Origin of the sequence: Streptomyces bauhiniae, assembly GCF_004784475.1 — a bacterium.
Taxonomy (GTDB): domain Bacteria; phylum Actinomycetota; class Actinomycetes; order Streptomycetales; family Streptomycetaceae; genus Streptomyces; species Streptomyces seoulensis.
Window position 1 is genome coordinate 453391 of record NZ_SRRT01000001.1, and the last position, 55602, is coordinate 508992.

Consider the following 55602-nt stretch of genomic DNA (forward strand, 5'->3'; position numbering starts at 1 on the left):
CGCCTCCCGGCTGACCTCGATCGCCCCCCGCGACGCCGTCCTCGTCGACAGCGCCTTCGCGGAGGAACTCGTCCGCACGGGCGTCGCCCCCGCCTCGGAGGCCGAAGCGGCCGAGGCCGCCGCCACGGCCGAGAAGGAGGGCGAGACCCCGCCCGACTACCGCTTCGCCCTCCAGCCCATGTGGCAGCGCTCGGTACGCGGCCTGGGCATGGTCGAGCCGTGGCTGCTGGCCCGGCGCGGCGAGACGGGCTGAGGCCCTCCTACCGGAGTTTCAGACACACGCCGAGTACGGGCACGCAGAGGCCCTTGTCGTCCGGCGGGGGTGGTGTCGTGCTCGGTGTCGGCGTGGGAGTCGGTGTCGGTGCGGGCGTCGGTGCGGCTTCGGGTGGGGCGGGGGTCTGCTGTACGGCGGTTCGCGGGGTCTCGCTGGGCCGCGCGGTGGGCGCGGGGCTCGCTTCGAGACTGGGGCTGCTGCTCGCCGTGCTGGGCGTGGGCCGCGTGGAAGGTGAGGCGGATACCGGCGCCTTGGCCGCCGACGGTACGGCGACGACGGTCGCGGACACCCCGGCCGAGGGCTCGGCGGTGAGCGTGGACGGATGCCGGGGTTCGGCCTCGGCAGTGCCGGGCCCGGAATCGGGAGCGACCCGCACGAGACTCAGTACGCCCAGGGCGAGGGCGGACGCCAGCCCGAGAAGCAGCACGACTCGGGCTCGCCCCCGCCGATGCCGACCGTGCCGCAGGGCGGCCAGGGCGCGCTGGGTGCGGGAGGCCAGGGGGAGTTCCGCTGTGGCAGCGGCAGGGGCCAGGGCCTTCTTCGGCTGGTCGGCGGCGGCAGCGGGCACCCCCTGAGCGGGCGTCGGCCTCGCCTGCTGCCGCGGCCGTCCGATGACCCGGGCACCCTTCACCCCCGTATCCGGCGCCTGCGGCCCACCCACCCCCGTCCGCACCCGGAACGACACCCCCGGGGTCTTCGTGGGGTCGGTGGGAATCCGTGCTGGTGACACCAGGGGAACCGATTTTGCAGGGAAGGGTGGCGGGGGCTGGTTTCTCCGTGGCATGGGCTCCGCTCCTTCCCGGTGGGTGCTGGGGGCGTCAGCCGTGGGGGACGTTAGGCGCTCGTGTGGGTGGTGGGGGCGGAGTCGGGTGGGGGCTCACTCGAACGGGTGGGGGCGGGGCTTTTCCGGGGAGCGGGTCTGCTGGGATGATCGGGGGCACAGTCAGTTAACCCGCGTTAACCGGAGGGCGTCATGGGCGAGGAGCGGTACGGGGAGTTCGTGCTGGTGCGGAGGCACGGGCACGTGGCCGAGCTGGTGCTGGACCGGCCGAAGGCCATGAACGCCGTGTCGACGGAGATGGCCCGTTCGCTCGCGGCGGCCTGCACGGCACTCGGTGCGGACCGGGACGCCCGCGTGGTCGTACTGACGTCCTCAAGCGAACGGGCGTTCTGTGTCGGCGCGGACCTGAAGGAGCGGAACGCGTTCAGCGACGCGGACCTCGTCCGGCAGCGCCCGGTCGCGCGCGGGGCGTACACCGGCGTGCTGGAGCTGCCGGTGCCGGTCATCGCGGCGGTGCACGGCTTCGCGCTGGGCGGCGGCTTCGAACTGGCGCTGGCCTGCGACCTGATCGTGGCGGACGCGACGGCCGTGGTCGGGCTCCCGGAGGTCTCCGTGGGCGTGATCCCCGGCGGCGGCGGTACCCAGTTGCTGCCCAGGCGCGTCGGCGCGGCCCGCGCGGCCGAGCTGATCTTCACCGCGCGTCGGCTGGAGGCCCCGGAAGCGGCCGCCCTCGGACTGGTCGACCAGCTCGCCGAGGCCGGCCAGGACCGCGAGGAGGCGCTCGCGCTGGCCGCGAGGATCGCCAAGAACTCCCCGGTCGGTCTGCGCTCCGCCAAGCGGGCCCTCCGCCTGGGCCAGGGCCTGGACCTGCGGGCCGGTCTGGAGGTCGAGGACGCGGCCTGGCGGGCCACCGCCTTCTCCGGCGACCGCGCCGAGGGCGTCGCCGCCTTCAACGAGAAGCGCACCCCCGAGTGGCCGGGCGAGTGAGCCCGCGGTGACCACCTGATCGCCCGCGCCAATGCCCCTGATGTGCCCATTCGTCCCTAATCTGGGGTGATGGGAGAGGATGATCGGCTCGCTGCCGTGGTGGGGCTGGCGCAGGGGATGGCGGCCGCGCACACCGCGCCGGAGTCCTGGCGCGCGGCCGCGCTCGGTGCCTGCCGGGCGCTGGCCGGGAACTTCGCCGCGCTCTCGGTGTGGGAGCGCGAGCGGGGCCGCCTCCGGGTTCTGGTGAACGTCGGCAAGCGCGCCGAGGACGAGGAGGAGTTCCCGGAGGCGGAGGCGTACCCGGTCCACCAGTTCCCGGAGATCACCGAGTTCCTGCACGAGCGCTGGGCCGGGGGCGGCGGCCCCAACGCCTGGGTGGAGACCGCGCAGGGCCCGGCCGCCGGCACCCCCGGCTACATCCACCAGCGGGTCGCCGCCCTGCGCCGCCGGGGGAGGGGCTGCTGTGTGGTCGCGCCCGTGGTGCTGCACGGCCGGGCATGGGGCGAGCTGTACGTGGCCCGTGCGACCGGCACACCGGTCTTCGACCGGGGCGACGCCGACTTCGCGACCGTACTGGCGGCGGTCGTCGCGGCCGGGCTCGCGCAGACCGAGCGGCTGGAGGAGGCCCGCCGGCTCGCCTTCACCGACGCCCTCACCGGGCTGGCCAACCGCCGCGCGGTGGACGTACGCCTGGAGGAGGCGGTGGCACAGCATGTGTCGGAGGGGGCGGTGGTCAGCCTCGTCGTCTGTGATCTGAACGGGCTGAAGAAGGTCAACGACACCCAGGGGCACGAGGTGGGGGACCGGCTGCTGGAGCGGTTCGGGTCGGTGCTGTCGCTGTGCGGCGCGATGCTGCCGGGTGCGCTCGCGGCGCGGCTCGGCGGGGACGAGTTCTGTCTGCTGGCGCTCGGGCCGTCGGCCGAGGACGTGGTCCAGGCGGCCGTGGAGCTGTGCCGCCGGGCGGGCGCGCTGGAGCTGGGCGAGGGGGTGGCCTGCGGGGTCGCGTCCACCGGGCACGACATCGGCCCGGTGCACGACGCCCGGCGGCTGTTCCGGCTGGCCGACGCCGCGCAGTACCGCGCCAAGGCCGAGCGCGCCGACCTGCCCGTGGTGGCCGGGCGGGAGGGCCCGGACGACCCGGTGGTGCGGCTCGCGGACGAGACGCCGCCGCCCGCGAAGAACGAGCGGCGCCGTTTCCGGGGCCGCCGCGCCAGGGACCGGTAAGGGGCGCGGACGCAATCCACTAGTGACACCGCCGCATTCAATGCGTACGCTCCTGAATATGGATATGCACTCTGTGGTGGTGGGGACCACCGGTGTCACCGCGCACGACGTCCTCGCCGTCGCGCGCGCCGGGGCCCGCGTGGAACTGTCGGAGGAGGCCGTGGCCGCGCTCGCCGCGGCCCGCGAGATCGTGGACGCGCTGGCCGCCAAACCCGATCCGGTCTACGGCGTCTCCACCGGCTTCGGCGCGCTCGCGACCCGGCACATCAGCCCCGAGCTGCGGGCGCAGCTCCAGCGCAACATCGTCCGCTCGCACGCCGCCGGCATGGGTCCGCGCGTCGAGCGCGAGGTCGTCCGGGCGCTGATGTTCCTGCGGCTGAAGACGGTCTGCTCCGGGCACACCGGCGTACGCCCCGAGGTCGCGCAGACCATGGCCGACGTGCTCAACGCCCAGATCACCCCGGTCGTGCACGAGTACGGCTCCCTCGGCTGCTCCGGCGACCTCGCCCCGCTCTCGCACTGCGCGCTGGCCCTGATGGGCGAGGGTGACGCCGAGGGTCCCGACGGGGTCGTACGGCCGGCCGGTGAGCTGCTGCGCGAGGCCGGCATCGAGCCGGTCGAGCTGCGCGAGAAGGAGGGCCTGGCCCTCCTCAACGGCACCGACGGCATGCTCGGCATGCTGATCATGGCCCTCGCGGACCTCGACTCCCTCTACAAGTCGGCCGACATCACCGCCGCCCTCAGCCTGGAGGGCCTGCTCGGCACGGACAAGGTCCTCGCGCCCGAGCTGCACGCCATCCGCCCGCACCCCGGCCAGGCCGCCTCCGCCGCCAACATGCTCGCGGTGCTCAAGGGCTCCCAGCTCACCGGGCACCACCAGGACGACGCCCCTCGTGTCCAGGACGCCTACTCGGTGCGCTGCGCCCCGCAGGTCGCCGGGGCCGGCCGCGACACGCTGGCGCACGCCCGCCTGGTCGCCGAACGCGAGCTGGCCGCCGCCGTCGACAACCCCGTCGTACTGCCCGACGGGCGGGTGGAGTCCAACGGCAACTTCCACGGGGCGCCGGTCGCCTACGTCCTGGACTTCCTCGCCATCGCCGCCGCCGACCTCGGCTCCATCGCCGAGCGCCGTACCGACCGGCTGCTGGACAAGAACCGCAGCCACGGCCTGCCGCCGTTCCTCGCGGACGACGCGGGCGTGGACTCCGGCCTGATGATCGCCCAGTACACGCAGGCCGCGCTGGTCAGCGAGCTGAAGCGGCTCGCCGTACCGGCGTCCGCCGACTCCATCCCGTCCTCCGCGATGCAGGAGGACCACGTCTCCATGGGCTGGTCGGCGGCGCGCAAGCTGCGGACCGCTGTGGACAACCTGACGCGGGTGATCGCGGTCGAGCTGTACGCGGCCGCCCGTGCCGTCGAGCTGCGGGAGGGGCTGGAGCCCGCGCCCGCCTCGCGTGCGGTGATCGAGGCCGCGCGGGCCGCCGGGGTGGGCGGTCCGGGCCCGGACCGGTTCCTGGCGCCCGACCTGGCCGCCGCCGACGCGTTCGTGCGCGGGGGCGGGCTGGTGGCGGCCGCCGAGACGGTCACCGGACCGCTGCGCTAGCCGCCGCTCAGGGGCCTCACCTGCGGGTGGGGCCCCTTTCTCTTGGTACCTCTCAGAACTCCAGCCGTTCCCGGCGCACCGAATACACCACGAAGCCCGCGCCCACGGCCAGGAACAGGGTGCCGGAGACCACGTACGGCGTGGTGTCGAAGCTTCCCGTGTCCGCCAACTGCGTCGGGTCGGAGGCGGTCTGACCGGCGAGGCCGGACACCGTGGTGACCTGCTCGGTGATCCCCGAGTCCGGGTTCCCGGAGTCCGCCGGCCCGGAGACCGCCGTACCGGCCGCGCCGGCGCCCGTCGAGGGGCCGTCCTGCGAGGCGTTGGCGGACGGGACGAACCACAGGGCGCACAGCAGCGTGCCCGCGGCGGTGGCGGTCAGCAACGGACGGCGAGCGGATGCCACGGAATATCGATCCCCTTGTGACGCTGGCGAATTGGCCGTGCGGAGCGATGTTAGTGAAAATCGCGGGTCACAGGAAAGTCACGACAGGTTTCGGTTCTAGGCTCACCGTATGGACGCTGAAGAGACATCACGTTTTGTACGCCTTCGAGTGGAGCTGGTCCTCGAGGTGCTCGACGACGACGAGCTGACCAAGGCCGCGCTGCGCCGCATCGCCACCGATCCGGAGCTGCCCGACGCGGAGCGGGCGCACGCCGAGGGCGCTGTGACGGAAGACACCGCCGAGGCGCTGGCCTATCTCGTCGACCCGTTCGACCTGGTCAGCGAGGTGCCCGGCGTGGAGCTGGCGCAGGCGTCCTGGTCCAGCGAGCACTCCGCGTACGACGCGGATTCGCCCGAGTGGGACCTCGGCGAGGATGATGAGGACGACGACGAACCGGCCGACGACGCGGACGGCCGGAACGAGCGGTAGGCGGCCCGGCGGCTTCGGCCGCCGGATTCGGGGCACGGATGACCCGGACGGCAACCGCCGTCCGGGTTTTCTCGTCTCACAAGTGGCGCACGGAGGCCCGCGCACCGACCGTCCTCACGACGGGACGTGGTGTTCCCCACAGAACCCCTGTCCGGGGAACGGGAAGGCGCGGCCGTGACGTTGAGAGAGAGTTCAACGGGGATTCTCGGGGTTCTGGCGGATTCGGCAACGATGGAGAAGCGTGTGATGACGGACAGTAAGCGGCGCAAGGGCCTGACGGTCGCGTCCGCACTGCTCGGTGGTGTGCTCGTGCTCACGGGCTGTTCCGGCGGCGGTGACGCCAGCGCGTCCGACGGCGGTGAGAGCTCGCAGGCGAAGGCCGACGAGGCGGCGGCGCAGAAGTCGTCCGAGGCGCAGATCACGATCACGCCGAAGGACGGCTCCAACAACGCCTCCATCAACAACTCGGCCGCGGTCAAGGTCGCCAAGGGCACCCTGACCGGCGTGAGCATGACCACCGCGGACGGCAAGCCGGTCGAGGGCACCCTCTCCGCCGACAAGCTGAGCTGGAAGCCGACCACCCAGCTCGAGCGGTCGACCACCTACAAGCTCGCCGCCGAGGCCAAGGACTCCGACGGCCGCGTGGCCCACGAGAACGCGTCCTTCACCACGGTCTCCCCGTCCAACAGCTTCATAGGCAACTTCACCCCGGACAACGGCAGCACCGTCGGGGTGGGCATGCCCGTGTCGATCAACTTCGACAAGGCGATCACCGACAAGGCCGCCGTGCAGAAGGGGATCACCGTCTCCTCCTCCAGCGGCCAGGAGGTCGTCGGCCACTGGTTCAACGCCAACCGGATCGACTTCCGCCCGGAGACGTACTGGAAGGAGAACTCCACCGTCACGCTGAAGCTGGCGCTCGACGGTGTCGAGGGCGCCGACGGCGTCTACGGCGTCCAGCAGAAGACGGTCACCTTCCACGTCGGCCGCAACCAGGTCTCGTACATCGACGCCAAGACCAAGCAGATGAAGGTCACGCAGGACGGCAAGGTCGTCAAGCAGATCCCGATCTCGGCCGGTTCCCCGGAGAACAAGACCTACGCCGGCACCATGGTCATGTCCGAGAAGTTCGAGCAGACCCGGATGAACGGCGCGACCGTCGGCTTCACCGACGACGACGGCAAGGGCGAGTACGACATCAAGGACGTGCCGCACGCCATCCGCCTCACCGGCTCCGGCACCTTCCTGCACGGCAACTACTGGGGCGCGAAGTCCATCTTCGGCAACGAGAACACCAGCCACGGCTGTGTGGGCCTCTCCGACACCAAGGGCGCCAAGGACCCGAACACCCCGGCCGCCTGGGTGTTCAACCACTCCCTCGTCGGTGACGTGGTGGTCATCAAGAACACCGGTGACAAGACCGTCGCCCCGGACAACGGCCTCAACGGCTGGAACATGGACTGGGCGCAGTGGAAGGCCGGTTCGGCCGTCTGATCCCGCCGCAGAACCCCTGAGCGCATGAGTGCCGCCCCTCTTCGTGAGGGGCGGCACTTTCGTGTCAGAGCGTCGGTACCGCCGCCGCGCCCCAACTGGCCAGCAGGCGCAGCGACTCGGCCGAGGCGGAGTCCGGTTCGGCGTGGTAGACGATCAGGTTGAGATCCGGGTCGCCGGTCACCCGCAACCCCTCGAAGCCCAGGGCGAGTTCACCGACCAGCGGATGCCGCAGCCGCTTCACGCCGTAGAACTGCTCCTTCACGTCGTGCGTGGCCCACAGGCGGCGGAACTCCTCGCTCTTGACGGAGAGTTCGCCGACCAGCGCGGCCAGCCGGGCGTCGTCCGGGAAGCGTCCGGCGTCCATGCGCAGCCCGCAGACGATGTCGATCGCCTTCTGCTCCCAGTCGACGAACAGCTCCCGGTACTCCGGGCAGAGGAACACCAGCCGGGCCCAGGTGCGGTCCTCGGGCGCGAGCCCGCCCCAGTCGCCGAACAGCGCGGTCGCCATCCGGTTCCAGGCCAGGATCTCGGTGCGCCGCCCCGTGATGTACGCCGGGACCGCGTCCATCGAGGCCAGCAGGTGCTGCAGCGCGGTCCGTACCTGGGGCCGGCGGGCCGGCGGGCGCTTCTTGTGCGGGGCCGGCTTGGCCAGATGGGTCAGGTGCGCGTGCTCGGCGTCGGTCAGGCGCAGGGCTCGCGCGATGGAATCCAGCACCTCCGCCGACACGTTACGCCCGTTGCCCTGCTCCAGCCGCGTGTAGTACGCCACCGACACCCCGGCCAGTTGCGCCAGCTCCTCGCGGCGCAGCCCCGGCACCCGGCGGCGCCGGCCGAAGTCGGGCAGGCCCACGTCCTCCGGCTTGAGCCGGGCCCGGCGGCTGCGCAGGAACTCGCTCAGCTCGGCCCGCCGGTCCAGCGGGCGGCTCACGGCCGCCTCCGGCTGTTCGTCCATGCCTCAAGTATCGAGGGCGGCGAGGGATCGTACGCCCCGGAGCCTGTCCCCGGCAGTGGTAGGCACAGCGGTCGTACGCAAAGCCGTGACCTGGGTGGGAGCGGAGGATGGGGGCACGCTGGGGGAGTGCCCGGTCGAGACCGTGTCCGGGCCACGGCGAAGCTTAGGAGAACCCCGGCATGACCACTGTTGCTGCGTACGCCGCGCCCGCCCCCAAGGCCCCCCTGGAGCGGACCACGATCGAGCGGCGGCCGGTCGGCGCCCATGACGTCCTGATCGACATCAAGTTCGCGGGGATCTGCCACTCCGACATCCACCAGGCCCGCGACGGCTGGAGCGAGGGCATCTTCCCGATGGTCCCCGGCCACGAGATCGCCGGTGTGGTCACCGAGGTCGGCCCCGAGGTCACCAAGTTCTCGGTGGGCGACCGGGTGGGCGTCGGCTGCATGGTCGACTCCTGCCGCGAGTGCGACAACTGCAAGGCCGGCCTGGAGCAGTACTGCACCGGCGGCGGCCCCACTCTCACCTACAACGACACCGACAAGCAGGGCGAGCCCACCTACGGCGGCTACTCCGAGAACGTCGTCGTGAACGAGGACTTCGTCGTCCGCATCCCCGACGGGCTGGAGCTGGACGTGGCCGCGCCGCTGCTGTGCGCGGGCATCACCACGTACTCCCCGCTCCGGCACTGGGGTGTCGGCCCCGGCAAGAAGGTCGCCGTGGTCGGCCTCGGCGGGCTCGGGCACGTCGGCGTGAAGATCGCGCACGCGCTGGGCGCCGAGGTCACCGTGCTCTCGCAGTCCCTGCGCAAGAAGGACGACGGGCTGCGGCTCGGCGCCGACCACTACTACGCCACCAGCGACCCGAAGACCTTCGAGGAGCTGGCCGGCACCTTCGACGTCATCCTGAACACCGTCTCGGCCCCGCTCGACTTCGCCGAGTACGTGTCCCTGCTGCGCACCGACGGCACCCTGGTCAACGTGGGCCTGCCCGAGGAGCCGGTACAGATCACCCTCCAGTCGATGTTCGGCCAGCGCCGCAGCATCTCCAGCTCCGGCATCGGCGGCATCGCCGAGACCCAGGAGATGCTGGACTTCTGCGCGGAGCACGGGGTGGGCGCCGAGATCGAGCTGATCGGCGCGGAGGAGATCAACGACGCGTACGAGCGCGTGACCGCCAGCGATGTGCGGTACCGGTTCGTGATCGACACGGCGACGATCTGAGGTTTTACGCGCAGGAAGGGCCGCCCGGCTCCGGCCGGGCGGCCCGTTCTGCTGTGCTCAGCCCTGAGCGGGGCGATCAGCCCTGCGCGGGGGCGACACCGATCGGGCAGGAGACGCCCGTGCCGCCGATGCCGCAATACCCGGCGGGGTTCTTGTCGAGGTACTGCTGGTGGTAGGGCTCGGCCGGGTAGAAGGGCCGGCCCTCGGCGGGGAGGATCTCCGTGGTGATCGTGCCGTGGCCCGAGCCGGTGAGCACCTTCTGGTACGCGGCGCGGGACGCCTCGGCGGCGGCCGCCTGCTCGGGGGTGTGGGTGTAGATCGCGGAGCGGTACTGCGTGCCCACGTCGTTGCCCTGGCGGAAGCCCTGCGTGGGGTCGTGGGACTCCCAGAAGGTCTTGAGCAACTGCTCGTACGAGATGACCTTCGGGTCGTAGACCACGCGGACCGCCTCGGTGTGGCCGGTCAGGCCCGAGCACGCCTCCTCGTAGGTGGGGTTCTCGGTGTAGCCGCCCTGGTAGCCCACGAGCGTGGTGTAGATCCCCGCGGGGAGCTGCCAGAACTTGCGCTCCGCGCCCCAGAAGCAGCCCAGCCCGAAGTCGGCGACCTCAAGACCCTCGGGGTACGGGCCGTTGAGCGGGTTGCCGAGGACGGTGTGCCGGGCGGGGACCTCGAAGGCGGGCACGTCCCGCCCCGCGAGCGCCTGCTCGGGGGTGGGGAGCTGCGGTGTGCGGCCGAACAGCATGGGGTCTCCCTGGTCGGTCTCGGTGCGGACGGGCACTCCCTACAACGACTGGGCCGCCCCGGACATTCCGGTTCAGCGAGCCGCTCCGGCCTCCATCACCGCCGTGTCGCGGACCTGGCAGAAGTACTCCGCCTTGTCGCTCCGGTACCGCCATGGCAGCGCGTCCACATGGCCGTCGACCAGCCGGAAGTGCTCCACGGCTGCCTCGTTGCGGCCCTGGAGGTGCAGGTAGTAGGCGAGCAGGTGGCGCAGCTCCGGCAGGCGCGGGTGCGCCGGGTCGGCGGCGGCCGCGTCCTTCAGGGCCGCCTCGACCCGCGCGACCATCTCCGGGGTGTTGTCGGCGGCGGTGTCGTCGGAGTCGTCGTGCTCGAAGTGCGCGATCAGCGGCAGCGCCGTCAGCAGGCTCCCGGCGGGCGCATCGGCTGCGGCCCGCTCGGCGAACTCGGTGGCCAGCCGCTCGGAGCCGCGCCACTTGGCGCACCAGTACTGCAGGGCCGAGAAGTGCGCCTCGTAGTGGTGCGGGGCGCGGGCCGTGATCTTGGTCCAGAGGTCGTCCATCTTGGCGTTCGGGTAACCCAGGCCGAGGGCCAGCCAGATCTCCGCGATGTACGGCGTCGGGTCGTCCGGGTTCAGCGCCGCCGCCCGCGCGATCTCCTCGCGGGCCTGGAGCAGCGTGCGGTGGAACCCGTCGGACTGCTCGCGCGTGGTGTGCTCCGCCCGCTGTCCGCCGCGCACCCGCCAGGCCAGGATCACCGCGCTGCGGGCGCGGACCACGGCCGCGTCCGGGTCCTCGGGGCGCTCGGACTCCCAGGCCAGCAGCCAGGCGTCGTCGTCGGCCGCCGTGTCGGCCAGCCGGAACGTCAGCGCGGACCGGCGCTCCCAGTCCCGGCCGACGGCGGCCATCAGGTCGGCGGCGGGGCGCCAGTCGCCGCCCCGGACCGCCGCGAGCGCGGCCGTCGTCTCCGGGGTCAGCGGGCCGGCCGAGTCGGTGTTCTGCCGCTCGGCGGGCAGCAGACCGAGCGCGGCCGAGGCGGCGGCCTTCTCGGCGCCGGTCGCGGCGGCCTCCTCGGCCTCGAGGGCGGCCTCCGCGTTGCCGGAGAAGAACTCCTTCAGGAACACCTTGGCCATCCAGGCGGCGAAGAGCACGAAGGGCAGGGCCAGGGCGGCCAGTATCCAGAGCAGGACGGTCATGCGGGCGGGGTCCGTTCGGTTCGGGGGGTGTTCGGGTGGCTCAGGCGGGCTGGACGACCGTCGGCGGGAGGAGGGCGCGCAGCGGGGCGGTGTCGGGCACGTCGGCCAGGGCCGCGTCCACGGCCGCCTCCAGCGCGTCCTCGGGGCTCGCCCCGGCGCCGTCGGCCGCGCCGGGCAGCCGTACGGCCGCCGCGCGGGACCAGGAGAACTCCCAGCTCAGCAGCGAACGCGCGCTGAACTCGGCCAGCACCATCGTGCGCAGCGAGTCGCCCAGCGCGGGCCGCACGAACTGGCGGAACGCCCGCCCCTTCGCCGCGGCCGCCTCCTCGGACAGTGGCAGCCGCTCGGCCACCCGCCACAGCCGGCCCTCGTCGATGGCGTCGAGCACGTCCGCCAGGGTCGCGGGGCGCCCGGTGTACGCGGTCAGCGCGCGGTGCAGCGGGGTCTGCGCGGTGGTGATGCCCTCGGCCATGGCGACGTTCAGCAGCTCCGGCCAGTCGGCGGTGCGCCGGAAGCCCAGCGCCTCGGCGGTCAGGACGGCTTCCTCCAGCGCCGCCTGGGTGTGCTCGGGGTCGGTGAGCAGGGCCAGCGCCGGGCCGTCGCCCTCGGTGCCGCGTCCGTCGGCGGGCAGCGCCTCGATACGGCGCACCCGCTCGGCCATCGGCGGGTGGGAGTCGTACCGGGACTCCGGCTCCTCGGGCAGCCCGGCGCGCAGCTTCTCCAGCTCACCCGCGCGGGCCGTCAGCAACTGGCCGAAGCCGCCGAAGAACTGACCGCGCGGCGGCAGCGTCCGGGCGGGCAGACCCAGGGTGGCGTACGAGTCGAGGTAGAAGCCGTGGGCGGCCGAGAGGACCGGGATCTCGCGCAGCGCGGAGGCGGTGGCGTCGCGTCCGGCGATCCGGGCGGCGGCCAGGTCGGCGGCGAACTCCTGCCCGCGCGCGGTGCTCAGCGAGGCCCGCAGATAGAGCTTCGCGTACCAGGTGTAGAGCCGGGCCATCCCCCGGTACAGCGCGCCGGTGTGCCGGGTGTCCACCTCGCGGGCCTTCTTGCCCTTGGCGATCCGCTTGGCGGCGGTCCGCTCCTGGCGCTCGCGCTCGTCGGCCACCTTGCCGTCGGCGGTGGCGTGGAACTGCTCGACGACCCGGCTGATCTGCGCCCGGCCGCGCACCACGATCGCGGACAGCCGGGTGTCGCCGGCCGTGAAGTGCCCGTACTCGTGGCCCAGGACGGCACGCAACTGGGCCTCGCTCAGCCCGGTCAGCAGCGGCACGCCCAGGGTGAGGGTGCGCGGGCCGGGGCGCAGGCCGAGCAGCCTGGCGTCCTCGCGCACGGAGGCGTTCACGTCCGGGGTGAGCAGGATGCGGGCCGGGGCGTGGGTGCCGCTCGCGTCGGCCACCTCGCGCACCAGCGCCCACAGCCGGGGCTCGTCGGCCTCGCCGACCTCGACGGCGGCCGGGTCCTCGGGCGTGGGGATGCGCAGCATGAACACGCCGCGTACGACGGGGACGGCGAGCAGCACCGTGACGATGACGATCTTGACGGCCCCGAAGCCGTGCAGCCCCCAGTGGAACAGGGCGAGGTCGACACCGGCCAGCGCCGCCAGCAGGACGAGGCTGATCAGATAGAAGCCGGACAGCAGGACGAGGGCGCGCAGCGCGCGCAGAGATGCGCCCATCGGAAAAGAGATCCCCCCACAGGAAACCGGGCGAGCCGGAGCAAGACGAACGAGGCGCACACCGCCGTACGGTGCCGCCGCCCGAGTGTGGGGGAACTCGGAGCCGGGCAAAGCAGGGGCAAAGCCCAGGGCAAGCGGAGTATGCCCCACCGCAGGTCAGCGGGGCAACACCTATTTCTCGGGCCGCTGGGTCGGCCGGGGCCGGACGGCCGGTGTCAGCCCGGCAGGGTCGCCGGGTTGCCGCCGTTGGCCTCGTAGCCCGCGACCGCCAGGGCCCGGTAGATGGCGAACGCCTCCGCCGGGTCCTCGGAGAGGCTCCACGGCAGCGCGCCCACATGACCGTCCACGTGCACCAGTTGGTCCATGGCCTCCGCCCAGCGCTCGGCCCGCACCAGGAAGAACACCAGCAGATGCCGTACGTGCGCGAGCATCGGGTCGTCCGGCCGGGCGGAGTGCACCGCGTGCAGCGCCCCGTGTATCGCCCGGACCACGACCTCGCTGCGGTAGAACCCGGCGACCAGGTTCACCTCCGGCAGATGCTCGAAGACCGCGAACAGCGGCAGCGCGGCCAGCAGTGAACCCTCGGGCGCGCGGGCGGCGGCGGCCTCGGCGAAGGCGTATGCCTCCTCGCGCGAGCCGTGCCACTTCTCGCAGGTGTAGTGCAGCGCGGCCAGGTGGGCGCCCATGTGGTGCGGGGCGAGACCGAGGATCTTGCCCCACAGCTCGTCGAACTCCGGCCGGGACCAGCCGAGTCCGCGCGCCACGGACAGCATCACCAGGTGCGGCACCGGATCGCCGGGGGCGGCCAGCGCGGCCCGCTCACAGGCGTCGCGCGCCTCCTCCATGATGATCCGGAAGTCGTCCGTGCCCGGCACCGAGGTCCGCCACGCCTGCTGGGCCAGGAACTCGGCGTGCACCGCCGCGCCGCCCGCGTCCTTGGGCTGCTCGGCCCGCCACACCCGCAGCCACTGGCCGCCCGGCGTCTCATGTATCCCGCCCGGCCGCTCGCGCAGCTCCAGCGAGGCCGCCCCGGCGAACGCCTGCACCCGCTGCCAGCGCGTCTCGCCCTCCGCCTCCGTGCCCGCGAGGAGCTGGGAGGCGGCGCGGTAGTCACCGGTGCGGCCGACCAGGTCCAGCACGTCCAGCAGGTCCTGGTCCGGGCCCGGCATCCGCACGTCCAGCTCCTCCTGGCGCAGGAAGCCGTACCGCTCGGGGTCGGCGGCGTCCGGGTGGCCCGGATGCACACGCTCGATCCCGCCGCGCCCGCGCCTAATGAGCGGGAGCAGCGCGAAGGCCAGCAGGGCCAGCGCCAGGAGCAGCCAGAGAGTCGCCATGCGTCAAGCGAACCAGATCCCGCCGACACTTGGCCAACCCCTCCCGCGAGCCTGTGGAAAACTCCGGCCGGCCCCCGCCCCGAGCCCGGCGTCCGCCATCACACCCGCGAGCGCACTACGCTCGGTGCACATGAGCGACAGGCACATCAGCGAGCACTTCGAGACTCTGGCGATCCACGCGGGCAACACCGCCGATCCCCTCACCGGCGCGGTCGTCCCGCCCATCTACCAGGTCTCGACCTACAAGCAGGACGGCGTGGGCGGGCTGCGCGGCGGCTACGAGTACAGCCGCAGCGGCAACCCGACCAGGACGGCGCTGGAGGAGAACCTCGCGGCGCTGGAGGGCGGCCGGCGCGGCTTCGCGTTCGCCTCCGGCCTCGCCGCCGAGGACACCCTGCTGCGTACGCTGCTCAGCCCCGGCGACCACGTGGTCATCCCGAACGACGCCTACGGCGGCACCTTCCGGCTCTTCGCCAAGGTCGCCTCCCGCTGGGGCGTGGAGTGGTCCGTCGCCGACACCAGCGACCCGGCCGCCGTGCGCGCCGCGATGACCCCGCGCACCAAGGCCGTCTGGGTGGAGACCCCCTCCAACCCGCTGCTCGGCATCACCGACATCGCCGCCGTGGCCCAGGTCGCGCACGCCGGCGGGGCGAAGCTGGTCGTGGACAACACCTTCGCCACCCCTTACCTCCAGCAGCCGCTGGCGCTCGGCGCCGACGTCGTCGTGCACTCGCTGACCAAGTACATGGGCGGCCACTCCGACGTGGTCGGCGGTGCGCTGATCGTGGCCGACGAGGAGCTGGGTGAGGAGATCGGCTTCCACCAGAACTCGATGGGCGGCGTCGCCGGGCCGTTCGACTCCTGGCTGGTGCTGCGCGGCACCAAGACCCTCGCGGTGCGCATGGACCGGCACAGCGAGAACGCCACGAAGGTCGCCGACATGCTGTCCCGGCACCCGCGCGTGAGCAGCGTGCTCTACCCGGGCCTGCCCGAGCACCCCGGCCACGAGGTCGCCGCCAAGCAGATGCGGGCGTTCGGCGGCATGATCTCCTTCCGCGTCAAGGACGGCGAGGAGGCGGCCGTCTCGGTGTGCGACCGCACCCAGATTTTCACCCTCGGCGAGTCCCTCGGCGGCGTCGAGTCCCTCATCGAGCACCCCGGCCGGATGACGCACGCCTCCGTCGCCGGTTCGCTGCTGGAGGTCCCCTCCGACCTGGTCCGGCTCTCCGTCGGCATCGAGAACGCGGACGACCTGGTCGAGGACCTCAAGCAGGCGCTCGACAAGTAAGCGGGCTGTCCGGCCTACCAGCCGGATACGGGCGGGGTCGTCAGCGACGGCGGCTCCGCCCACGGCCTGGTCAGCGCGGCCCAGGTGAGGAAGGCGGCCGCCGCCGCGCACAGCACCAGCCAGAGCAGCCGCCGCGCGGCCCGCCGCAGCCGCAGCAGCCGGGCCCCCCGGCGCACCGCCTCGCCGGGCAGCTCCGGCGGCACACCCACCGGCACCGCCTCCATCAGCCGCCGTACCGCGGCCTCGCGTTCGGGCCGGATCACGGCTGGAGCCGTCTCAGCAGTGGACCTCCCGCGCGCGGGACGGCGCCGGGCGGCGGATGCAGCACGGTGGCCGTCGCCCGGTCGCAGAGCGCGCGTACCCGGTCGGTGGGCAGGCCCAGCAGGGCGGCCGTCTGTTCGTCGGCCAGCCCCTCGTAGAGGCGCAGCACCAGGACCAGCCGTTCGCGCGGGCTCAGCGCGGCGAGCGGGCCGTGCGGGCGCGAGCGGTGCCAGACCTCGTGCGCGTAGTGGGTCGCCAGATGCCCGCGGGCGCGGTCGTAGGGGTCCTCGCCGGGCGGGTGGTCCCAGTGGGCGTAGGTGTGGGCGAGCGCCCGGGTCAGCAGGCGCCGCGCGCGCGGGTTGGCGTCCGGCGCCTCGGCGGTGAGCAGCGTGGCCGTGTGCAGCAGCCGGCCCGCCGCGCCCGCGACGAACCCTCCGAACTCCTGTGCCCTGCGGGCGTCCCGCACGCCCCGCCGATCGCGCACCCCGCCTCCCCCGGAAGCCGTGGGACCCGCGCACGCCGGGCCCGGTCTCATATGAGGCCAGGGGCGCCCCGGGGGTCAAGAGCCGGGACGCGGCCTAGGAGGCCGCGGGCGGCTGCGGCTGGACGGTCATGCGGGCGGACAGCGCGGTGTTGAACCGGCTGAGCAGATCGCAGAAGCTCTCGCGCTCGGCCGGCGTCCACTCCTCGGTCAGCTCGGCCATCAACTGGCGCCTGGAGGCCCGCACTTCCGCCAGCCGGGTGCCCCCGCGCGGGGAGAGCTGGAGCACCACCGCGCGCCCGTCCTCTGGGTGCGAGGTGCGCTTGACCAGGCCCGCGTCCACCAGCGGGGCCACCTGCCGGGTCACCGTGGAGGAGTCGATGCCCATGCTCGCGGCGAGCGCCTTGACGCCCATCGGGCCCTCGTTGTCGAGGCGGTTGAGCAGCAGGTAGGCGGCGCGGTCCATGGAGTTGCGCACCTGCCCGACCCCGCCGAGCCGCGTCTGTTCGGCGCGGCGCGCGAACACCGCCACCTCGTGCTGGAGGGTGTCGAGCAGACCGCTGTCACCGACGGTTGTCATGTCCATCGACATATCAGGTGTTGTGGGCATGGCCGGAGGCTCGCTTCATGAAGGGGCTGCTGGGTTGGGGGACAGGGTACGCGGCCCGGCGGCGGCCCGTACGGGCGCTGGGGAAACCGTTGCTCACGGGTTCGGGCGCGGGTGCCGCACGAGGGCCCGAACTGCGAGACTTGGGGCATGAGCTACCGCACGGCCCACCCCTTGCGCTCCGTGACCCTCGACGACGTGCGCGGAGCACAGAAGATGCTCTCGGGGGTGGCCCGCACGACCGCCCTGGAGAGCAGCAGACACCTCTCCCGCACGGTGGGCACGCCGGTGCACCTGAAGTGCGAGAACCTTCAGCGGACGGGCTCGTTCAAACTCCGCGGCGCCTACGTGCGCATCGCCGGGCTGCTTCCCGAGGAACGGGCCGCCGGAGTGGTCGCCGCGAGTGCCGGGAACCACGCCCAGGGCGTCGCGCTCGCCTCCTCCCTGCTGGGCGTGCACTCCACCGTCTTCATGCCGCAGGGCGCCCCGCTGCCCAAGGTCAGCGCCACGCGCGAGTACGGCGCCGAGGTGCGCCTGCACGGCCAGGTCGTGGACGAGGCGCTCGCGGCGGCCGAGGAGTACGCGGCGAGGACGGGCGCGGTGTTCATCCACCCCTTCGACCACCCCGACATCATCGCGGGCCAGGGCACGGTCGGGCTGGAGATCCTGGAGCAGTGCCCGGAGGTCGGCACGATCGTCGTCGGCATGGGCGGCGGCGGCCTCGCGGCCGGGATCGCGGTGGCGGTGAAGTCGGTACGGCCCGACGTGCGGATCATCGGTGTGCAGGCCGAGGGCGCCGCCGCCTACCCGCCCTCGCTGGCCGCCGGACACCCGGTGACCGTGGGGAGCCCCGCGACCATGGCCGACGGGATCAAGGTCGGTACGCCCGGCCCGGTGCCGTTCGGGATCGTGGCGGAGCTGGTCGACGAGGTGCGCACGGTCAGCGAGGACCAGCTCTCGGCCGCGCTGCTGCTGTGCCTGGAGCGGGCCAAGCTGGTGGTCGAACCGGCGGGTGCCAGCCCGGTCGCGGCGCTGCTGGCCGACCCCGGCGGCTTCTCCGGGCCGGTGGTGTCGGTGCTGTCCGGCGGCAATGTCGACCCGGTGCTGATGCAGCGGGTGCTGCGGCACGGCATGGCCGCGCAGGGGCGCTACCTCGCGGTCCGGCTGCGGCTCACCGACCGCCCCGGCGCCCTCGCCACCCTGCTCGGCGTGCTCTCGGCCGCCGACGCCAACGTGCTCGACGTCAGCCACATCCGCACCGACCCGCGCCTCGGCCTCAGCGAGGCGGAGGTGGAACTGCACCTGGAGACCCAGGGCCCCACCCACCGCACCGAAGTCACCGCCGCGCTGCGGGAGTCGGGGTACGTGATCATCGACTAAGCGGGGCTGGGCGGGGGTGGGCCGAGGCGCCGTTCACTCGTTCGGGGAAGGAATCCGGAAACCCGTTGAGGGACGCGATACATCGCGTTACGGTGTGTGACGTGGGGGCCGGACCGCCGCTCGCCCGACGGGCGGTGCCGGGTCCGCGTGCCAGTCATCCGCCTGCACCATCGACGACGGGGAGAGATCATGCCGGGCGCCATCCATGCCGAGGGTCTGGTGAAAACCTTCGGGGACGTAAGGGCACTGGACGGCGTCGACCTCGACGTGCCCGAGGGGACGGTCCTGGGGCTGCTCGGGCCGAACGGCGCGGGCAAGACCACGACCGTCCGCTGTCTGACCACCCTGCTGCGCCCCGACAGCGGCCGGGCGGTCGTCGCGGGCGTGGACGTGCTCAAACACCCCGACACCGTCCGCCGCTCCATCGGCCTGTCCGGCCAGTTCGCGGCGGTCGACGAGTATCTGACCGGCCGGGAGAACCTCCAGATGGTCGGCCGGCTCTACCAGATGCGCGGCAAGGCGGCGAAGGAGCGCGCGGCCGAGCTGCTGGAGCAGTTCCACCTCGCCGACGCCGCCGACCGCCCCGCCAAGACCTACTCCGGCGGCATGCGCCGCAGGCTCGACCTCGCCGCCGCGCTCGTGGTCTCGCCACCCGTGATGTTCATGGACGAACCGACGACCGGTCTCGACCCGCGCAACCGCCAGCAGCTCTGGGAGGTCATCCAGCAGCTCGTCTCCGGCGGCACCACCCTCCTGCTCACCACGCAGTACCTGGAGGAGGCCGACCACCTCGCCCACGACATCGCCGTGGTCGACCACGGCCGGGTCATCGCCCAGGGCACCTCCGACCACCTCAAGGCCCGCACCGGCGGCGAGCGCGTCGAGGTCGTGGTGCACGACCGGGACCGGATCGCGGGCACCGCCGAGGTGCTGCGCGCCCTCGGCAAGGGCGAGACGACCATCGAGCAGCACACCCGCAAGCTCACCGTCCCCGTCACCGGCGGCGCCAAGCTGCTGGCCGAGGTCATCCGGGAGCTGGACGGCCGGGGCATCGAGATGGACGACATCGCGCTGCGCCGCCCCACCCTCGACGACGTGTTCCTCTCCCTGACCGGACACACCGCCGAGGCCCGGCCGGGCACCGCCGAGGACACCGAGAGCACCACCGACACCGAGGGGGCCGTGAAGTGAGTGCCGTCAGCGAGGGCGCGCGGACCGTGGCGCCCGCCAACCCGTTCAGCAGGGCCGTCCGCGACTCACTGATCGTGGCGCAGCGGAACCTGATCCGGATGGTCCGGATTCCCGAGGTGGTCATCTTCGGGCTGATCCAGCCGATCATGTTCGTGGTGCTGTTCACCTATGTCTTCGGCGGCTCCATGAAGATCGGCGGCAGCACGAGCGCCACCGCCTACACCAACTTCCTGATGGCGGGGATCTTCGCGCAGACCGTCACCTTCGCCACCGCGGGCGCCGGCGCGGGCATCGCCGACGACATGCACAAGGGCCTGGTGGACCGCTTCCGCTCGCTGCCCATGGCACGCGGCGCGGTGCTCACCGGGCGCACCCTGGCCGACCTGGTGCAGACCGCGCTCACCCTGCTGGTGCTGGCCGCGGTCGCCCTGCTGGTCGGCTGGCGGGTGGGGTCCAACGGCGACACGAACGCCCTGAAGGTGCTCGCCGCCTTCGGCCTGCTGCTCCTGCTCGGGTACGCGTTCACCTGGATCGGCGCCCTCATCGGGCTCTCCGTACGCACCCCGGAGGCGGCCACCTCCGGCGGCCTGGTCTGGCTGTTCCCGGTGACCTTCCTGTCCAACGCGTTCGTGGACACCAGCAACATGACCCCGTGGCTGCGGCACATCGCGGACTGGAACCCGTTCAGCGCCACCGTCGAGGCGGCGCGGGTGCTGTTCGCCAACCCCGGTGAGTCCACGTCCACCGCGTGGCCCATGCAGCACCCGGTGTGGGCGTCGCTGATCTACTCGATACTCATCGTCGTGGTCTTCCGCACCCTGGCGGTCCGCAAGTACCGCTCGGCGACTGCCTGACACGACGAAGCCCCCGGTGCCGCGAGGGCGCCGGGGGCCGGTCGGAAAAAGGGGGTCGGGGTCAGCCCGAGTACGGCTCGGCCTTGAGGATCTTCACCGTGGCCTTCTTGCCGTTCGGCAGCTCGTACTCCGCGTCCTCGCCGACCTTGTGGCCGATCACGCCCGAACCGAGCGGGGACTGCGGCGAGTACGTCTCGACATCGGAGCTGGCGTACTCGCGGGAGGCGAGCAGGAAGGTCATCGTGTCGTCCTCGTCGCCGTCGAAGGCGATCGTGACGACCATGCCCGGCGCGACGGTCCCGTCGGTGGAGGCAGGGGCCTCGCCCACCTGGGCGTTCTCCAGGAGCTGGGTGAGCTGGCGGACGCGCAGCTCCTGCTTGCCCTGCTCCTCCTTGGCCGCGTGGTACCCGCCGTTCTCGCGCAGGTCGCCCTCCTCGCGCGCAGCCGCGATCTTGGCCGCGATCTCCGTGCGCGCAGGACCAGTAAGGTACTCAAGCTCGTCCTTGAGCTTGTTGTACGCCTCCTGGGTCAGCCAGGTGACGTTCTCGCTGGTCTGGGTCACAGGGTGCTCCTCGTCGGTACTGGGGATATAAAGCATCGCCCTACCCAGAAGCATGTTCTCTCTTGGATGGGCGAAACCACGAGCCTAACAATTCAGGGGCGAAAGGGGGAGGACATAAGCCATCAGAATCGCATCAGCGCAGGTCACGCCGTACGCATTCCGGGTGATGTCTCAGCCCGCGTGGCAGCCCAGCAGTTCGGCGGTGCCGCCCTTGGCGGTCGTACGGAGCGTGACGACCTTGTCGACCCGGGTGTCCGGCCCGGAGAAGCGGAAGTCGGCCCGGCCGACCTCGGCCCCGTCGGCCGACTGGGAGCGCAGCGTGCAGTAGCCGTCGACCCCGGCCTCCCGGTGGACCTCCAGGTGCACCCGGACCGCGTGGTCGGTTGCCTGGAAGGTGATGACCTGGGCGCTGATCTCGTTCTTGGCGACGTAGTGGTAGGCGAAGTAGCCGACCAGTGCGAGCAGGGCCACGCCCAGTACCGCGCCGAGGATCTTGAGCCGGTGGTCGGCACGCTCGTCCGAGGAACGGCCGTAGCGGCCCTCGGGCAGCCGCGTGCTCGCCGTAGCCATGATCGTCCTCTCCGCGGAATTATTCGCCCCCCGATTCGGTCACTATAGAAGCCTGCCGCCCGCCCTCCGACCGCCGCCCCATGGACGACGTGCCCAGGCACGGCACCCGTTGACTGCCCCACCGACCGCGGGGCGCCGACCAACAAGGAACGAGTCTTGACTGACCAGCTACGACTGATGGCCGTCCACGCGCACCCCGACGACGAGTCGAGCAAGGGCGCGGCCACCATGGCGAAGTACGTGTCCGACGGGGTGGACGTGCTGGTGGTGACCTGCACCGGCGGAGAGCGCGGTTCCATCCTGAACCCCAAGCTCCAGGGCGACGCGTACATCGAGGAGCACATCCACGAGGTGCGCAAGAAGGAGATGGACGAGGCCCGCGAGATCCTCGGGGTCAAGCAGGAGTGGCTCGGCTTCGTCGACTCCGGCCTGCCCGAGGGCGACCCGCTGCCCCCGCTGCCCGAGGGCTGCTTCGCGCTGGAGGACGTCGAGAAGGCGGCCGGCGAGCTGGTCCGCAAGATCCGCGCGTTCCGCCCGCAGGTGATCACCACCTACGACGAGAACGGCGGCTACCCGCACCCCGACCACATCATGACCCACAAGATCTCGATGGTGGCGTTCGAGGGCGCGGCGGACACCGAGAAGTACCCGGAGGCCGAGTTCGGCCCCGCCTACCAGCCGCAGAAGCTGTACTACAACCAGGGCTTCAACCGCCCCCGCACCGAGGCCCTGCACCAGGCGATGCTGGACAGCGGGCTGGAGTCGCCGTACGGGGACTGGCTCAAGCGCTGGAAGGAGTTCGAGCGGATCGAGCGCACGCTGACCACCCATGTGCCCTGCGCGGACTTCTTCGAGATCCGGGACAAGGCGCTGATCGCGCACGCCACCCAGATCGACCCCGACGGGGGGTGGTTCAAGGTCCCGATGGAGCTGCAGAAGAAGGTCTGGCCCACCGAGGAGTACGAGCTGGCGAAGTCCCTCGTGGACACCTCCCTCCCCGAGGACGACCTCTTCGCGGGCATCCGGGACAATGCCTGACATGAGCGCAAGCGTGAGCCTCGCAGTGACGCATCTCGTCCCCCTCGCCAAGGAGATCGACGAGAACAAGGTCACCCCCGGTGTCCTCGGCTTCATCGTGTTCGCGGTGATGGCCCTGGCCGTCTGGGGGCTGATGAAGTCGATGAGCAAGCACATGGGCAAGGTCGACTTCAAGGAGGCGCCCGCCGAGGGCGAGACCTCCGCCACGAAGACCGAGTCCCGGCAGGGCTGACCCCGCCGGGCGGAATCCACCGACGGGCGCGAGCCGGAACGACGGCCGCGCCCCGCCGGTGCCTCGCTCACCCCTTCTCGGGTACCGGCACCCCCAGAATGTCGCGGGCGTGCCGGGCCGGGGTCATGCGCAGCCGCCACGCCTGCCAGCCCGACTCCAGGCTCACCCCCCGCTCCAGCAGCAGGGCGTACGCCGGGGCGCAGTCGGTGAGCCGTTCGTCCCGCGCGGGATGCGTGGCGCGGACCAGACGGGCCAGCTCCTCCTGCGCGACCGCCGTGCCCACCTCGGTGCCGCCCGGCGCCGCGTAGGGCAGCAGGGTGCAGCGCAGGAACCGCGCCCAGTCCTCACCGCGCCGGTCGCCGTAGGCGGTGAACAGGGTGAGGGCCTCGTCGCACAGGGCCAGCGCCTGCTGGGCGCGCTCGTTGCCCGCGTCCACCACCGCCAGCTCCAGGCAGGTCCACGCCTCGCCGTGCGGCACCCCGACCCGCTGGAAGTCGGCGCGGGCGTCGACCAGCAGTTGGCGGGCGAACCCGGAGTTGCGCAGCGAGCCGGTCTGCGCGGCGCGCTGGTCGCGGGTCACCCGGGCCGAGTGGTGCCGGGCGCAGGCCAGCCCGTACACGTCCCGCATCCGGGAGAACATCGTGCGCGAGCGCTCCAGCTCCCGCACCGCCCGGTCCAGGTCGCCGGTCTCCTCCAGCGCCTGCCCCAGGTGGTACAGCGTCCATGCCTCGCCGCGCGCGTCCTCGTTGTCCCGGTGCCTCCCGGCCGCCTGCCGCAGCCCCTCCACGGCGGGCGCCGCGTCCCCGTCGACCAGCCGGGCCCGCGCGAGCTGGGTCAGCGCCCACGCCTCACCGCGGGCGTCGCGGGTGCGCCCGTACCGCTCCAGCGCGGCCCGCAGCTCGTCCTGAGCGCGGGGTACGTCGCCCAGGCACAGGGCGAGCTGGCCGAGCTGGTAGTGGGCCCACGCCTCGCCGTGCACCGAGCCGCCCGCCCGGTGCAGCACCAGCGAGCGCTTGAGCAGGTCCAGCGCCTCGGGCAGCCGGGCCCGGTCGCGCTGTACGGCGGCCAGCGCGTGCATCGTCCAGGCGCGGTCGGTGGCGAGCTGCGGGGGAGCCTGGAGGTCCATCGCCTCCTGCAGCTTGGCGGCCGCCTCGGTCAGGTTGCCCTGGTGGTGCAGGGTGATGCCGAGCGAGCACAGGGCACGGGCGGCGCCCGCGTCGTGGTGCGCCTCCCGGTACAGGTCCACCACCGAGGCCAGCGTGGTGCGTGCCTTGTCCAGCTCACCGAGCTGCCGGGCCGCGATACCCGTACGCCACTGCACCGAGCGCACCAGCAGCCCCTCGTCCACGGCCTGCGCCAGCTCGTTGATCTCACCCAGCCGGTACAGGTCGCCGCGCAGCAGGCAGTAGTCGCACAGCGCGCCCAGCAGGTTCAGCACCGCGCCCTGGTCCACGCCCTCGGCCTGGCGCAGGGTGGCCGTGATGAAGCTGGTCTCGTCGTCCAGCCAGCGCAGCGCCTCCTCCAGGGAGACGAAGCCGTGCGAGCCGAACCGGTCCGACCGCGTCGACATGTTGCCGTCGACCAGGCGCAGCACCGAGTCGGCCAGCTCGGCGTAGTTGACGATCAGCCGTTCCTGCGCGGCCGTGCGCTCGGCCTGCTCCTCCTCGTCCAGCAGCCGGGCCTCCGCGAAGGCGCGGACCAGGTGGTGCAGCCGGTACCGGTCGCCGCGCACATGGTCCAGCAGCCCGGCGCGGGCCAGCGCGGCCAGATGCCGGCCCGCCTCCTCCTCACCGGTGCCCAGCAGCGCGGCGGCCGCCGCCACACCCAGCGAGGCCCGCCCGGCCAGCGCGAGCCGGCGCAGCAGCCGTCGGGCGGGCTCGGGCTGGTCGCTGTAACGCAGCCACAGCGCCCGCTCCACCGGCTCGACCGGCCCGTACGCGGCCAGGTCCGCCGCCAGCCCGCTCGCCGACCGCGCTCCGAGCGCCGAGCCCGCGCAACGCAGCGCCAGCGGCAGCCCGCCGCACAACTCCGCGATGCGCGCGGTGGATTGGGCGTCGTAGGGGTGGTCGGAGTCCTGCGCGGAGGCGGTCAGCAGCTCCTCGGCGCCGGCCGCGTCCAGCGCCGTGACGGGCAGGTGGTGCACCCAGGCGGGCAGGTCCGCGTCCAGGTCCAGCGGGGTGCGGGAGGTGACCAGGACCAGGCTGTCGGAGCGCTCGGGGATCAGCGCGCGGACCTGTGCCGGGTCGGAGGCGTCGTCCAGCACGATCGTCACCGGGAGTCCGGCCAGGTGCTGGTGGTACAGCTCGCCGAGCCGTTTGACCTGCTGCTCGGGGGAGGAGTGCTCACGGAACAGCAACTGCTCGCGGGGCGCGCCGAGCCGGTTCAGCAGGTGCAGCAGGGCGTCGCGGGTGGGCAGCGGACGGGTCTCGCGGCCGTCGCCGCGCAGGTCGACGACGACCGCGCCCCGGAAGTGGTCGCGCAGCTCGTGCGCCGCGCGTACGGCGAGCGTGGTGCGGCCCGAGCCCGGCTCGCCGTGCAGGACGACCACCGTCGGCCGGGTCTCCGACTCCGCGCGGGCGGCCCGCGCCCACTGTCCGATCCGCGCCAGCTCCTCGGTACGGCCCGCGAACAGGTCCTCCGGCTCGGGGAGTTGACCGAACGACTGCTCCAGTACGGTCCGGCGCCGGGCCGCCGCGCTCTTGTCCGCACCGCGCAGTGCGGGGCCGGTCTTCTTCTTCGGGGCGGTGGAGGCGGCGAGCATCCGCTGCTGGTCCAGGAAGGGGCGGATGCCGCGCACCTCCAGCGCGGTGAGCCACTGCAGCCGCAACTGCTCGGGGCCGCCGGGCTGGCTCGCCGCGCCCTTGCGGTGATGGGCGGCGGGCAGATGCGTACCGGCCACCTTCACCACCGTGGCGGCGGCGCCGACGACCCCGACGACGACTCCCGCGCCGAGCGCGGTGCCCGCACCGGTGCCGAGCGACAGGTCGGCCACGGCCGCGGCGACCGCAGCGACGGCGGCCACCAGCAGCGGGGTACCGGCGCCCTCGCGGGCGTAACGCCGGCCGAAGCTGAGCCGGTCCGCCTCGGACTCGTCGAGCGCGCGGGTGTACGCGGCGTACTCCTCCTGAGCCGCCCCCGCCATCCCGTCCAGCGCGGCACGCGCCCGCGTGAGCAGCAGTTGCCCGTCGGCCCGCCCGCCCGACCGCCGCACCTCCTCCTCCACCGCCCGCACCACCAACCGCTCGGCCTCACCCCGATGCCCGTCCCGCATACGACCCCCTCCCCACCAACTCCTGTGCGGAACAGTGTGCTTCGGGGGAGGGGGGAGCGCGAGGGGGCGTGGATCAGGAAGGGCGGCTCAGCGCTCGAGCGCGCGCCACTCCGGGGCGAGCACCGCCCACACCTGCTTGTCGTGCCGCACGCCGTCGTACGGCCACGCCTCGCGCCGCACCCCCTCCAGCGTCATGCCGAGCCGCTTGGCGACCGCCGCGCTGCGGTCGTTGTCGGCCCGGCAGTGCCACTCGGCACGGTGCAGGCCCCGGGTGCTGAACGCCCAGTCCAGCAGCGCGGCGCTGGCCGCCGTGATCAGGCCGTGGCCCTCGGCGGCCGGCTCCAGCCAGCAGCCGATCTCGCACGAGCCGGATGCCGTGTCGAAGGCGGTGAACATCACGCCGCCGACCAGGGTGCCGTCCCGCCAGATGCCGTACAGCCGGGCGCCGTCGGCGGCCTGGCGGGCGGCGTACCGCTCGAGGGTGGCCCGTGCGCCCGCCACGTCGACGGTGACGAACCCGGCGCCGACCCAGGGGCGGATGTGCTCGCGGGCGCGGTCCAGATGCCCGGCGAACTCCTCGGCGTGCCAGGACTCCAGCGGGGCGAGACGGGCGCCGTCGCGCAGTGCCAGCGAGAACATGAGGGCCTCCCCTTTGCATAACATGTGTTACGGAAATGTACCGTGGCGGCATGCCACGTACCAAGGGAGATCACGAAGCGCGGCGGCGGGACGTCTCGGCGGCGGTCTGGCAGGTCATGGCGACGCGCGGCTTCGCCGGGCTGACGCTGCGTGCCGTGGCCGCCGAACTCGGCGCGACCACCGGCCTGCTCACCCACTACTTCCCGACCAAGCGGGCCCTGGTCGAGTACGCCCTCGACCTGCTGGAGCAGCGCACCGTCGCCCGTCCCCGGCGCTCCACCGGGCCGGGGCTCGCGGCGCTGCGGGACGCGCTGCTCGACATCCTGCCGCTGACTCCCGATGCCACGGACAGCAACCGCATCTGGGTCGCCTCCTGGGACACCGCCCTCGCCGACCCGGCCATCGGTGCCGACCATGCCCGCAAGTACGCGGAGAGCCGGGCCCGTCTGGCCCAACGCGTGGCCGCCGCCCAGGCCCTCGGCGAACTGCCTCCCGGCGACCCGGACCGCATCGCGGCCGGCGCCCAGTCCTTCGTACTCGGCCTCGTGGTGCAGAGCCTGCTCGACCCGGACCGGTTCCCGCCCGAACGGCAGACGGAGCTGCTGGACGACCACCTCGCGGCCCTGACGGCTCGCCTCGCATGACGCACGCGGGCTTCACCGCCCGCCCCGGCCCCTGTGAGAGGCTGGAGCGTATGAACCGGCTAGCCGACGTGACCTCGCCGTATCTGCTTCAGCACGCTGACAACCCGGTCGACTGGTACCCCTGGGGGCCGGAGGCGTTCGAGGAGGCGCGGCGGCGGGATGTGCCGATTCTGCTGAGTGTGGGGTACTCCGCGTGCCACTGGTGTCACGTCATGGCGCACGAGTCGTTCGAGGACCAGGCCACCGCCGACTATCTGAACGAGAACTTCGTCAGTGTGAAGGTGGACCGGGAGGAGCGGCCGGACGTCGACGCGGTGTACATGGAGGCGGTGCAGGCGGCGACCGGGCAGGGCGGGTGGCCGATGACCGTGTTCCTGACGCCCGAGGCCGAGCCCTTCTACTTCGGCACCTACTTCCCGCCCCGCCCGGGGCACGGCATGCCCTCCTTCGGGCAGGTGCTGGAAGGGGTGCACCAGGCGTGGGAGGGACGGCGGGACGAGGTCACCGAGGTGGCCGGGAAGATCACGCGGGACCTCGCCCAGCGGGAGATCGTCCGGCAGGCGGCCGGGGTGCCCGGCGAGGAGGAACTCGCGCAGGCCCTCCTCGGGCTCACCCGCGAGTACGACCCCCAGCGCGGCGGATTCGGCGGCGCGCCGAAGTTCCCGCCCTCCATGGCGCTGGAGTTCCTGCTGCGCCACCACGCCCGCACCGGCTCCGAGGGTGCCCTCCAGATGGCGGCCGACACCTGCGAGCGCATGGCCCGCGGCGGCATCTACGACCAGCTCGGCGGCGGCTTCGCCCGCTACTCCGTCGACCGGGACTGGGTCGTGCCGCATTTTGAAAAGATGTTGTACGACAACGCGCTGCTCTGCCGGGTTTACGCCCACCTCTGGCGTACCACCGGCTCCGACCTCGCCCGCCGTATCGCGCTGGAGACCGCCGACTTCCTCGTCGCCGAACTCCGTACGGAAGAGGGCGGCTTCGCCTCCGCGCTGGACGCCGACAGCGACGACGGCACCGGCAGGCACGTCGAGGGCGCGTACTACGTCTGGACGCCCGAGCAACTGCGCGCCCTGCTCGGGGACGAGGACGGCGACCTCGCGGCCGAGTACTTCGGCGTGACCGGCGAGGGCACCTTCGAGCACGGCCAGTCCGTGCTCCAACTGCCGCAGGCGGAGCGGGTGTTCGACGCCGGAAAGATCGCCTCCGTCAAGCAGCGGATGCTCGCCGAGCGGTCCCGGCGCCCCGCGCCCGGCCGGGACGACAAGGTCGTCGCCGCCTGGAACGGCCTCGCCGTCGCCGCCCTCGCCGAGACCGGCGCCTACTTCGACCGCCCCGACCTGATCGAGGCCGCCGTCGCCGCCGCCGACCACCTGGTCCGGGTCCACCTCGACGAGCACGGCCACCTCACCCGGACCAGCCGCGACGGCCGGGCCGGCGCCAACTCCGGGGTGCTGGAGGACTACGCCGATGTCGCCGAGGGCTTCCTCGCGCTGGCCTCCGTCACCGGCGAGGGCGTCTGGCTGGACTTCGCCGGGCTGCTGCTGGACCAGGTCATGACCCGCTTCACCGACCCGGAGAGCGGCGCGCTGTACGACACCGCCTCCGACGCCGAGCAGCTCATCCGCCGCCCGCAGGACCCGACCGACAACGCCACCCCCTCCGGCTGGTCCGCCGCGGCCGCCGCCCTGCTGTCGTACGCCGCGCACACCGGCTCCGACGCCCACCGCACCGCAGCCGAGCAGGCGCTCGGTGTGGTCAAGGCGCTCGGGCCGAGGGTGCCCCGGTTCGTCGGCTGGGGCCTGGCCGCAGCCGAGGCGCAGCTCGACGGCCCCCGCGAGGTCGCCGTCGTCGGCCCGTCCCTCACCGACGAGCGCACCGCCGCCCTGCACCGCACGGCCCTCCTCACCGGCGCCCCCGGCGCGGTCGTCGCGGCGGGCACCCCGGACGGGGAGGAGTTCCCGCTCCTCGCCCACCGCCCCCTGGTGGACGGCGCCCCGGCCGCATACGTGTGCCGGAACTTCACCTGCGAGGCCCCGGTGACCGACCCCGACGCGCTGCGCGCGGCGCTGGACGGAAACTGACCGAACCCGGCACCCCGTACGGCTACTTCCCCTACACCCGTGCCCGCTACGATGCGCTGCCCGCCGCCCTGACGGGGTGGCGCATCCTGTGGGGGGAAGCCCGTGTTCGTGCTGTCCATACTGCTGCTCATAGCTGCGGTCGTGCTCTTCTTCGTCGGACGCGGCAGAGCCGAGGCCGGCTGGAGGATCGGGGCCGCGATCGGCGCCCTGGGTGGGGTCCTGGCCGGCCTGTTCGCCTGTCTTCATGTGGTGAGCGCCTATGAGGTGGGCGTCCCGGTGACGTTCGGCCGGGTCGGCACCCCGCTGACCTCCGGCGCGCACCTCAAGTCGCCGTTCACTGACGTCACCTCCTTCTCCACCCGGCCGGTCGACCTCGACCTGAGCGGCGACGACCGGGTGGAGGTCCGCTCCTCGCAGGGCGGGGTGCTGTACGCGGACGTCACCATCAAGTGGGCCGTCGTCCCGCGCAAGGCCGTCGAGCTGTACCGGCTGGCGGGCAGCGAGGACGCCGTGCAGGAGCGGCTGGTGCTGCCGGACAGCCGCGAGATCGTCCGCAACGTCTTCGCCCGGCACACCAGCGAGGAGGGGTACGCCTCCGGCCGCGAGCGGATCAGCACCGAGATCGAGGCCCAGGTGAAGGAGCGGCTGGCGCCGCGCGGGATCGACGTGACCACCGTCAACCTGCGCAATGTGCGGCCGTCGAAGCAGTTGCAGGGCCAGATCGACAAGAAGATCCAGCAGGAGCAGGCCACCGAGCGCGCCGTCGAGGCCGCGCGGACCGCCAAGGCGGAGGCCGAGCGCAAGCGGATCGAGGCCGAGGGCACCGCCCGCGCCAACAAGATCCTGGAACGCTCCCTCAGCGACAAGGTCCTCTACAACCAGTGCCTGGACGCCTACCGCGAGGCCGCCAAGGCCCACCCGGTGTACGCCGTCCCCTGCGGCACCGGCTCCGACGGCGCCCCGGTCATCGTGGACGGTACGAAGAACTAGCCCAGCTCCGCCCGGAACCGCACCGCCTCCGCCACGATCGCCTCCAACTGCTCGTGGTGCGCCCCCTTCCAGTACGCCCGCCCGCACTCCCCGCACGCGGCGAACACGTCGTACGTGTCCCGCGTGCCGGCCTGGAGCCGGTCGGCCACCTGGGACTTGGTGGCGGGACGCAGCGGGCCGTTGCAGGCGGTGCAGCGGGACCAGGGGGCCAGCTCCGGGGCGAACCGCTCCAGCACGTCCCGGAGCTGCCGCTCGGGTTGGGTGCTGTACACGTACGCCCCGGCCCACAGTTCCCGGCGGCGCAGCAGACCCCGGTCCCGGCTGAGCAGCACCCGGCGTTCGGCGGCCGAGCGCGTGGCGAGCGCCGGGTCGCCGATGTCGGTGGACTCGTACGCCGTGTCCACACCGAGCAGGCGCATCCGGCGGGCCAGCGTGCCCAGGTGCACGTCGAGCAGGAAGCGCAAGGGGGCGCCGGGCACCCGCTGGGGGCGGGGGACCGGGCCGACGTGGACGGACTCGCCGTCGGCCGGGACGTGGGAGCGGGGGACCGCGCGGCCGTCCACGGTCAGGGTGCCGACCTCGGTCAGCGGGATGCCGAGGGACTCCACGACATGGCCGAGGGAGGAGACGCCGTCGGTGCCGAGTGCGGCGGGGCCCGCGCGGTGGGCGTGCGGTACGAACAGGTGCAGGTCCGGGGCGACTTCGAGGTGGATCACGGGTCCGTTCACCCGGTCAGGATGGCACGCGCCCGAGCCGCCCCGTACGGCCTCAGGCGTGCTGGTAGGCCACCAGCGAGATGCCGACGTAGTGCACGATGAACGCCGCCAGGGTCAGGGAGTGGAAGACCTCGTGGAAGCCGAACCAGCGCGGTGAGGGATTCGGCTTCTTGATGCCGTAGACCACGCCCCCGGCGCTGTACAGCAGGCCGCCGACGACCACCAGGACCAGGACGGCGACGCCGCCGGTGCGCATGAAGTCGGGCAGGAAGAACACGGCGGCCCAGCCCATGGCGATGTAGCACGGGGTGTACAGCCAGCGGGGCGCGCCGACCCAGAAGACGCGGAAGGCGATGCCCGCCAGTGCGGCCGCCCAGATGCCCCACAGCAGCCATTGCCCCTTGCTGCCCGGCAGGAGCAGCAGGGTGAGCGGGGTGTAGGTGCCGGCGATGATCAGGAAGATGTTGGAGTGGTCCAGGCGGCGCAGGATGCGGTCGGCCCGGGGGCTCCAGTTGCCCCGGTGGTACAGCGCGCTGACACCGAAGAGCAGACATGCCGTCAGGGCGTAGATCCCGCAGGCGACACGGCCCCGGGTGGAGTCGGCGAGGGCGGTGAGGACCAGGCCGGCGATGAGTGCGGCCGGGAACATGCCCAGGTGCAGCCAGCCACGGAGCCGGGGCTTGACGGGCTCCGGCAAGGAGAGCGTGGGAACGGACGCAGTCATGAACCGCATCGTACCTACGGAACCGTAAGTTACGAATCAGTCCCCCTGGGTGGGTGGCCGACGTCACGCCCCCACCAAGATCCATCGTCTCACGCCCGGCCCGGCTCCCGCGCGCAAAGAATTCGCCATGTGCGTGCCAGGCGGGCGTAAAGAGGTGCGCATGTCAGCAGGGCGGACGCGGAACGCGCCGTTTCGGGGGTACTCGCTCACCTGTGACGCCCTCTGGACATATGCGCACTCGCATCGGATGATCAAATGAGTGCGGTCGGTACCGGATGAGCGGCACCCCCGATCGGGAGTGCCGCCGGGCATCCGGGCCGCAGCCCCCAAGGGGCCGAGAAAATCCCTCACCCAGGGCAACGAACCCTCACTTAGGAGCGATCGTGGCGCGCGACAACGCGGCTCCCACCGTCATCCCGACCACCCATCAGGAGCTGATCTCGTGGGTAGACGAGATCGCCGAACTGACCCAGCCGGACGACGTGGTCTGGTGTGACGGCTCCGAGGCCGAGTACGAGCGCCTGTGCGAGGAGCTCGTCGCCAAGGGCACCTTCACCCGGCTCGACCCGGTCAAGCGTCCGCACTCGTACCACGCGGCCTCCGACCCGACCGACGTCGCGCGGGTCGAGGACCGGACCTTCATCTGCTCCGAGCAGGAGGCCGACGCGGGCCCGACCAACCACTGGAAGGACCCCGCCGAGATGCGGGAGATCTTCCAGGGGGCGGGCGGCGAGGGCGGCCTGTTCCGGGGCTCGATGCGCGGCCGCACGATGTACGTCGTGCCCTTCTGCATGGGCCCGCTCGGCTCCCCGCTCTCCGCGCTCGGCGTGGAGATCACCGACTCCGCCTACGTCGCCGCCTCGATGCGCACCATGACCCGCATGGGCAGCGCGGTGCTGGAGGAGCTGGGCGCGGACGGCGCGTTCGTCAAGGCCGTGCACACCCTGGGCGCCCCGCTGGAGCCGGGCGAGCAGGACGTGCCGTGGCCCTGCAACTCCACCAAGTACATCTCGCACTTCCCCGAGTCCCGCGAGATCTGGTCCTACGGCTCCGGCTACGGCGGCAACGCGCTGCTGGGCAAGAAGTGCTACGCCCTGCGCATCGCCTCCGTCATGGCCCGCGACGAGGGCTGGCTGGCCGAGCACATGCTGATCCTCAAGCTCACGCCCCCGCACGGCGAGTCCAAGTACGTCGCCGCCGCCTTCCCGAGCGCCTGCGGCAAGACCAACCTCGCCATGCTGGAGCCCACCGTCTCCGGCTGGAGCGTGGAGACCATCGGCGACGACATCGCCTGGATGCGCTTCGGCGAGGACGGCCGGCTGTACGCGATCAACCCCGAGGCCGGGTTCTTCGGCGTCGCGCCCGGCACCGGTGAGCACACCAACGCCAACGCGATGAAGACCCTGTGGGGCAACGCGGTCTTCACCAACGTCGCCCTCACCGACGACGGCGACGTGTGGTGGGAGGGCATGACGGAGGAGCAGCCCGCGCACCTGACCGACTGGAAGGGCAACGACTGGACGCCGGAGTCCGGCACCCCGGCCGCCCACCCCAACGCCCGCTTCACGGTCCCCGCCGACCAGTGCCCGATCATCGCGCCCGAGTGGGAGGACCCGCGCGGGGTGCCGATCTCCGCGATCCTCTTCGGCGGCCGCCGGGCCAGCGCGGTGCCGCTGGTGACCGAGTCCTTCGACTGGAACCACGGTGTGTTCCTCGGCGCCAACGTGGCCAGCGAGAAGACCGCCGCAGCCGAGGGCAAGGTCGGCGAGCTGCGCCGCGACCCCTTCGCCATGCTGCCGTTCTGCGGCTACAACATGGGCGACTACATGGCCCACTGGATCGACGTGGCCAAGGACAAGGACCCGGAGAAGCTGCCCCGGATCTACTACGTCAACTGGTTCCGCAAGGACGGCGAGGGCAGGTTCGTCTGGCCGGGCTTCGGCGAGAACAGCCGCGTCCTGAAGTGGATCGTGGACCGCCTGGACGGCCGCGCCGAGGGCGTGGAGACCGCGATCGGCGTGCTGCCGGCCAAGGGCTCCCTGGACACCGAGGGCCTGGACCTCACCGAGGCCGAGCTGGACTTCCTGCTCACCGTCGATACGGAGGTCTGGCGCGAGGAGGCGTCCCTGGTGCCCGAGCACCTGAACACCTTCGGCGATCACACGCCCAGGGAGCTGTGGGACCAGTACCGGGCGCTGGTCGAGCGCCTCGGCTGAACCGGATCAGCGGGCCGCGCTGAGTTCCCTCGGCGCGGCCAGGGCCGCCGTGTGCGCGTCCATCCGCTCGGCGGCCAGGATCGCGGCCGCCGTGTCCGCGCGGGAGGCGGCGACGACCAGGGCGCGGCTCGCGAGGGTGTGCGCCTTGCGGTGCAGCGGCGCCGGATCGGCGGCCGCTCCCGGCACCGCCCGTACCGGAGGCCGGCCGCCGCGCAGCCGGGCCACCTCGGCGGAGAGCCGCTCGGCGGCCGTGTCCAGCTCGGGACCGGCGGCCGGGCCGCGCAGCTCGTCGGTGACGGCGAGCAGGGCGGCGAGGTGTCCGGCCAACTGGATGTCCAGCTCCTCGTCGCGGGAGCGGTGCGGGAAGTCCGAGGCCGCCGGGGTGCTGTGGACCGACTTGGTGCGGATCGGTTCGTACATGGGACGGCCTCCTCTGCTGACAGGAAACCATCCTAGCTTGGATCGAGTCTAAAGTTGAGTCGAGTCAGTCCTAGGGCTGGCCGTAGCCGTCCAGGAAGGTCCCGATCCGGGTCACGGCATCCGTCAGATCGGCCACGTTGGGCAGGGTGACGACCCGGAAGTGGTCGGGTTCGGGCCAGTTGAAGCCGGTGCCCTGGACCACCATGATCTTCTCCTGGCGCAGCAGGTCCAGCACGAGCCGCCGGTCGTCCTTGACCTTGAAGACCTTCGGGTCCAGGCGCGGGAAGAGGTACAGCGCGCCCTTGGGGCGTACGCAGCTCACGCCGGGGATCTGGGTGAGCAGCTCGTACGCCGTGTCCATCTGCTCCTTCAGCCGGCCGCCCGGCAGCACCAGGTCGTTGATCGTCTGGCGGCCGCTGAGCGCCGCGACCACACCGTGCTGGCCCGGCATGTTGGCGCACAGCCGCATGTTGGCCAGGATCGTCAGGCCCTCCAGATAGGAGTCGGCGTGCGCGCGCGGGCCGGAGACGGCCATCCAGCCGACCCGGTAACCGGCCACCCGGTACGCCTTCGACATGCCGTTGAAGGTGAGGGTGAGCAGGTCGGGGGCGACCTTGGCGGTGGGGGTGTGGGTCGCGCCGTCGTAGAGGATCTTGTCGTAGATCTCGTCGGAGCAGACCAGCAGGTTGTGGCGGCGGGCGAGGTCGGTCAGGCCCTTGAGCATCGCCTCGTCGTAGACCGCGCCCGTGGGGTTGTTGGGGTTGATGATCACCAGGGCCTTGGTGCGGTCGGTGATCTTGCGCTCGATGTCGGCGAGGTCGGGCATCCAGTCGGCCTGCTCGTCGCACCGGTAGTGCACGGCGGTGCCGCCGGACAGCGAGACGGCCGCCGTCCACAGGGGGTAGTCCGGGGCGGGTACCAGGACCTCGTCGCCGTCGTCGAGCAGGGCCTGCATGGCCATCACGATCAGCTCGGAGACGCCGTTGCCGATGAAGACGTGCTCGACGTCCGTCTCGATGCCGAGGGTCTGGTTGTGCATGACCACCGCGCGGCGGGCGGCCAGCAGGCCCTTGGCGTCGCCGTAGCCGTGGGCCGTGGAGACGTTGCGGAGGATGTCCTCCAGGATCTCCGGGGGGCACTCGAAGCCGAAGGCGGCCGGGTTGCCGGTGTTGAGCTTCAGGATGCGGTGACCGGCCGCCTCCAGTCGCATCGCCTCCTCGAGCACCGGGCCCCGGATCTCGTAACAGACGTTGGCGAGCTTGGTCGACTGGATCACCTGCATGCCCGCGAGCTTACGGGCCGTCCGTGCCCGGTGGGCGGTGTTTTCCACCACGTGTTCCGGCGCCGGTTCCGCGATGGGTCCGGGCGGGTTCGCGGTGATTTCGTCCGCGCGCTCAACTCGCCTTCCGCACGCATGCGTTGACGCGCCAGCGGGAAGAGGCCCCTCGGGTCGGCACTCTTGTCCTCTCTCGTCCCCCTCGTGACAATGTGCATGACAATTCACGAAGAGGGGACCCCCACATGAACAAGCCTCTCCTGGCCGCGCTCTCCGCCGTGGCGCTCGCCGGGTTCGGCGCGACCCCGGCCGTGGCCGCGCCGCAGGCCAAGGCGGTGACCGTCGACTTCGCCGGAACCGTGTCGCTCAGCAACTGTTCCGGCTCCGTCGTCCGGCTGCCGAACTCGGCGGACAGCGACCCCGCGCTGGTGCTGAGCAACGGGCACTGCCTGGAGACGGGCTTCCCGCAGCCCGGCCAGGTCATCACCGGCCAGTCCTCCAGCCGCACCTTCGGCCTGCTGAACTCGGCCGGCACCAAGGTCGCCACGCTCCGCGCCAACCAGGTCGTGTACTCGACCATGACCGACACCGACGTCACCCTGTACCGGCTGACCACCAGCTACGCGGCGATCAAGAGTTCCTACGGCATCAACGCGCTGCCGCTGAGCGACACCCACCCGGTGGCCGGGAGCGGCATCAAGGTCGTCTCCGGCTACTGGAAGCGGATCTACTCCTGCAACGCCGACGGGTTCGTGTACCGGCTGAAGGAGGGCGGCTGGACCTGGAAGGACTCGCTGCGCTACACCGCCGCCTGCGACACCATCGGCGGCACCTCCGGCTCCCCGGTGATCGACACCGCCACCGGCAAGGTCGTCGCCGTCAACAACACGGGCAACGAGGACGGCCAGTCCTGCACCGAGAACAACCCGTGCGAGGTCGACCAGAACGGCAAGGTCACGGTCCGCCAGGGCATCAACTACGCCCAGGAGACCTACCAGATACCGGCCTGCTTCACGACCGGCAACAAGCTCAACCTCAGCGCGGCCGGCTGCACCCTGCCCAAGCCCTGACCGTCACACCGGGGTACGGCGCACCGACCGGCCCGCCAGTACGTCGGTGCGCCGCCCGTCCTCGATGACGAACCGTCCGTCCACCAGCACGTGCGGAATCCCGGTCGGCAGCGTCCGCGGCTCCGCGAAGGTGGAGCCGGCGGCCACCGTGGCCGGGTCGAACAGCACCAGGTCCGCGCGGTAGCCCTCGCGCACCAGGCCCCGGTCCGGCAGCCGCAGCCGGGCCGCGGGCCGCGAGGTCAGCCGGGCCACGCACTCCTCCAGCGACAGCACGCCCAGCTCGCGGACGTAGGTGCCGAGGTAGCGCGGGAAGGTGCCGTAGGCGCGCGGGTGCGGCTTGGTGCCCTGGAGGATGCCGTCCGAGCCGCCGGTGTGCGCGCGGTGCCGCATGATCGCGCGGACGTTCTCCTCGTGGCCGACGTGCTGGAGGATCGTGGTGCCGAGCCGGTCCTCGACCAGCAGATGACGCACGGTCTCCCACGGCTCCTCGCCGCGCAGCCCGGCCGCCTCCTTCACCGTACGGCCGACGTACGCGGCCAGCGCCGGGTTGGTCACGCCGGAGATCTCGATCGTCTGCCACTCCGCCGGTACGCCGTGACAGCCGTCGGAGCCGGAGACCTCCAGGTGGTGCCGGACGCGCTCGGCGGTCGCCGGGTCGGTGAGCCGGGCCAGGATCTGCGCCGGGCCGCCCTCACTCGCCCAACTGGGCAGCAGGGCCGCGAGGGTGGTGGAGCCGGGGGTGTAGGGATAGGTGTCCAGGGTGAGGTCGGCGCCCGCGTCCAGGGCCGCGTCGAGCAGGGCGAGCAGCTCGGGGGCGCGGCCCTCGTTGACGCCGAAGTTCATGGTGGCGTGCGCCAGGTGCAGCGGGCAGCCCGCCTCCCGGGTGAGGGCCACCATCTCGGCGTACGCCTCCAGGGCGCCCGCGCCGTAGGAGCGGTGGTGGGGGCAGTAGTAGCCGCCGTAGGAGGCCGCCACCCGGCACAGCTCGGTCAGTTCGGCGTCGTTCGCGTACATGCCGGGGGTGTAGGTGAGGCCGGAGGAGAGGCCGACCGCGCCCTGTTCCAGGCCCTCCGCGACCAACTGCCGCATGCGGTCCAGCTCGGCCGGGGTCGCCGGGCGGTCCTCCCAGCCGACGACCAGCGCGCGGACCGTGCCCTGCGGGATCAGGTAGGCCGCGTTGACCGCGATGCCCCGGTCCAGCCGGTCCAGGTACTCGCCGACCGAGCGCCAGTCCATGTCGAGGTCGTCGCCGTAGCCGTTCCAGCCGGTGATGGCCCGGCGGACCTCCTCCAGCGTGCGGTCGTCGACGGGGGCGTACGACAGGCCGTCCTGTCCCAGGACTTCGAGGGTGACGCCCTGGGCGGCCTTGGCGCTGTGGTCGGGGTCGCGCAGCAGGGCCAGGTCGGAGTGGGCGTGCATGTCGATGAAGCCGGGGGAGAGGACCAGGCCCTCCGCGTCCAGCTCGCGCCGGGCGCGCGGGCGCTGACAGCCCGCCGCCGCGGCCTCCTTGACGATGGAGACGATCCGGCCGCGGTCGACCACCACATCGGCACGGTAGGCGGCCGCCCCGCTGCCGTCGACCACGTCGGCGTCCCGGATGACGAGTTCTTCCATGGCCCTGCCCTCCTAGAAGAACGTCCGGATGTATTCCACGACCGTGCCGTCCGCCTCGGCCACCGGGATGAGCTGCCACTTGTCGAAGCTGGTGCAGGGGTGGGACAGGCCGAAGCCGATCCAGTCGCCCACCATGACATCGGCCTCCGGTGTGGTGGCCAGCCACATGTGCTGGTCCGACAGGGCGGTCACCGTGACACCGGTGGCGGGGCGCTCGGCACCGTCCCGGCGTACGACCTGCGCCTCGGGCTTGTCCAGGTCGTAGGCGGCGTCGCGCTTGCCCGCGTTGACGAACGCCTGGCCGGGCTCGGGGCGGGAGACCACCTGGGCCCACAGCCGGAACGCGGGCTCCAGTGCGCCCTCCTGGGGCACCCGGTTGAAGGGGGTGATGCGGCGGTAGTGGCCGTCGTCGTGGGAGACATAGGCGCCGGAGCGCAGCAGCTTCAGCACCGGGCGGGACAGCTCGGGTACCTCTGCGAACACCTCGGCCACCGTGTCGAACCAGGCGCTGCCGCCCGCGCTCACCACGATCTCGTCCGCCTTCTCGAAGAAGCCCTCGGCGTCCAGGGCGGCGGCGAGCGCGGTGAGGCGGCGCAGGTAGGCGGCGACGCGCTCGGGGTCGGCCTTCGGCACCTCGCCCTCGTAGCCCGCCACGCCGACCAGGCGCAGGGTGTCGGCGGCGGCCACGGCGGCGGCGACCTGCGCGCACTCCGCCTCGGTACGGGCACCGGTGCGGGCGCCCTCGCCGGCTGCCAGCTCCACCACCACGTCCAGCGGGCGGGCGGCGCCCGTGAGGGCCGCGTCCATCAGCTCGACCCCGCGCACGGAGTCGACGTAGGTGACGAGGCGGAAGTCCGGGTCGGCGGCCAGCTCGGCGGCGATCCGGCACAGGGCCGCCGCGTCCACCAGTTCGTTGGCGAGGAAGATCCGCCGGACGCCGAACTCCCGCGCCACCCACACCTGATGGGGTGCCGCGACCGTGATGCCCCAGGCGCCGTGCTCGATCTGCCGGGCGAAGAGCTGCGGTGCCATGGAGGTCTTGCCGTGCGGGGCGAAGGCCAGGCCGTGCCGGGCGGCGTAGGTCTCCATCAGGGCGAGGTTGTGCGCCAGGCGCTCGGCGGACAGCGCGAGGACGGGGGTGGCGAAGCCGCCGGTGAACAGGTTGCGGCGCTCGGCGGCCAGCTCGCCCACGGTCAGCCCGGCGGCGTCCGGCGGAAGGCCCTTGAAACGGTGGTCGACCCGTTCCCCGGCGAGCTGGGCCAGGGCGTCGGAACCGGTCTCACGGGCCATACGAGCCTCCTGATCAGCATCGTTGCACTCTCTGCAACGTCCATTGCGTATGTCGCTCCATGCTGTCTAACATCTCGGCCAACACGGGGTCAACGAAGTCGTCACCCCGGACCGACCTTCCGGACCACCGACGAGGAGCCGAGACCATCGTGACCGCCGACGGACCGTCCAGCGCCGCCCCCGACGTGGATGTCGTGGCTCTCGGCGAGTCCATGGTCACCTTCCTCCCCGACCGCCCCGGCCGCCTCGCCGACGTGCCCGCCTTCCAGCGGGGCATCGGGGGCGCGGAGTCCAACGTGGTCTGCACCCTCGCCGCCGCCGGACACCCGGCCCGCTGGGTCAGCCGGATCGGCGCCGACGGCTTCGGGCAGCACCTCGTTGAGCGGATCGGCTCCTACGGCGTCGACACCGGCGCCGTCCGCGTGGACCCCGTCCGGCCCACCGGGGTCTACTTCCGCACCGCCGCCGACCGGGCCACCGACGCCCACGAAGTCGCCTACTACCGCGCCGGATCGGCCGCCTCCGCGATGACCGTCGACAACACCGACCTCGCCGCGCTGGACGCCGGCCGCGTGCTGCACCTGTCCGGGATCACCGCCGCGCTGTCGCCGGGGTGCCGGGAACTGCTGCACACCCTGACCGCGCCGCGCGCGGGGCGACCGGTGGTGTCCTTCGACGTCAACCACCGCCCCGGCCTGTGGCGCGAGGCCGACGACGCCCTGGTGCTGCTGGACCTGGCCCGCCGGGCCGACATCGTGTTCGTCGGCACCGACGAGGCCGAGGACGCCTGGGGTGTGCGGGGCGGGGTCGGGGCGGTACGGCGACTGCTGCCGGAACCCGGCGTACTGGTCGCCAAGGAGGGCCCGCTGGGCGCGACGGTGTTCGAGCGCACGGCCGACGGTGAGCGGATGGTGCGCGTGCCCGCCCTCACCGTCGACGTGGTGGCCACCGTCGGTGCGGGCGACGCCTTCGCCGCCGGGTTCCTCTCCGCCACCCTGCGCGGGCTCCCCGTACGCGACCGGCTGCGGCACGGCCACCTCATGGCCGCCGCCGCCCTCACCGTCCCCGGCGACCTCGCCGGCCCGCCCGCCCGCGACCACGCCGACCGGCTGGCCGCCCTGGACGACGCGGCGTGGGGGAGACTGCGACTCGGCCCCGGCTGGACCGGCGCCGAACAGGTCACCGAGGGAACGAGCACCGCATGAGCCAGACCGTCGACCGCGCCCTGAGCATCCTCCCGCTGCTCGCGGAGGGCCCCGCCGACCTCGGCCAGGTCGCCGAGCGGCTCGGGGTGCACAAGTCCACCGCGCTGCGCCTGCTGCGCACCCTGCACGAACACGGCCTGGTCTACCGCCAGTCCGACCAGCGCTACCGGCTCGGCGCCCGTCTCTTCGCCCTCGCCCAGGAGGCGATGGAGAACCTCGACATCCGCGAGATCGCCCACCCCCACCTCGTGAAGCTCAACGAGGCGTGCGGGCACACCGTGCACCTCGCCGTGCACGAGGAGAACGAGGTGCTCTACATCGACAAGGTCGACAGCCGCTACCCGGTGCGCATGTACTCGCGCGTCGGCAAGCCGGTCGCCATCACGGTCGCCGCCGTCGCCAAGCTGCTGCTGGCCGATCTGCCCGAGGGCGAGCGGCGGGCGCTGGCGGAGAAGCTCGAATACCCCCTGTACACGGCCCGTTCCACCCCCAATGCAGGTGCTTTCCTGCGCGAGTTGGAGAAGGTGCGCGAACAGGGCTGGGCCACCGACCTCGGTGGCCACGAGGAGTCCATCAACTGTGTCGCGGCCCCCATCCGGGGCGCCGACGGCCGGGTGGTCGCCGCGATGTCGGTGTCCGCGCCGAACGTCGTCGTCACCGCCGACGAACTCCTCACCCTGCTCCCGCGGGTGCGCCGCACGGCGGACGCGATCAGCGGCGAGTACTCCGGAAGAACCCCAGTGAAGGACCCCACCGCATGACCGACAAGACCGCCCTCACCCCCAAGACCCACACGGTGCCGCCCGCGAAGTTCTCGCACGGCGTCAGGAAGGGCAACATCCTCCAGGTCGCCGGCCAGGTCGGCTTCCTGCCCGCCGAGGAGGGCAAGGCCCCCACCCCCGCCGGTCCCACCCTGCGCGAGCAGACCCTGCAGACCCTCGCCAACGTCAAGGCGATCCTCGAAGAGGGCGGCGCGAGCTGGGACGACGTGATGATGATCCGCGTCTACCTCACCGACGTGGACCACTTCGCCGAGATGAACGACATCTACAACACCTACTTCGGCGAGCAGGGCCTCACCCAGCCCCCGGCCGCCCGCACCACGGTCTACGTCGGGCTGCCCGCCGGGCTCCTGATCGAGATCGACGCGCTCGCCGTCCTCGGCTGACCGCCTCCCCGAAGACCGCACCACCCGCACGACGCACACGGCACGGCACCCCCTACGGGTGCCGTGCCGCGCTCCACCCTGCCCGAAAGCCCGATGTACTTAACCTTCACACGCAGAGGACCCCCCTCTCATGTCCCTTCCGCTCGCCGCACCCGCGCCCGCCGCGCCACCCCACACCGGAGGACTGCTCCTCCTGCTGGACGGCACCCCCGGCCTGCTCACCGTCGCCGGTCTCGGCATCGCCCTGCTGCTCTTTCTGATCATCAAGGTCCGGCTGCAGCCGTTCGTCGCGCTGCTCACGGTGTCCATAACCGTCGGCCTGCTCGCCGGTCTCTCGGTCACCGAACTCTTCGGCACCGTCCAGCGCTCGGACGCCGTGTCCACCATCGAGTCCGGCATGGGCGGCATCCTCGGCCACGTCGCCATCATCATCGGCCTCGGCACCATGCTCGGCGCGATCCTGGAGGTCAGCGGCGGCGCCGAGGTCCTCGCCGGCCGTCTGCTGCGGCTGTTCGGCGAGAAGCGGGCACCGCTGGCGATGGGCCTGACCGGCCTGATCTTCGGCATCCCGGTCTTCTTCGACGTCGGCATCTTCGTCCTCGCGCCGCTGGTCTACGCGGCCGCCAAGCGGGGCGGCAAGTCGATCCTGCTGTACTGCCTGCCGCTGCTGGCGGGCCTGTCCATGACGCACGCCTTCCTGCCCCCGCACCCCGGCCCGGTGGCCGCGGCCGGACTGCTGCACGTCCAGCTCGGCTGGGTCGTCCTCATGGGCGTCATCTGCGGCATCCCGGCGGTGCTGGCCGCGTGGGCGTTCTCCGCGTGGGTCGGCCGGCGTATCTTCGTGCCCGTCCCGCAGGACATGGTCGAGGCGGCGGAGGAGGCCCGTGAGGCGGTCCTCGCCGAGCAGCGCGCCTCGGGCGTGGAGCCCGCCGAGAAGCCGGTCCCGCTGGGCACGGTCCTCGCCATCATCGGTACGCCGCTGATCCTGATCCTCGCCGCCACCTTCTCCTCGGTCGCGCTGGACCCGTCCACCGTGCGCTCGGTCATCGAGTTCTTCGGGCACCCCTTCGTCGCCCTCACCATCGCCCTGGTGCTCGCCTACTACCTGCTCGGCATCCGGCGCGGCTGGTCCCGCAAGTCCCTGGAGAACGTCTCCACCGCCTCCCTGAAGCCGGTCGGCAACATCCTGCTGGTGGTCGGCGCGGGCGGGGTCTTCGGCGCCGTCCTCAAGGCGAGCGGGGTCGCCCAGGCACTCTCGGACACCTTCCACGGGGTGGGGCTGCCGGTGATCGTGCTGGCGTACCTGATCTCGCTGGTGCTGCGGGTCGCCCAGGGCTCGGCCACGGTCGCCATCGTGACGACGGCGGGCATCGTCGCCCCGCTGCTGACCGAGGGCGACCACTCGCAGGCGTTCGTGGCCCTGGTCATCATGGCCATCTCGGCCGGCTCCATCTTCGCCTCGCACGTCAACGACGGCGGGTTCTGGATGGTCGCCAAGTACTTCGGCATCACCGAGCGCGACACGCTGAAGACGTGGACGGTCCTGGAATCGGTCCTCTCCGTCGCCGGGTTCGCGGTTGCGGCGGTGGTGAGCCTGTTCGTCTGACGGTGCCTCCGGCGGACATGACGGCGGACAGGACGGCGGCCACGACGGGGGACGTACCGGTGGGATACCGGCGGGAATGGAGCGCCGGGTGGTTCCGGCACAGGGAAGTCGTCCATACTGCCGCCGTGGAGCAGCGCATAGGATCGAACAGCCAGCCCCTGAAGGGCGAGCCCGTCACGGGTGCCGGGTTCGACCCGGCCTTCATCCCCGGTCTGACGGGCCCCGCCGCCCAGGGGGAAGCGGAGGACGCCGAGCCGACGGCCGAAAAGGCCGACTCGGCCGAGGCGGAAGGGAGTTCGGCGCCCGCCGACGCCGTTCCGGAGGCCGAGGCGGTCGACTCCGAGGAGGAGGCCGCCGAGGAGGGCGGTCCCGTCTTCGAGGCCGCCGACCGCCGGGCGCGGATAGTCGCGGACCGCCGGGGCGTGCGCCTCGCCCTGGACGCGGAGGAGTGCGAGTTCACCTGGCCGGAGATCGCCGCCGTGGAGACGGAGACGGCCCGGTTCGGCAAGCGCTTCACCGTCACGGTGCACACCCCGGAGCGCCGCTGGTACCCGATCGAGATCGAGGCCGCCTCCCGCTCGCAGTTCGCGGAGTGGGACGCCTCGATGGACGCGGTACTGGACGCCTACTTCGAGTCGGAGTGAACAACGGGCGGTGCCCCGGCCTCCCCCTGAGGGAGACCGGGACACCGCCCGTTTTCCGGTACCGCTACGGCAGCCCGTGCACGTGGGGACCGACCGCGCCGATCCAGGCGTTGCCCGCCGTCGCGTCCCAGTTGGTCGACCAGGTCATCGCGCCGCGCAGGTCCGGGTAGGTCCGGGCCGGCTTGAAGGAGCCGCAGCCGGTGCCCTTGGCCAGGCAGTCCAGCGCGTTGTTCACCACGCTCGGCGCGACATAGCCGCTGCCCGCGCCCCGCGTGGAGGCCGGCACACCGATGCCCACCTGGGACGGCGCGAGCCCGCCCTCCAACTGGATGCAGGCCAGCGCGGTCAGGAAGTCCACCGAGCCCTGGCTGTACACCTTGCCGTCGCAGCCCAGCATCGAACCGCTGTTGTAGTACTGCATGTTGACGACCGTGAGGATGTCCTTGATGTTCAGGGCCGTCTGGAAGTAGGAACCGGACGTCGACTGCATGTCGATCGTCTGCGGCGCCATCGTGATGATCAGCGACGAGCCCGCCTTCGACGACAGCGACCGCAGCGCCTGCGTCATGTACGTCGGGTTGAGCCCGTTCTCCAGGTCGATGTCGACCCCGTCGAACCCGTAGGTCTGCATCAGCGAGTACACCGAGGTGGCGAAGTTGTTCGCCGAGGCGGTGTCGCTGACCGCGACCGTGCCGCGCTCGCCGCCGACGGAGACGATCACCTTCTTGCCCGCGGCCTGCTTGGCCTTGATGTCGGCCTTGAACTGGTCGACGGTGTAGCCGTTCAGCCCCGCCGAGTCCAGGCTGAAGCTCACCGCGCCCGGCGTGGAGGTGGCGTCCGCGAAGGCCACCGCGATGATGTCGTAGTCCGAGGGCACGTCGGAGATCTTCTGCACGGCAGCGCCGTTGTTGAAGTTCTGCCAGTACCCGGTCACCGCGTGCTTGGGCAGGTCGCCCTTGGGGATGGTGCCGCCGCCGGAGGTGGTGGTCGCGTTCACGGTGGCCGACTTCGCCGACTCACCGGCCGAGTTGGTCGCCGTGACCTGGAAGGAGTACGAGGTCGAGGCCGCGAGCCCGGTGACGGTGGCCGAGGTGCCGCTCACCGCGGTGACCTTGGTGCCGTCGCGGTAGACGTTGTAGCCGGTCGCGCCGGACACCGTGTTCCAGGCCAGCGAGACCGAGGACGAGGTGGTGCCGGACACCGCGAGACCGCCCGGCGTGGCGGGCTTCGTCGGCGCCGGGTCACCGCCCCCGCCGCCGTCCGGGCCCTGTACCTGTACATCGTCGGCGTAGTACGCGGCCTGCCCGTACCAGCCGTGGGTGTAGACGGTGACCGAGGTGGTGGCGGAGCCCGTGGTGAACGTCGTCGAGAGCTGCTTCCACGACGGGCTGTCCGGGGTCCAGGTCGACACGTCCGTGGTGCCGGTGCCGGTCGCCCCGAGGTAGGCGTACCCGCCCTGCACCCAGGCGCTCAGCGTGTACGTGGAGTTGGGCTTGACCGCCACCGCCTGGGTGCACTGGGCGTTGTCCTGCCCGGCCGGGGTGGCCTTCAGCGCGGCGGAGCCGCCGTGCACCGGGGACGAGACGGTCGTCCCGCTGCCCGCCGAGCAGGTCCAGTTGGACAGGCCCGACTCGAAGCCGGCGTTCTTGGCGTTGTTGACGTCCGCCGCCGAGGCGGGAGCGGCGGCCAGCCCCGCCACGGCGAGGGCGAGAGCGGCGGTCACCGACCAGGCACGGGCCCGGCCGCGCCCGCCGCGCGCGGGCATGACAGATACGAGGTCCAACTGGAGCCTCCGGTGGGGGAGTTCGCGGGGAGTGTGTCTACAAGTTGGTCCAGACCAATTCCGCTGTCAAGGGGTGGCGTAGGGATCGCCCCTGACCTCGCCGCGCAACCTGTCCCGTTTTGAAGCAAGTTGTGACCGGAGAGTTCCCCACGAGCTACACAAACGCTGTTCTCCCGTGATCCAGGCGTGGATACAGTGCTCACGTAGTCACGCAATGAAGTCGTCATGGCCCGAGGGGAACCGTGCCGGTGGGCCGGAGGGTGTGAGAGCGGGGAGCTGCGCGTGCCAACTGCCATCGCCGTGACCAGTGCCGACCTGGCACTGCCGGCGCAGGACGAGCGGACCATGCCCGCCGTCGTGCTGCGCGACCTCGACAGCCGCCCGCTGGACCAGACCCTCTCCGAAGTCCAGGGCGTCATCGACCAGTTCGGCTATCTGGTGGTCCTGTGCTCCAAGGCCACCCCGGAGGCCGTGTTACGCCGGCTGCACACCCTGCGCTCCCTGCTGGAGAGCGACCGAATCGCCGTGTTCCGGCCGGAGTTGCCGCCGCTCGGCGTCGCGGTCCTGGCCCGGCAGTTACGGCAGCTCGCCACCTGTGACCTCAGCCCCGGTGTGCTCGCCTCCGCCGGGCGGCTGCTCACCCACTACATCCACGCCGGTGCGGTACTCGGCTCGGTCGCCCGCCTCGACCACGTACCGGTCGGACTCAAGGCGCACGCCAAGTCCTGGGTGCCGGGCGCCCAGTTCGCCGTCGTCGCCCACCCCGAGCCCCAGCTCGTCAAGGCCGTGCAGGGCGCCACCCTCAAGGGGCCCGAGTTCGGCACCTGGATGCTGCTCGCGCGGGGGCAGTTGCAGTCCGACTGGATCACCGGCTTCGCCAAGGACTGGGGCGTGCACGGGCTGCGCGAGACCCCGCTGCCCGCCGAGTCGCCCGCCTGGTGGGGCACCGGCCGGATGATCGAGTTCTGCGGGTACCTCGCCGACCTCTCCGTGCTCTACCAACTCGTCACCTCGGTACGGCAGTCGAGCTGCCACTGGTGCGGGCTCGACGTCATCGGCGACCGCTGCGTCTTCTGCTCCGCCTCCCCGCCCGAGCACCCCTTGCCGCCGCCGCGCGCCCTCCAGGGGCGTACGCCCGCCTGAACCGATACGGACCCCGCTCCCGTCCCGCACGACCGATTCCCCCAATGAGGTTGCACGGTTCATGAACTCCCGTCAGCGCCGCGGCGTGATACTCCTGATCCTCTCCGTCCTGTGCGCCCTCGGCGCCTTCGCGGGCGTGCTGTCCGTCATCAGCGACGTGCGCTCCAAGGTCGGCCCCGAGGTCACCGCGTACCGGGTCAAGTCCGCGGTCCAGCCGTACACCGCGCTCGGCGCGGACCAGTTCGAGAAGGTACGGATGCCCAAGCGCTGGCTGTCCGCCAACGCCGTCACCGACCTCGCCCAACTGCGCGGCAAGATCGCCGTCACCACCCTGCGCGCGGGCTCCCTGCTGCAGACCGACATGGTCGTCGACCAGCCCGAACTCCGGCCGGGACAGCAGGAGGTGGCCATCATGATCGACGCGGCCACGGGTGTCGCGGGCAAGATCACCCCCGGTGCGAAGGTCAACGTCTACGCCACCTTCGAGGGCAAGAAGGAGAGCGATCCCGACCAGTCGAAGATCATCGTCACGGACGCGCGGGTCCTGGACGTCGGGAAGATCACCGCACTCGACCCCGACCGGGACCGCGACCAGCAACGCCAGCCCACCGAGGCCGTCCCCATCACCTTCGCGCTGTCCGCCCTGGACGCTCAGCGCGTCACCTACGCCGAGTCCTTCGCCCAGCGGGTCCGGCTTGCCCTGGTCGCCCCCGGCGGCGAGTCCGCCATACCGGACCGCGAGCGCACCTATGAACTAGCGACGGACAAGTGAGAGGCGGCCCGCATGCCCACCAGGATTCTGCCGGCCGGCGCGGACCCGGACGCCGTACGGTCCCTCACCACCCTGCTCAGCCAGCTCCCCGACGCCGAGCCGGTCCCGCCGGTCACCGACTCCACCCGGCTGATCGACACCCTGGCCCGGCTCGCCGCCGAGTCGGTCGACGAACTCCCCGAGGTCGTCGTCGTCCATGAACGCATCGGCCCCGTACCGGCACTGGAGCTGATCCGGGAGATAGCGCTGCGCTTCCCGGCCGTCGGCGTCATCCTCGTCACCACCGACGCCGGGCCCGCCCTGTTCGCCGCCGCGATGGACGCGGGCGCCCGCGGCCTGGTCGGGCTGCCGCTGGCCTACGAGGACCTCGCACACCGGGTGCAGGCCGTGGCCCAGTGGTCCAGCGGGGTGCGCCGCCACCTCGGGCACGGCGGGGCCGACGCGCTCAGCGGTCCCGGCGGCACGGTGATCACGGTCAGCGGGGCCAAGGGCGGCACCGGCGCCACCACGGCCGCACTCCAACTCGCCCTCGCCGCACAGGCGTCGGGCCGGGCCACCGTACTGGCCGACCTCGACCTCCAGACCGGTGACGTGGCGTCCTTCCTGGACATCCAGTTCCGCCGCTCGGTCGCCGACCTCGCCGCCATCGCCGACATCTCCCCGCGCGTCCTCGCCGACGCCGTCTACCGCCACGACACCGGGCTCGCCCTGCTGCTGGCGCCCGGCGAGGGCGAACGCGGCGAGGAGGTCACCGACCGGGCCGTACGCCAGATCATCCACGCCCTGCGCGCCCGCTACGAGGTCGTCGTCCTGGACTGCGGCGCCCAGCTCACCGGGGCCACCGCCGCCGCCGTGGAGGGCGCCGACACCGCGCTGCTGGTCACCACGCCCGACGTGGTCTCGGTACGCGCCGCCAAGCGGACCGTGCGGATGTGGGACCGGCTGCAGATCCGCAAGGCCGAGGAGACCACCGTCGTGGTCAACCGCTACACCCGCGTCACCGAGATCCAGCCCGCGCTCATCCAGCGCATCACCGGCACCGCCCTGGCCCGCACCACCGTGCCCGCCGCCTTCAAGGAGCTGCAGGGCGTGGTGGACGCCGGCCGCGTGCACGAACTCGACGCCCGCAGCACCGTACGACAGGCCCTGTGGGCCCTGGCCGGCGAACTGGGCCTCGCCAAAGCCGCCGACGGCCCCGCCCACCGGGGCGGCCGTCAGCGCGGCGGCGACCGGGGCGCCGTGGGCTTCCGGCGGCGGAAGGAGTAGGCATGAGGCGCCGCGGCAGGTTACGGAAGGACCGGGGGCAGGTCGCCGTCGAGTTGCTCGGCATGACCCCGCTGATCGTGCTCACCCTGGTCCTGATGTGGCAGTGCGTGCTGGTCGGGTACGCCTTCACGCTCGCCGGGAACGCCGCCGACGAGGGCGTACGGGCGGGCACGGCGGCTCCTCGGGGGGCGCGGGACGGGGCGTGCGCGGAGGCGGGGCTGAAGCATCTGTCGGGGGCCTGGCGGGACGGGGCGTCGGTGCGGTGCGGGGGCACCGGCTTCGTCACCGCCGACGTCGACCTCAAGGTCCCCGTCCTCTTCCCCGGCTCCATCGACTTCCCGGTCACGGTGCACGGCCACGCCGGTGCCGTGGAGGAGGTGAAGGACTGAGATGCGCCGTACCCGCTCCCGCGACCGGGGTCAGGTCGCCATCGAGTACCTGGGTTTCGTCCCCGTGCTGCTGATCGTCGGCCTCGCCGGCATCCAGATCGGCGCCGTCGCCTACGCCGCCGAGCAGGCCGGTACCGCCGCGCGGGCCGGGGCACGCGCCGCCTCGCTGCGGCAAGACGCGCAGGGGGCGTGCGCGTCCGCCGTCAGCGGCGGGCTCAGCGTGTCCTGCTCGGGCGGCGGCGGGGGCGGCGACTCCGTCACCGTGACCGCGACCGTCAAGATCCCCGACGTCGTACCCGGCTGGGACCTGGGGAACGCCGTCAAGTCCGCCACCATGCCGGTCGACCACTGAGGAGGGCCGCCCCATGAGCCTGCGGGCACGCATCAACTCCCCCGAGGAGCAGGGCAGCCGGGGCGAGGACGGACATCTGGTCGCCTCCTACCGGGCCAAGCTGCTGGAAGAGATCGATCTCGCGGAGATGAGTTCGCTGGCCGCCGCCGAGCGCCGGGCCCGGCTCGAACGCGTCCTCGGCCACATCATCAGCCGCGAGGGCCCGGTGCTCTCCACCGCCGAACGCGCCGGGCTCATCCGGCGCGTGGTGGACGAGGCGCTCGGCCTCGGCATCCTGGAACCCCTCCTGGAGGACGCCTCCGTCACCGAGATCATGGTCAACGGCCCCGACTCGATCTTCGTCGAGCGCGGCGGCCGGGTCGAACGGCTGCCGCTGCGCTTCGCCTCCGCCGACCAGCTCATGCAGACCATCGAACGCATCGTCTCCACCGTCAACCGCCGCGTGGACGAGTCCAATCCGATGGTCGACGCCCGGCTGCCGTCCGGCGAGCGCGTCAACGTCATCATCCCGCCGCTCTCCCTGAGCGGCCCCGTCCTCACCATCCGCCGCTTCCCGCGCTCCTACACCCTGAAGGAGCTGATCGGCTTCGGCTCGCTCGACGACCACATGCTGCTGCTGCTCGCCGGGCTGGTGCAGGCCAAGTTCAACGTGATCGTCTCCGGCGCCACCGGCACCGGCAAGACCACCCTGCTCAACGCCCTGTCCGGGCTGATCCCGGCGCACGAGCGCATCATCACCATCGAGGACTCCGCCGAACTCCAGCTCCAGCAGACCCATGTGGTCCGCCTGGAGTCCCGGCCGCCCAACGTCGAGGGCAGCGGCCAGGTCACCATCCGCGACCTCGTCCGCAACTCCCTGCGCATGCGGCCCGACCGCATCGTGGTCGGCGAGGTGCGCGGCGGGGAGTCGCTGGACATGCTCCAGGCCATGTCCACCGGCCACGACGGCTCGCTCGCCACCGTGCACGCCAACAGCGCCGAGGACGCCCTCACCCGCCTCCAGACCCTCGCCTCCATGTCCGACGTGGAGGTGCCGTTCGCCGCGCTGCACGACCAGATCAACAGCGCGGTCGACGTACTGGTCCAGCTCACCCGGTTCGCGGACGGCGCCCGCCGGATCACCGAGGTCGCCCTGCTGGACAGCCACGGCGGGGAGCCGTACCGGCTGGCGACCGTGGCCCGCTTCGACGCCCGCCCCATGACCGCCGACGGCCAGGTCCACGGCGCCTTCCAGTACTTCCCGCTGCCCCGGCGCACCGCCGACCGCCTCTACATGGCCGGCCAGCCCGTGCCCCAGGCGTTCGGCGTGGCCCGCACCGCGGACCAGCTCGCCACCCGAGAGGCCAGGTAGGCCCATGGATCTGTCCACCCTCGCGCAGCTCACCACCGGCATCACCCTGCTGACCTGCCTCCTCGCCGTCGCGGGCGTCCAGACCTACGCCTCCGGCCGGGCCCGGCGCGCCGCCCTGGAGGACCGGCTCGCGCACGCCGACCAGGTGACGGGAGGCGGCCGCAAACGGCACTTCCGCGGCCTGGACCGCCGGCTGCGCCGCACCGCGCTGGGCCGCGCGCTGCAACTCCGGCTCGCCGCCACCGGACTCGACCTCACCCCCGGCGAGTTCTTCGCCGGGATGCTCACCGCGGTCGCCGCGCTCTGGCTCGTCGGCCAGGCCACCCTCGCGCCCTTCTTCGGTCCCATCGCCGGGCTCCTCGGCATCTGGGCGGCCGTGCAGTTCCTCAACTGGCAACGCCAGAAACGCATCGAGCGCTTCATCAACCAACTCCCGGAACTGGCCCGCATCCTGGCCAACGCCACCCAGGCCGGTCTCGCCCTGCGCACCGCCATCGGCATGGCCGCCGAGGAGCTGGAGGCCCCGGCCGGGGAGGAACTCTCGCAGGTGGCCGACCAGTTGGCGATCGGCCACTCCATGGAGGACGCACTCGGCGAACTCGCCGCCCGGCTGCCCTCCCGCGAACTCGTCGTCCTGGTCACGACCTTGGTGCTCTCCAACCGGGCGGGCGGCCAGGTCGTCTCCGCGCTGCGCAACCTCACCGAGACGCTGGAGGAGCGCAAGGAGACCCGGCGCGAGATCCGTACCCAGCTCTCCCAGGTCACCATGACCTCGTACGCCGTGCCCGCCCTCGGCATCGGCGCGCTCTTCCTGATGAACGGCGTCAAGGACGGCGCCCTGGAACGCCTGACCGGCTCACCGGTCGGCCAGGGCTGCGTGATCGTCGCCTTCGCCCTGTACGCGGTCGGGTTCGTCCTCATCCGCCGCATGAGCCGGATCGACGTGTGAGGGGATGACGTACCGGATGGAACTCCTGCTCGCCCTGCTGGCGGCCCTCGGCGTCTGGGGCGCCTTCGCGGGCGTCCGCATGTACCGCGCCGAGACCAAGCTGCCCGGCGACCTCGCCGTCGCCCTGGAGATCGGCGCCACCCGCACCGGCGCGGTCGGCTCCGTCATCGACCGCATGGGCATGCGGTACGCGCCCCTCGTACTGCGCCTCATGGGCCCCGCCTTGGTCGCCCGCTACCGCCGCCGCATCGACCTCGCGGGCAACCCCGGCGGTCTCACCATCGACCGCTACGCCGCCCGCCGCGCGGTCTACGGCGTGCTCGGCACCCTCGGCTTCCTGGTCTTCCTGCTGCGCGGCCAGTGGTTCGTCGCCCTCCTCCTGCTCGCCTTCGGCGCCTTCTGGACCGAGGTCGGCATCTGGTCCGCGATCCGGGTCCGCCGGGACGTCATCGAGCGCACCCTGCCGGACTTCCTCGACGTCCTCGCCGTGGTCGTCAGCGCCGGCCTCGGCTTCCGCCAGGCCCTCGACCGCGTCTCCACCCGCTACGAGGGTCCCTGGGCCGACGAACTCCGCATCACCCTCCGCCAGATGGACCTCGGCATGACCCGCCGCCAAGCCTTCACCGAACTCCGCCGCCGCAACGACTCCGAACAGGTCGCCATGTTCGTCACCGCCCTCCAGCAGGGCGAGGAACTCGGCGCCCCCATCGTCGACACCCTGGTCTCCCTGGCCAAGGACATGCGCCGCACCGACGCCCAGAACGCCCGCCGCAAAGCCGCTCGCGCGGTCCCCAAGGCCACGCTGATGATCACAACGTTCATGGTCCCGGCAACGATGCTCCTGCTGGGCGCGGGCCTTCTGCTGGGCTCCGGGGTGGACTTCGGGTCGTTGGCGGGGGAGTAGGGAGGGGAAGGGTCTGGGGGGAGGTGGGGGTATGGCGCGGAGGCCGGGGGAGCAGGTGAGGGAAGAGCGGGCGGCCAGGGAGGACAGGGAGGACAGGGAGGGGGAACCTCCGGCGACTGCTGCTGCGGCCGGTGCCGTACCCCCCGAGGGGCTTCAGGTTCGAGCTCTGCAAGCCGTCGGACGACAGGTGTTCGGGTTTCGGCTGGCGATGATCGTGCTGGCCGCGCCTGCCGCGTTGCTGAACGCGGCGCCGGGGCTGGGGGCGCGGCTGGTGGGGGCGGCGGTGGTCGTCACGTTCATGGTGTCGTACGTGCTGTTCCGGGACTGGGGGCGGTTCGGGCCGTTGCTGTTGCGACACCCCAGCTTGCTCGCCGTCGACACCCTCTTCGGGTCCCTGCTGCTGATCTCCGCCGGGCCGGACACCACCCTCGCCTACGTCAGCGTCTGCACCCCGCTGCTGGCCGGGCTGCTCTACGGCTGGCGCGGTGCCGCCTTCTTCGCCTCGCTCCAGTCGCTGATCCTGCTCCTCGTCCACGCCACCCTGGACGCCGGACGGCACACCGGGCTCGCGGAGACCCTGCTGCTGCCCGGCCTGTGCGTCATCACCGGCGCGATGGGCTCCACCCTGCGCAATCTGATGCTCCGGCTCGGCACCGCCACCCACGCCCTGACCGCCGTACGCGCCCGACTGGCCGCCGCGGAGGCCGTACAGTCCGAACGCGCCCGGCTCGCCCGCGAGATGCACGACTCCCTCGCCAAGACCCTGCACGGCGTGGCCCTCGCCTCCGATGCCCTCGCCGTCACCGCCTCCGCCGCCACCCCCGACCCCGCCCGCCTGCGCCGGGAGGCGGAACTGGTCGCCCGCTCGGCCCGCCGGGCGGCGGCGGAATCCCGCGAACTCCTCACCGACCTCCGCGAGGAGGCACCCCAAGCCCCGCTCTGGCCACAACTCAACCTCCAGGCGGCCGACTTCACCACCCGTACCGGCCTCCCCGCCACCTGCCACCGCACCGGCGACCCGCTACCGCCCCTCCCCCCGCCCACCACCCGCGCCCTCCTGGCCCTCACCGCCGAGGCCCTCGACAACGCCCACCGCCACGCGAACGCGACCCGGGTCGTCGTGACGGCGGGCGTCCAGGACGGCCACCTCCGCCTCTCCATCCACGACGACGGCAAGGGCCTCCCGGCGGACATCACCCTCCAAACCCTGCGCGCCGAAGGCCACTTCGGGCTGCTCGGCATGGTGGAGCGGGCCGCGTCGGCGGGGGCGCGCATCCGTATCGGCCGGGGCGGACACGCCTCCGGCACCGAGATCGGCGTCGAACTCCCCCTGCCCGAATGAACCCGCGAAACCCTCGAAAGGAGACTCCGATGCGGTTCCCACCCCCCACCGGCCCGCTGCGTCTCGTGGTCGCCGACGACAACCCCGTGGTCCGCGCCGGCCTCACCGCGCTGCTCTCCGGCCGCGAGGACACCACCGTGGTGGCCGAGGCGGCGGACGGGCGCGAGGCGTACGAGGCCGCGCTGCGGCACCGGCCGGACGTCGTCCTCCTCGACGTCCGGATGCCTGGTGTCGACGGAATCTCGGCATTGCCCCACCTGGTCCGGCTGGCGCCCGTCATGATGCTGACCTACAGCCATGAGAGCGGGACCGTGCGGGAGGCTTTGCGGCTGGGGGCGGGGGGATATCTGGTGCACGGGGAATTCGACACGGAACAGTTGGTGCGGGCGGTGCGGGATGTGTGCGAGGGGCGTCCGCATGTGACGCCGGGGGCGGTGCGCGCGCTGTTGCCTCCGGCGGCTGTGCCGGGTGCGAGTGCACACACGGAACCCGAACTTCCTGCTCCTGCTTGGGATATGTCTGCCAAAACCCTTTCGCAGATGCAATCCTCTGTGGGACAGTCATTCCGGTCGAGTTTTCAACTGAGCAGCAGAGAGGCGGAGATCATGGACCTCATCGCATCCGGCATGACGAACCATCAGATCGCCGCCACCTGCTTCATCAGCGAGAAAACCGTCAAGAACCACATCAACCACATCTTCGCCAAACTCCACACCACCAACAGATCCCAGGCGACCGCGAAGTGGTTAGGGGTGGCGTGAGATGGCGTTCACCCGCACCGAATGGGCCCGGCACTGGGCCCACGGACCCTGGGCCCACCTCCTCTTACCGCCGTACGGTGCGCGGATCGGAGACACATCCGGAGGGGAACACCATGGGCGATCCGATTCTGAAGCTGCTGGTTGCCATGCAGCGCCGTACCAACGACAAAGGCCAGACCGCCGTCGAGTACCTGGGA

55 protein-coding genes (2 of these 55 cut by a window edge) are annotated in these 55602 nt (G+C 72.2%); 34 read left to right on the forward strand and 21 right to left on the reverse strand.

Features of this window, described 5'->3' with window-relative positions; all coding sequences use genetic code 11:
- Nucleotides 1-253, forward strand: partial view of an adenylate/guanylate cyclase domain-containing protein gene (locus E5083_RS02175; RefSeq protein WP_130331781.1) — the end only. It extends 872 nt beyond the left edge of the window; 253 of the gene's 1125 nt are visible here — the last part of the coding sequence; its start codon lies off the left edge, out of view; its stop codon occupies nt 251-253.
- Between the two features lie 7 nt (nt 254-260).
- On the opposite strand, the gene E5083_RS02180 is transcribed toward E5083_RS02175, so the two are convergent.
- Nucleotides 261-842, reverse strand: coding sequence for a hypothetical protein (locus E5083_RS02180; RefSeq protein ID WP_244317355.1), 582 nt, complete (start codon nt 840-842; stop codon nt 261-263).
- A 405-nt stretch (nt 843-1247) separates the two neighbouring features.
- Here E5083_RS02180 and E5083_RS02185 point away from each other — a divergent pair, with 405 nt between their 5' ends.
- From E5083_RS02185 to hutH, 3 genes are all read left to right on the forward strand, one after another.
- Complete coding sequence (locus tag E5083_RS02185; RefSeq protein ID WP_135783874.1) at nt 1248-2042, forward strand: enoyl-CoA hydratase/isomerase family protein; 795 nt, start codon at nt 1248-1250, stop codon at nt 2040-2042.
- A 69-nt stretch (nt 2043-2111) separates the two neighbouring features.
- Nucleotides 2112-3266 carry a GGDEF domain-containing protein gene (locus E5083_RS02190; RefSeq protein ID WP_135783875.1) on the forward strand — a complete coding sequence of 385 codons (1155 nt, stop codon included), beginning with the start codon at nt 2112-2114 and terminating at the stop codon, nt 3264-3266.
- 64 nt (nt 3267-3330) lie between these two features.
- A complete protein-coding gene (gene hutH / locus E5083_RS02195) occupies nt 3331-4869 on the forward strand; it encodes a histidine ammonia-lyase (RefSeq protein ID WP_135784397.1) in 1539 nt (512 codons plus the stop codon).
- Between the two features lie 52 nt (nt 4870-4921).
- Here hutH and E5083_RS02200 read toward each other — a convergent pair whose 3' ends face one another.
- Nucleotides 4922-5272, reverse strand: coding sequence for a hypothetical protein (locus tag E5083_RS02200; RefSeq protein ID WP_135783876.1), 351 nt, complete (start codon nt 5270-5272; stop codon nt 4922-4924).
- A gap of 109 nt (nt 5273-5381) precedes the next feature.
- Between E5083_RS02200 and E5083_RS02205 the strand changes: the two genes are divergently transcribed.
- Complete coding sequence (locus E5083_RS02205) at nt 5382-5741, forward strand: hypothetical protein (protein ID WP_135783877.1); 360 nt, start codon at nt 5382-5384, stop codon at nt 5739-5741.
- A 231-nt stretch (nt 5742-5972) separates the two neighbouring features.
- Complete coding sequence (locus tag E5083_RS02210; protein WP_208753915.1) at nt 5973-7235, forward strand: L,D-transpeptidase; 1263 nt, start codon at nt 5973-5975, stop codon at nt 7233-7235.
- 64 nt (nt 7236-7299) lie between these two features.
- Here the strand turns inward: E5083_RS02210 and E5083_RS02215 are convergent, their stop codons facing one another.
- The gene (locus tag E5083_RS02215) at nt 7300-8187 is read right to left on the reverse strand and encodes a helix-turn-helix domain-containing protein (protein ID WP_135783879.1); all 888 of its coding nucleotides are present in this window, start codon (nt 8185-8187) and stop codon (nt 7300-7302) included.
- 179 nt (nt 8188-8366) lie between these two features.
- Here E5083_RS02215 and E5083_RS02220 point away from each other — a divergent pair, with 179 nt between their 5' ends.
- Nucleotides 8367-9410, forward strand: a complete 1044-nt coding sequence (locus E5083_RS02220; protein ID WP_135783880.1) for an NAD(P)-dependent alcohol dehydrogenase — start codon at nt 8367-8369, stop codon at nt 9408-9410.
- Nucleotides 9411-9486: 76 nt separating this feature from the next.
- Here E5083_RS02220 and msrA read toward each other — a convergent pair whose 3' ends face one another.
- From msrA to E5083_RS02240, 4 genes are all read right to left on the reverse strand, one after another.
- Nucleotides 9487-10152: a peptide-methionine (S)-S-oxide reductase MsrA gene (gene msrA, locus E5083_RS02225; RefSeq protein WP_135783881.1), complete on the reverse strand. Its 666-nt coding sequence runs from the start codon at nt 10150-10152 to the stop codon at nt 9487-9489.
- A gap of 72 nt (nt 10153-10224) precedes the next feature.
- Complete coding sequence (locus E5083_RS02230; RefSeq protein WP_135783882.1) at nt 10225-11343, reverse strand: hypothetical protein; 1119 nt, start codon at nt 11341-11343, stop codon at nt 10225-10227.
- 40 nt (nt 11344-11383) lie between these two features.
- Nucleotides 11384-13018 (reverse strand): M48 family metallopeptidase, encoded by a 1635-nt coding sequence (locus tag E5083_RS02235; protein ID WP_135783883.1) that lies wholly within the window; start codon nt 13016-13018, stop codon nt 11384-11386.
- 215 nt (nt 13019-13233) lie between these two features.
- Nucleotides 13234-14352 carry a hypothetical protein gene (locus E5083_RS02240; protein WP_135783884.1) on the reverse strand — a complete coding sequence of 373 codons (1119 nt, stop codon included), beginning with the start codon at nt 14350-14352 and terminating at the stop codon, nt 13234-13236.
- A 130-nt stretch (nt 14353-14482) separates the two neighbouring features.
- On the opposite strand from E5083_RS02240, the gene E5083_RS02245 reads away from it, so the two are divergent.
- Entirely contained in the window at nt 14483-15640 is a 1158-nt protein-coding gene (locus tag E5083_RS02245) for a cystathionine gamma-synthase (RefSeq protein ID WP_135783885.1), read from the forward strand.
- A 14-nt stretch (nt 15641-15654) separates the two neighbouring features.
- Here E5083_RS02245 and E5083_RS31455 read toward each other — a convergent pair whose 3' ends face one another.
- The 3 genes from E5083_RS31455 to E5083_RS02260 form a co-directional block, all read right to left on the reverse strand.
- Nucleotides 15655-15864: a hypothetical protein gene (locus tag E5083_RS31455; protein ID WP_425276691.1), complete on the reverse strand. Its 210-nt coding sequence runs from the start codon at nt 15862-15864 to the stop codon at nt 15655-15657.
- 35 nt (nt 15865-15899) lie between these two features.
- Nucleotides 15900-16385 (reverse strand): sigma factor-like helix-turn-helix DNA-binding protein, encoded by a 486-nt coding sequence (locus E5083_RS31460; RefSeq protein WP_208753917.1) that lies wholly within the window; start codon nt 16383-16385, stop codon nt 15900-15902.
- Nucleotides 16386-16479: 94 nt separating this feature from the next.
- The gene (locus E5083_RS02260; RefSeq protein WP_208753969.1) at nt 16480-16974 is read right to left on the reverse strand and encodes a MarR family winged helix-turn-helix transcriptional regulator; all 495 of its coding nucleotides are present in this window, start codon (nt 16972-16974) and stop codon (nt 16480-16482) included.
- 165 nt (nt 16975-17139) lie between these two features.
- Here E5083_RS02260 and ilvA point away from each other — a divergent pair, with 165 nt between their 5' ends.
- The 3 genes from ilvA (at nt 17140) to E5083_RS02275 (ending at nt 20414) form a co-directional block, all read left to right on the forward strand.
- Nucleotides 17140-18369 (forward strand): threonine ammonia-lyase, encoded by a 1230-nt coding sequence (ilvA, locus tag E5083_RS02265; protein ID WP_135783888.1) that lies wholly within the window; start codon nt 17140-17142, stop codon nt 18367-18369.
- A 189-nt stretch (nt 18370-18558) separates the two neighbouring features.
- Entirely contained in the window at nt 18559-19560 is a 1002-nt protein-coding gene (locus tag E5083_RS02270) for an ATP-binding cassette domain-containing protein (protein ID WP_135783889.1), read from the forward strand.
- The gene (locus E5083_RS02275; RefSeq protein WP_135783890.1) at nt 19557-20414 is read left to right on the forward strand and encodes an ABC transporter permease; all 858 of its coding nucleotides are present in this window, start codon (nt 19557-19559) and stop codon (nt 20412-20414) included. The genes E5083_RS02270 and E5083_RS02275 overlap by 4 nt, the downstream gene beginning before the upstream one ends.
- A gap of 61 nt (nt 20415-20475) precedes the next feature.
- On the opposite strand, the gene greA is transcribed toward E5083_RS02275, so the two are convergent.
- Nucleotides 20476-20976, reverse strand: coding sequence for a transcription elongation factor GreA (gene greA, locus E5083_RS02280; RefSeq protein WP_086690718.1), 501 nt, complete (start codon nt 20974-20976; stop codon nt 20476-20478).
- 171 nt (nt 20977-21147) lie between these two features.
- Complete coding sequence (locus tag E5083_RS02285; protein WP_135783891.1) at nt 21148-21546, reverse strand: DUF4307 domain-containing protein; 399 nt, start codon at nt 21544-21546, stop codon at nt 21148-21150.
- A 156-nt stretch (nt 21547-21702) separates the two neighbouring features.
- Here E5083_RS02285 and mca point away from each other — a divergent pair, with 156 nt between their 5' ends.
- Together mca and E5083_RS02295 are read left to right on the forward strand one after the other, a co-directional pair.
- On the forward strand, nt 21703-22584 hold the full coding sequence (mca, locus tag E5083_RS02290) for a mycothiol conjugate amidase Mca (RefSeq protein ID WP_135783892.1): 882 nt from the start codon (nt 21703-21705) through the stop codon (nt 22582-22584).
- Nucleotides 22577-22816, forward strand: a complete 240-nt coding sequence (locus tag E5083_RS02295) for a hypothetical protein (protein ID WP_078873247.1) — start codon at nt 22577-22579, stop codon at nt 22814-22816. Before mca ends, E5083_RS02295 begins: the two co-directional genes overlap by 8 nt.
- Before the next feature lie 67 nt (nt 22817-22883).
- Here the strand turns inward: E5083_RS02295 and E5083_RS02300 are convergent, their stop codons facing one another.
- Both E5083_RS02300 and E5083_RS02305 read right to left on the reverse strand, forming a co-directional pair.
- Nucleotides 22884-26087: a tetratricopeptide repeat protein gene (locus tag E5083_RS02300; RefSeq protein WP_135783893.1), complete on the reverse strand. Its 3204-nt coding sequence runs from the start codon at nt 26085-26087 to the stop codon at nt 22884-22886.
- An 87-nt stretch (nt 26088-26174) separates the two neighbouring features.
- A complete protein-coding gene (locus E5083_RS02305; RefSeq protein ID WP_135783894.1) occupies nt 26175-26726 on the reverse strand; it encodes a GNAT family N-acetyltransferase in 552 nt (183 codons plus the stop codon).
- Nucleotides 26727-26776: 50 nt separating this feature from the next.
- Here E5083_RS02305 and E5083_RS02310 point away from each other — a divergent pair, with 50 nt between their 5' ends.
- From E5083_RS02310 to E5083_RS02320, 3 genes are all read left to right on the forward strand, one after another.
- Nucleotides 26777-27370: a TetR/AcrR family transcriptional regulator gene (locus E5083_RS02310; protein ID WP_208753919.1), complete on the forward strand. Its 594-nt coding sequence runs from the start codon at nt 26777-26779 to the stop codon at nt 27368-27370.
- Between the two features lie 50 nt (nt 27371-27420).
- The gene (locus tag E5083_RS02315; protein ID WP_135783896.1) at nt 27421-29454 is read left to right on the forward strand and encodes a thioredoxin domain-containing protein; all 2034 of its coding nucleotides are present in this window, start codon (nt 27421-27423) and stop codon (nt 29452-29454) included.
- Between the two features lie 108 nt (nt 29455-29562).
- On the forward strand, nt 29563-30444 hold the full coding sequence (locus E5083_RS02320) for a prohibitin family protein (RefSeq protein WP_244317356.1): 882 nt from the start codon (nt 29563-29565) through the stop codon (nt 30442-30444).
- On the opposite strand, the gene E5083_RS02325 is transcribed toward E5083_RS02320, so the two are convergent.
- Nucleotides 30441-31172, reverse strand: coding sequence for a Mut7-C RNAse domain-containing protein (locus tag E5083_RS02325; RefSeq protein WP_135783898.1), 732 nt, complete (start codon nt 31170-31172; stop codon nt 30441-30443). The two genes, E5083_RS02320 and E5083_RS02325, sit on opposite strands and share 4 nt — an antisense overlap.
- 40 nt (nt 31173-31212) lie before the next feature.
- Complete coding sequence (gene trhA / locus E5083_RS02330) at nt 31213-31893, reverse strand: PAQR family membrane homeostasis protein TrhA (RefSeq protein WP_208753921.1); 681 nt, start codon at nt 31891-31893, stop codon at nt 31213-31215.
- A gap of 374 nt (nt 31894-32267) precedes the next feature.
- On the opposite strand from trhA, the gene E5083_RS02335 reads away from it, so the two are divergent.
- Entirely contained in the window at nt 32268-34100 is a 1833-nt protein-coding gene (locus E5083_RS02335; RefSeq protein WP_135783900.1) for a phosphoenolpyruvate carboxykinase (GTP), read from the forward strand.
- A gap of 6 nt (nt 34101-34106) precedes the next feature.
- On the opposite strand, the gene E5083_RS02340 is transcribed toward E5083_RS02335, so the two are convergent.
- The gene (locus tag E5083_RS02340) at nt 34107-34520 is read right to left on the reverse strand and encodes an SCO4983 family protein (protein WP_135783901.1); all 414 of its coding nucleotides are present in this window, start codon (nt 34518-34520) and stop codon (nt 34107-34109) included.
- Between the two features lie 70 nt (nt 34521-34590).
- Complete coding sequence (locus E5083_RS02345) at nt 34591-35802, reverse strand: pyridoxal phosphate-dependent aminotransferase (protein ID WP_135783902.1); 1212 nt, start codon at nt 35800-35802, stop codon at nt 34591-34593.
- 239 nt (nt 35803-36041) lie between these two features.
- Here E5083_RS02345 and E5083_RS02350 point away from each other — a divergent pair, with 239 nt between their 5' ends.
- Nucleotides 36042-36866: a trypsin-like serine peptidase gene (locus tag E5083_RS02350; RefSeq protein WP_135783903.1), complete on the forward strand. Its 825-nt coding sequence runs from the start codon at nt 36042-36044 to the stop codon at nt 36864-36866.
- A gap of 3 nt (nt 36867-36869) precedes the next feature.
- On the opposite strand, the gene E5083_RS02355 is transcribed toward E5083_RS02350, so the two are convergent.
- Together E5083_RS02355 and E5083_RS02360 are read right to left on the reverse strand one after the other, a co-directional pair.
- The gene (locus E5083_RS02355) at nt 36870-38480 is read right to left on the reverse strand and encodes an N-acyl-D-amino-acid deacylase family protein (RefSeq protein WP_135783904.1); all 1611 of its coding nucleotides are present in this window, start codon (nt 38478-38480) and stop codon (nt 36870-36872) included.
- Nucleotides 38481-38492: 12 nt separating this feature from the next.
- The gene (locus E5083_RS02360) at nt 38493-39770 is read right to left on the reverse strand and encodes an alanine racemase (RefSeq protein WP_135783905.1); all 1278 of its coding nucleotides are present in this window, start codon (nt 39768-39770) and stop codon (nt 38493-38495) included.
- A gap of 149 nt (nt 39771-39919) precedes the next feature.
- Between E5083_RS02360 and E5083_RS02365 the strand changes: the two genes are divergently transcribed.
- From E5083_RS02365 to E5083_RS02385, 5 genes are all read left to right on the forward strand, one after another.
- The gene (locus tag E5083_RS02365) at nt 39920-40975 is read left to right on the forward strand and encodes a sugar kinase (protein WP_135783906.1); all 1056 of its coding nucleotides are present in this window, start codon (nt 39920-39922) and stop codon (nt 40973-40975) included.
- Nucleotides 40972-41736, forward strand: coding sequence for an IclR family transcriptional regulator (locus E5083_RS02370; protein WP_135783907.1), 765 nt, complete (start codon nt 40972-40974; stop codon nt 41734-41736). Before E5083_RS02365 ends, E5083_RS02370 begins: the two co-directional genes overlap by 4 nt.
- A complete protein-coding gene (locus tag E5083_RS02375) occupies nt 41733-42143 on the forward strand; it encodes a RidA family protein (RefSeq protein ID WP_135783908.1) in 411 nt (136 codons plus the stop codon). The genes E5083_RS02370 and E5083_RS02375 overlap by 4 nt, the downstream gene beginning before the upstream one ends.
- Nucleotides 42144-42273: 130 nt before the next feature.
- The gene (locus tag E5083_RS02380) at nt 42274-43749 is read left to right on the forward strand and encodes a GntP family permease (protein WP_135783909.1); all 1476 of its coding nucleotides are present in this window, start codon (nt 42274-42276) and stop codon (nt 43747-43749) included.
- 125 nt (nt 43750-43874) lie between these two features.
- Nucleotides 43875-44393, forward strand: coding sequence for a hypothetical protein (locus tag E5083_RS02385; protein WP_135783910.1), 519 nt, complete (start codon nt 43875-43877; stop codon nt 44391-44393).
- Between the two features lie 64 nt (nt 44394-44457).
- Here the strand turns inward: E5083_RS02385 and E5083_RS02390 are convergent, their stop codons facing one another.
- Entirely contained in the window at nt 44458-46158 is a 1701-nt protein-coding gene (locus tag E5083_RS02390; RefSeq protein ID WP_135784398.1) for a chitinase, read from the reverse strand.
- 243 nt (nt 46159-46401) lie between these two features.
- Here E5083_RS02390 and E5083_RS02395 point away from each other — a divergent pair, with 243 nt between their 5' ends.
- The 11 genes from E5083_RS02395 to E5083_RS02445 all read left to right on the forward strand — a co-directional run.
- Nucleotides 46402-47319, forward strand: coding sequence for a hypothetical protein (locus E5083_RS02395; protein WP_135783911.1), 918 nt, complete (start codon nt 46402-46404; stop codon nt 47317-47319).
- Nucleotides 47320-47380: 61 nt separating this feature from the next.
- The gene (cpaB, locus tag E5083_RS02400; protein ID WP_135783912.1) at nt 47381-48091 is read left to right on the forward strand and encodes a Flp pilus assembly protein CpaB; all 711 of its coding nucleotides are present in this window, start codon (nt 47381-47383) and stop codon (nt 48089-48091) included.
- Between the two features lie 12 nt (nt 48092-48103).
- Nucleotides 48104-49357, forward strand: a complete 1254-nt coding sequence (locus E5083_RS02405; RefSeq protein ID WP_135783913.1) for a CpaE/TadZ family protein — start codon at nt 48104-48106, stop codon at nt 49355-49357.
- A gap of 2 nt (nt 49358-49359) precedes the next feature.
- The gene (locus E5083_RS02410; protein ID WP_135783914.1) at nt 49360-49746 is read left to right on the forward strand and encodes a TadE/TadG family type IV pilus assembly protein; all 387 of its coding nucleotides are present in this window, start codon (nt 49360-49362) and stop codon (nt 49744-49746) included.
- A 1-nt stretch (nt 49747) separates the two neighbouring features.
- Nucleotides 49748-50098 carry a TadE/TadG family type IV pilus assembly protein gene (locus E5083_RS02415; RefSeq protein WP_135783915.1) on the forward strand — a complete coding sequence of 117 codons (351 nt, stop codon included), beginning with the start codon at nt 49748-49750 and terminating at the stop codon, nt 50096-50098.
- A 13-nt stretch (nt 50099-50111) separates the two neighbouring features.
- The gene (locus tag E5083_RS02420) at nt 50112-51449 is read left to right on the forward strand and encodes a TadA family conjugal transfer-associated ATPase (RefSeq protein ID WP_135783916.1); all 1338 of its coding nucleotides are present in this window, start codon (nt 50112-50114) and stop codon (nt 51447-51449) included.
- A gap of 4 nt (nt 51450-51453) precedes the next feature.
- Entirely contained in the window at nt 51454-52398 is a 945-nt protein-coding gene (locus E5083_RS02425) for a type II secretion system F family protein (protein ID WP_135783917.1), read from the forward strand.
- Between the two features lie 16 nt (nt 52399-52414).
- Nucleotides 52415-53302: a DUF5936 domain-containing protein gene (locus E5083_RS02430; protein ID WP_135784399.1), complete on the forward strand. Its 888-nt coding sequence runs from the start codon at nt 52415-52417 to the stop codon at nt 53300-53302.
- A 31-nt stretch (nt 53303-53333) separates the two neighbouring features.
- On the forward strand, nt 53334-54644 hold the full coding sequence (locus E5083_RS02435) for a sensor histidine kinase (RefSeq protein WP_425276684.1): 1311 nt from the start codon (nt 53334-53336) through the stop codon (nt 54642-54644).
- Between the two features lie 29 nt (nt 54645-54673).
- Entirely contained in the window at nt 54674-55405 is a 732-nt protein-coding gene (locus tag E5083_RS02440) for a response regulator (RefSeq protein WP_135783918.1), read from the forward strand.
- A 113-nt stretch (nt 55406-55518) separates the two neighbouring features.
- Nucleotides 55519-55602 carry the 5' end (the start) of a membrane protein gene (locus tag E5083_RS02445; RefSeq protein WP_031180964.1) on the forward strand. 102 nt of this gene lie beyond the right edge of the window, so only the first 84 of its 186 coding nucleotides appear in the window; its start codon is at nt 55519-55521; the stop codon falls past the right edge of the window.

Coding starts and splice junctions, on each gene's coding strand:
- E5083_RS02405 (WP_135783913.1), top strand. CDS start 48,104: ATGCCCACCAGGATTCTGCCGGCCGGCGCGGACCCGGACGCCGTACGG.
- E5083_RS02340 (WP_135783901.1), bottom strand. CDS start 34,520: ATGTACGAACCGATCCGCACCAAGTCGGTCCACAGCACCCCGGCGGCC.
- E5083_RS02430 (WP_135784399.1), top strand. CDS start 52,415: ATGGAACTCCTGCTCGCCCTGCTGGCGGCCCTCGGCGTCTGGGGCGCC.
- hutH (WP_135784397.1), top strand. CDS start 3,331: ATGCACTCTGTGGTGGTGGGGACCACCGGTGTCACCGCGCACGACGTC.
- E5083_RS02390 (WP_135784398.1), bottom strand. CDS start 46,158: ATGCCCGCGCGCGGCGGGCGCGGCCGGGCCCGTGCCTGGTCGGTGACC.
- E5083_RS02360 (WP_135783905.1), bottom strand. CDS start 39,770: ATGGCCCGTGAGACCGGTTCCGACGCCCTGGCCCAGCTCGCCGGGGAA.
- E5083_RS02310 (WP_208753919.1), top strand. CDS start 26,777: ATGCCACGTACCAAGGGAGATCACGAAGCGCGGCGGCGGGACGTCTCG.
- E5083_RS02355 (WP_135783904.1), bottom strand. CDS start 38,480: ATGGAAGAACTCGTCATCCGGGACGCCGACGTGGTCGACGGCAGCGGG.
- E5083_RS02380 (WP_135783909.1), top strand. CDS start 42,274: ATGTCCCTTCCGCTCGCCGCACCCGCGCCCGCCGCGCCACCCCACACC.
- E5083_RS02245 (WP_135783885.1), top strand. CDS start 14,483: ATGAGCGACAGGCACATCAGCGAGCACTTCGAGACTCTGGCGATCCAC.
- E5083_RS02375 (WP_135783908.1), top strand. CDS start 41,733: ATGACCGACAAGACCGCCCTCACCCCCAAGACCCACACGGTGCCGCCC.
- E5083_RS02185 (WP_135783874.1), top strand. CDS start 1,248: ATGGGCGAGGAGCGGTACGGGGAGTTCGTGCTGGTGCGGAGGCACGGG.
- E5083_RS02370 (WP_135783907.1), top strand. CDS start 40,972: ATGAGCCAGACCGTCGACCGCGCCCTGAGCATCCTCCCGCTGCTCGCG.
- cpaB (WP_135783912.1), top strand. CDS start 47,381: ATGAACTCCCGTCAGCGCCGCGGCGTGATACTCCTGATCCTCTCCGTC.
- E5083_RS02230 (WP_135783882.1), bottom strand. CDS start 11,343: ATGACCGTCCTGCTCTGGATACTGGCCGCCCTGGCCCTGCCCTTCGTG.
- E5083_RS02345 (WP_135783902.1), bottom strand. CDS start 35,802: ATGCAGGTGATCCAGTCGACCAAGCTCGCCAACGTCTGTTACGAGATC.
- E5083_RS02415 (WP_135783915.1), top strand. CDS start 49,748: ATGCGCCGTACCCGCTCCCGCGACCGGGGTCAGGTCGCCATCGAGTAC.
- E5083_RS02215 (WP_135783879.1), bottom strand. CDS start 8,187: ATGGACGAACAGCCGGAGGCGGCCGTGAGCCGCCCGCTGGACCGGCGG.
- E5083_RS02270 (WP_135783889.1), top strand. CDS start 18,559: ATGCCGGGCGCCATCCATGCCGAGGGTCTGGTGAAAACCTTCGGGGAC.
- ilvA (WP_135783888.1), top strand. CDS start 17,140: ATGAGCTACCGCACGGCCCACCCCTTGCGCTCCGTGACCCTCGACGAC.
- E5083_RS02240 (WP_135783884.1), bottom strand. CDS start 14,352: ATGGCGACTCTCTGGCTGCTCCTGGCGCTGGCCCTGCTGGCCTTCGCG.
- E5083_RS02205 (WP_135783877.1), top strand. CDS start 5,382: ATGGACGCTGAAGAGACATCACGTTTTGTACGCCTTCGAGTGGAGCTG.
- E5083_RS02220 (WP_135783880.1), top strand. CDS start 8,367: ATGACCACTGTTGCTGCGTACGCCGCGCCCGCCCCCAAGGCCCCCCTG.
- E5083_RS02410 (WP_135783914.1), top strand. CDS start 49,360: ATGAGGCGCCGCGGCAGGTTACGGAAGGACCGGGGGCAGGTCGCCGTC.
- trhA (WP_208753921.1), bottom strand. CDS start 31,893: ATGCGGTTCATGACTGCGTCCGTTCCCACGCTCTCCTTGCCGGAGCCC.
- E5083_RS02440 (WP_135783918.1), top strand. CDS start 54,674: ATGCGGTTCCCACCCCCCACCGGCCCGCTGCGTCTCGTGGTCGCCGAC.
- E5083_RS02315 (WP_135783896.1), top strand. CDS start 27,421: ATGAACCGGCTAGCCGACGTGACCTCGCCGTATCTGCTTCAGCACGCT.
- E5083_RS02235 (WP_135783883.1), bottom strand. CDS start 13,018: ATGGGCGCATCTCTGCGCGCGCTGCGCGCCCTCGTCCTGCTGTCCGGC.
- E5083_RS02260 (WP_208753969.1), bottom strand. CDS start 16,974: ATGTCGATGGACATGACAACCGTCGGTGACAGCGGTCTGCTCGACACC.
- E5083_RS02210 (WP_208753915.1), top strand. CDS start 5,973: ATGGAGAAGCGTGTGATGACGGACAGTAAGCGGCGCAAGGGCCTGACG.
- E5083_RS02295 (WP_078873247.1), top strand. CDS start 22,577: ATGCCTGACATGAGCGCAAGCGTGAGCCTCGCAGTGACGCATCTCGTC.
- E5083_RS02435 (WP_425276684.1), top strand. CDS start 53,334: ATGGCGCGGAGGCCGGGGGAGCAGGTGAGGGAAGAGCGGGCGGCCAGG.
- E5083_RS02425 (WP_135783917.1), top strand. CDS start 51,454: ATGGATCTGTCCACCCTCGCGCAGCTCACCACCGGCATCACCCTGCTG.
- E5083_RS02300 (WP_135783893.1), bottom strand. CDS start 26,087: ATGCGGGACGGGCATCGGGGTGAGGCCGAGCGGTTGGTGGTGCGGGCG.
- E5083_RS02285 (WP_135783891.1), bottom strand. CDS start 21,546: ATGGCTACGGCGAGCACGCGGCTGCCCGAGGGCCGCTACGGCCGTTCC.
- msrA (WP_135783881.1), bottom strand. CDS start 10,152: ATGCTGTTCGGCCGCACACCGCAGCTCCCCACCCCCGAGCAGGCGCTC.
- E5083_RS02190 (WP_135783875.1), top strand. CDS start 2,112: ATGGGAGAGGATGATCGGCTCGCTGCCGTGGTGGGGCTGGCGCAGGGG.
- E5083_RS02395 (WP_135783911.1), top strand. CDS start 46,402: ATGGCCCGAGGGGAACCGTGCCGGTGGGCCGGAGGGTGTGAGAGCGGG.
- E5083_RS02305 (WP_135783894.1), bottom strand. CDS start 26,726: ATGTTCTCGCTGGCACTGCGCGACGGCGCCCGTCTCGCCCCGCTGGAG.
- E5083_RS31455 (WP_425276691.1), bottom strand. CDS start 15,864: ATGGAGGCGGTGCCGGTGGGTGTGCCGCCGGAGCTGCCCGGCGAGGCG.
- E5083_RS02420 (WP_135783916.1), top strand. CDS start 50,112: ATGAGCCTGCGGGCACGCATCAACTCCCCCGAGGAGCAGGGCAGCCGG.
- E5083_RS02350 (WP_135783903.1), top strand. CDS start 36,042: ATGAACAAGCCTCTCCTGGCCGCGCTCTCCGCCGTGGCGCTCGCCGGG.